The organism is Bacilliculturomica massiliensis (assembly GCF_900605495.1).
GTDB classification, from domain to species: Bacteria; Bacillota; Clostridia; order Peptostreptococcales; family Anaerovoracaceae; genus Bacilliculturomica; species Bacilliculturomica massiliensis.
In genome coordinates this window covers 749,731-807,401 of record NZ_LR027602.1, presented here as the reverse complement: position 1 = coordinate 807,401, position 57,671 = coordinate 749,731, and the positions used below count along the sequence as shown (strand labels likewise).

Genomic DNA, 57,671 nt, shown 5'->3' with positions numbered 1-57,671 from the left:
CGAAGCCCGCGCCCTCCAGCATCATACCGACGATCTTTTTGCCGATGTCGTGAAGGTCCCCCTCCACGGTGCCGATGACGATCCTGCCCTTCTTTTCCGAGACTCCCTGCACCAGAAGGGGCTTCAGCAGACCGTTGCCCGCCTGCATGGCGTTGGCGGACATCAATACCTCCGGCACGAACATATCTCCGTCTCTGAACAGTACGGCCACCTCATTCATAGCCTCGATCAGTCCGTCGTTCAGGATCTCTTCCGCATTCAATCCCTCGTCGATAGCCTCCTGGACCAACTCCACAACGACGTCTTCATCGCCTTCCAGTACAGCTTCCTGCATTTTCTTATACAGTTTACTCATGTCTTTTCCCTCGCTTTCTCCCTGCTCCTTCAAACCTCTACTGCCTTTTTTCCGTCTCCATCTGCCGTTTTCTGTCGGCGTAGATCTCGTCGAAGACCTTCAATGTATGATCGTCCAGCAGCACCGGCGCATCCTTTTCAATGATCTCCACTGCCCTCTCCTTCAGCTTTTCGTTGATGGTCCTCTGTCCGTCTTCCTTCCAGGAGGGGTACTGCTTCCGGTTCAGGAAGTCCGGATAAAAAACTTCTTCTTTAAAATGCTTCACCGTGTGCTTCTGAGAAACGTAGTCGCCTCCATGGCCTACCTTGTGGATAATATCAAGGGCGATGGATTCATCGTCATATTTGATCCCCTGGGTCAATCTCTTCACGAAAGAAATGGTCTCGTCGCAGAGCAGCAGCATCTCAAGGCTGCCGATCAGGCCGATGCCCGTATAACCGTTGTCGTGTACCAGATTGGCCCCCGACAGCGCCGCGCACATGATGCTGTACATGGCTTCCATGCCTGCCTGAGCATCCACCCGGATAGCGTCCGTGCAGCCCGATGTGCCGTAGACCGGAAGTCCGTAGAATTTCCCCAGCTCCGCCATAATGGTATGTACCATGCCCAGTTCCGGTCCGCCGTAAATATTGACTGTGGTCTTCATGTCCATTGCTCCGTATACATAGCCGTAAATGAAGGGCGAACCCTTGCGCTTCAGCTGGTGCATGACCAGACCCGCCAGCCCTTCCGCGTTGCTCTGGACGATACTGCCCGACAGCGTCACCGGCGAGGTCCCTCCGGATACGCCCCCGGCCGCATAGGTGGTCGGGATCCCGTACTCGGCGCAGAGCAGCAGCTTCTGAACGGCCTCCATACTGTTCATCAGCGGCGATACCGGTTCATTGTATAGCAGCAGGGTCGGATTTCTGCGCAGTTCGTCGTAGCCGCCGGCCATTTCAGCCGCCATGTCGATCAACGCCTGCAGATTGCCCTTGTCCGTGGCGGTCACAAGATTGGGTTTCTTACAGTGAGAACGCATCACTTTCAGGCTGACCAGATCGTGAAGTTCCTGAGGCACGTCGTTGGCCAGTCCGTTGTTCGATACAAAAGAAAAATTATCGCAGCTTTCGATCACCCTGGCCACGTTCTCGATATCCTTCAACGTGGTAGGCCGCACCTCGTCGGTGTAGATATCGGTGAAGCTGGGCAGGTCGGTGCCGCTGCCGTAATAAACGTTGTTCCGCTCCAGAAACATCGTCCGTTTTCCCGTCATATCGGCCACGGGGATACGGCTGGGCGCTGTGCGGATCGCTTCTTCTACCATCCAGGCCGGTATCTTCGCCACCATCTGTTCGTCATCTACGTAAGCGCCTCCGTCTTTCAGAAGCTTCAGCGCCTCTTTTTCGTAGATCTTGACGCCTGTTCGTTCCAACACTTCCAGTGTGGCAAAATGCAGACGGCACAGCTGTTCCTCCGTACACATTCTGAATTGAAAGGTCTGATTGTAGTTTTGATTCACTAACATGTCATTTTCCTCCTCATCCATTTCCTTCATTTCGTCCTCAGCCGTACATCAGCGTCAAAACCGCGGCGAAGCCGGGCTTATTTTCAAGTCGCCGATTGTACATTTGACGAATTGATTATATTGTAGCAGTTAAATATTCGTCAGTCAACTACTTATCGAATTAATGTGCGTTTTTTCTGAAAATTCGTGAAAGCCTTGTTCATGAACGTAAAAAAACAGGCGACAGCCATTTTTCAATGGCCTGTCGCCTGCTTTTCACCGTCGCTTTTCCGCTCTCCGCCGTTCCCGCCGCGCTTCTCTAACTCAGATACTCCCCAAGCTGCTGGCAGATCTCCTCGATCCGCTCCTGATTGGCTGCGTAATACACGAATTTTTTGACCTGCTTACATCTCACAAGATCGGCTTTTTTCAGGAGCTTCAGGTGGACCGACACCGTGCTGGGCGCCAGATTCAGGATCTGCGCCAGCCGCTGCGTGGTCAGTCCTTCCTCCCAGATCAGCTTCAGCACCTTCAGCCGGCTTTCATCGCCCAGCACCTTGAGACACTCCAGCATATCCGCCGGCACCGGCGCGGATCTGTCCAGCTCATAGAAGTCAAGATTGTAGTACAGGATCAGTTCATTTCCCCATATATCCAGCATCAGGTGGGGGCCGGTAAACAGTGAGGGAAAGACGTGAACATACCCGATCTCGCTGAGCTCCATCTCATAGTCCACTTCTTTTTTGATCAGGAGCTTCCCATCCTCCACGTGGATCAGTTCGTGCACGCTCATAATATAATCGACCACAGAGCCCTTCCCCGCCGTGACCTTCTGCTTCACCACCGCGTCTGAGATAAAGCTCCGAAGGCTTTCCTCCCAGAAGGCGCCGAAGGCTCTGTCCCAGTATGCGCGGAAGATGTGGAGCAGGCGCTTTCGGTAGCTGTCGATATTGCGCAGAAACATGATCACATTATTGGGACTGATGTAGCGCTCTATCTTCTGCAGTTTTTCTTTCGATATGGCGTCCGGATCCTTCATCCACTCCCGCAGCGTCTCCCGTGACAGCCGAAAAGCTCCTATGCTCAGAAACGCATAGGCGAAATCCTCGTCGCAAAGCTCTTCAACCTTACTGAGATAATATTCAAAATCCCGGCTTTCCTCCACGCAGGAACGCTCCTTCTCACAAGCCACCCGGGTCACGATGTCCATGATAAACAGCCACTGGGCATAATTGGTCGCAAAGTAATTGATCTCAGCCCGGAGTCCTTTGTCCAGGATGCTGTTCATCTTCATGATCCAGCTCTGGCAGGCCTCGTGATGGTCGGGATTGGACAGGACATGCAGGCTGGCCACCAGCTCCACCAGCGGATTGCAGTGAAAACAGATTTCCTGCTCTCTTTTTCTCGATATATTTTCAGCATTCACCAGTAACATAATCGCACTCTTTCATTCAATCATTTTTGATTCGTCAATTATAGAATTTCATCATTCATAATACTCCATTCCCTGCTGAAAGTCAATCAAATCATACCAATTTTCTCTTGCCCGGACCGCGCCTGACCATGTTCCGTCATTCCGTCCGCCATCGTATGGTCTTCTCCCGGATCCAGGATGTGAGCCGGTTCAGGGCGGTGACCACCAACCCCACCACTATGATGCCGGCCACCACGTTTGTATAATTGCCGTAGGTATTGTAATTCACAATATAATATCCCATGCCGCTGGTGGCTCCCATCATCTCCGCAAAGGTCAGCAGCATGACGGCGGTGGTCATGGTCACCTTCAGCCCGCCCACGACGCCCGGCATGGCGTAGGGCAGCAGGATCTCAAAGATCATGGACACGTTGCCCAGCTTCAGGACCCTGGCGGACTCTATGATCCGTCTTTCCATGCCCTCCACTCTGAGGATCGTATTCAGAAAAGCAGGCCAGAAGATCCCCAGAACGATGACCATGGCCGAGGCGCTGCGAAAGCTGGGCATCAGAGCGATAATATACGGCGCGAATACGACGGAGGGGATGGGCGCAAGGACATTGGCGATGGGATAAAACACTTCTCTGAGCCGGGAGATCCAGCCGCAGACCAGTCCCGACACCGTACCCAGCGCCAGCCCTGTCAGCACGCCGAAAAACAGCAGTTCCATTGAGGAACACACCCCTGACAGCAGTACGGGCCATTGCTCCGCGAACACAGCAAAGACATTCTCCGGCGCTGGTACCAGCACCGGATGCATCAGGTCCAGCTTCGTCACCGCGGTCTCCCAGATCAGCAGAAAGGCCCACACGATAGCCAGCAGATCGGAAGCCGACGTCCTGGAACGCGGCCTGCGTATGATCTTTACCAGATAATATCCCTCGATCAGAGCCACGCCGCACAGCAGCGGCCAGGGAGCCTTCACCGCTTTTTCGCCGGGAAGAAATACCGCCGTCAGCAGCGCGGCCAAAAGGATGTGGCTGACGATCATGGATACAGGGACCTTTTTTCTCACAGCGCTCCTCCCGTTTCACTCACTGAAACCACTCCGCCAGCGAAGCTTTCAGCTCCAGACAGTCCGCCAGATTCAGCGACTGCGCGCAGCAGCGGTTGATCCGTTCCGACACGCTCAGCTCTCTGTCCACCGCTCCGTCCCTGATGAATACGATCCGCGTGGCCAGGATCAGGGCTTCCTCCAGATCGTGGGTCACAAATACGGCGGTCTTTCGCTTCCCGGCGCTCCCGGCTATCCCGTCCCCGGCGCCGCGGCAGCTGTCCGCCCACAAGTCCCGGATCAGCTGCTGCAGCTCCGCTCTGATCCTGTTGTCCAGCGCTCCGAAAGGCTCGTCCAGAAGAAGCACCTCCGAATCCATGGCCAGCGCCCGGGCCAGCGCCGTTCTCTGCCTCATGCCACCGGAAAGCTGGCAGGGATACTTTTTTCCCTCTGCGCTCATTCCCGTTTTCTCTAAAAAATACTCCGCCCGCTCTGCCGCTTCCTGTTTTGTAAAACGTCCGCTTTTCGCCGCTGCAAAGACAACGTTCTTCCGCACGGTCATCCAGGGAAACAGGGGATCCTGCTGAAATACCACCGCCCGGTCCGTATCCGGTCCCCCCAGTTCCCTGCCGTCAAGCAGGATCCGTCCCCGCTGCGGCCGTTCCAGCCCCGCAAGCAGCCGCAGCAGCGTGCTTTTCCCGCACCCGGACCGGCCGATGACGCAGAGAAATTCCCCCTCCTCCACGCGGAGGCTGAAGTCCTTCAGCACGCGCTGTCCGCTGTCTTTATAAGTAAAATCTAGATGTTCGACTGCGATCTTCTCCATCATTTCACGTCCATTCTTCGGCGAAGTCCCGGCGTTTCCGCCGGGACTCCCCTTGACCAACTCCCTGAACCTCTCAGGAATTGTTCCTTCCGTATTCATCCTTCAGCTCTTCGTAGAGCCCGCCGCCTTCCCCTCTGTCGATCAGAATGTCCAATGCGTCTGCGTAAACAGAGGTGTCGATATAGTCCGCGATATCGTAAGGCGTGCCAGCGTCGATATCACCGTTCGCCTTCATTACTTCATAGAAATCCTCAACTTTGTTTTTGTTGGGATCCAGCGACACGATCATTGCGTTGTCATAGCCGCCGCCTCCGTACATGATGGCCTCCACATAAGCGGCGTCCTGTCCGGAATAGGCAGTCAATTTTTCCACGGTGGTGGTCCTGTCATTTCGGTAGACGTCCAGAGCGCGCAGCAGGGCCGTCTCGAATTTGACCAGAGCGTCCCGTTTATCAGCCAGCGCTTCCGCAGACGCAGTCTGGCGGCAGCAGGGGAAGTCCGGCACAAGGTCACCCACCGCAAAGGCCACGGCCGCGCCGGACTGTTCGGCTATATAACCGTAACCGCTGTTTACGAATCCCACGTCCACTTCGCCTTTCATCACCGCTTCCATGATCGACGCCGAGGAATCCAGATAGATAAAGCTCACATCTCTGTCCACATCCAGTCCCGCTTCACGCAGAACTCCCTTCATGACCATGTGGCCCGTCTCCATCCGAAAGCAGCCGATCCGTTTTCCCCGGAAGTCCTCCGGACTTCGGAAAGCGTCCTTGTTTTCCGGCTTCACGATGGCCTCGCTGCCCTCGGATATCGTGCCGCCGAAGATCACCACATCCGTCCCCTGTGAGATAAAACTGCAGCTGGGGATGACGCCGTATGGCAGAACATCCAGCTTGCCCGTGCTCACAGCCGTCAGCGCGTCCGCCAGCGAAGAGACCTTCTCGAACTCCACGTTCACTCCTTCTTCTTCAAAGTAGCCCAGCTCATCCGCCAGGATCACGCAGGCGGTCTTGATATCCTTGCCCAGCATGGCTACCCGCAGCGTCCTGACTTCACCGGATCCTCCCGCTGTTTCTGCCGCGCCGCCGCTCTGACCCGGACTGTCTGTCCCGTCCTGTCCGGAAGCGCAGCCCGCCAGCATCGGCAGCGCGGCCATCATGACCGCCAACAGCAGAAGGACCGGTCCCATCCTCCGGCTTTTCCGCCCGCCGGATCCAACTTTTATGTTCATTTTGCACACTCCTCCTGTCACAGCGCCGCTCCTGACCCATGGCTCATCTATGTGATCACTCCGTTTTCGCTCTATACCGGAATACGCACTTTTCACCGATGCAGTCGGGATTTTCCTTATAAAATCCACAAAATATCTGCTTCTCCGGCTCCGGCGCGGGCCCCCCATGCTCCGTCAGAAAATCTTCCGCCGCCAACAGCGCCAGAAAAGAACATCGCTTGCAGCAGCGCGGACCCGAATAACGGCCGATGCTGCAGAGAGCCTCCCCCGTTATCCGGTTCACAGCGCCCAGATCCTGTTCTGAATGGGGCGTGGTCCCCAGCCATACACAGGCAAAGATACCGCAGCCCACCGCCGCGCCGCAGCTTCCATATTCTCCGCAATAACCGCCGGGGACTTTCACTGCTCTGGACCGCGCCAGCTGCAGTTTCTGCCGGAAGGTCCTCTCGTCCATGCCGCTTCTGACGGCGGCTGCGGTCAAAAGCACTGCAGGCACCAGAAAATGGTGATGGGGGCTGTGCATGGGGAAGTCGTCCGCCGCCATGATCCCCGCCGCCATTTTTACCGGTGAGAGCACCTTCTCCTGATAGAATTCCACACACCTGTCCTCTATTTTTTGGAAATGATCTCCCTGCGGTCCCATTGTCACAGCCATCTGCCCCACTCCTTCTCCCCGATCGCACAGATCCTTCCAGCGGTCCGTCACACCGGGCCGGCTCATCCGGTCCGGATCAGGCCGCGCCCCGGCCGCTCACAGCGTCAGCTTTCCACGCAGGCCGCAGTCCTCCAGGGCGCCGACGATCAGACTCATCATTCGGATGCCCACCGAAGAGATCACCACCAGGTCCGGTTCCGCCCCGTCCCCTTCCCATGGCCGCAGCTTGATGCGCGTTCCCACCGCGCTGACTTCCGTCATCCCATCCTCCGCCGTTCTGCAAAAGCCTTTTATCCGGTAAGCCGACGGCGCCGCCGCCCTGAGAAAGCGCAGCAGGCTGCTCCTCTCCACCGGCTCCGCGCTGCGCAGCACGAATGTCTTCGGCCTGCTTTCCACCGTGTTGGTGCTCTCTCTGCTCTCCCTGTCCACCGGCGAGAGACGGCGCAGGATCTCCCTGAAATCCAGCCTGCAAAAGGAGGTCACATACTGCCCGGCCCCGGCGTTCAGCTCCGTTATGGCTGCGCTCACGGCTTCCACCTGGCCGTTCCCCGCCAGATCTGCCTTGTTGATGACCACCGCGCCGCTGTACTCGACCTGGCTGCGCAGCGCCGGCAGCACATCCTGAAGATCCAGATAGGTCTCCGCATCCACCACACAGATGGCGCCCCTGTAATCATACGGCGTGTACAGCTGTTCCCGGACGCCTTCCAGAATGCGTTCCATACTGGCAGGGTCGGCCAGTCCCGAAGCCTCGATAAACAGTCTGGATACGCCGCTGCCGGACATTTCGATCAGGCCCGTCACAAATTTGTCTTTGATACAGGCGCAGAAAATCGATCCGTTGGAAAGCTGCCTCATCTCCACGCCGTCCTTTTGCAGGAGTACTCCGTCGATATTGATCTCCCCGAATTCGTTGATGATGACGCCGATCTTTTCATTTTCAAAGCCTTTCAGCAGAGAGCGCAGAAGCGTGGTCTTCCCCGCCCCCAGAAAGCCGGTCAGCAGCGTGAGTTCGATCATATTTCAGCTCCTTTCTCCTTTGAGCCCCGGCGGCTAGCGCGCCGCGCACCTGCGCACTTCCTCCAGCAATTCCTCCCTGCTGGGAATGATGGACACCCATTTGGGTTCCCCGTTGATGCACATGGTGGGAAGATTTTTCAGCCCCATCTTCATGGTGCGGGCGATGTCTTCCTTCACATTGTATTTGTAGACCACATAGTCCGCGATGTCCTTCATATCTTCGTAGTTGTCTTTCACCACGTTTACCATGTAGGTGCAGGCCGCGCACTGCTCCGGATCCAGCGTAAACAGCTCGATGAGGACTTTGTCCAGATGCCCGTAATCCGGGATCTCGATCTCGATGTCTTCAAACCCGCCGCCTTCATAATTTGCGATCATCTCGCGGACCGCATCCGGCGTCTTCACTGCCTGAGCCGCCGCGATGGTATTTTCGATGGGTGTGTCATAGGGCATATCGCAGCCCGGGCTGATGATCAGGTTGTGGTGATCCATGCTGTCCAGCAGGTCGATCACGCATTTCATATTGTCCTGCTGCGTTCCGAAGAGCATGGTCGTGGTCAGAGGGATGTTGCCGCCGATGGCGATATTGTACCGGTCGGTGATCTCCTTGGCCTTTACCATATCCACGTTCTCATCCACGGAGATGCCGTCCGGATTGGTCTTGCACATGGGTTCGATCTGACGGGTGGCGTTGCCGCAGACAAAGAAGCAGGAATACGCGCCTCTGCTCCTGACGTAGTCGAACACCGCCGTAAAAGTAGGCGCCAGGATCTGATTGAAGTGCTTCGGAGAGATCTGGCTCACCAGAGGATCCACCACCGCGATCACGTCCATACCCGCGTCCAGATACATGGAAGACATCTTGATCGCCACCTCGCCGCAGAACTCCAGCAGCTCCGTCACATAACCCGGATCCGTGATCATATCCATGAAAATATCCGTCCCCCTCAGATGTGAGGCCAGCGTAAAGGGCCCGCAGATCAACCCGTACAGCGCGGCGCCGTCTCCGATATCCGCCTTCACTCTGCGCATGGCGTCCAGCACTGCAGGGATCCTTCCCGATTCTTCCGTGGGGATCTTACAGCGGCACGGTATGCTTTTTTCTCCGCTGAGCGGATGAGTCTGAACGGAAGGCGGATTATTTTTGGCCCAGAGAAGATCGCATCCCAGAGCCTCCGCCTCCAGCTGAAGATCGAACAGTGTGGGCAGACCGTCCGGTACATAAAGCTTATATGCCTCCATCAGGGATTCATACAGCTTGTCGCTGTCTGTCAGCACCTCGTCGGCCATATACCCCTTCAGTTTTCCCGCGTGAACGCCGGCAAAGGGTACCCAGGGCACCGCGTCCGTTTTCTCATGCCGCAGTGTTTTTAAGATCAGTTCTTTTCCCATATTTTTCTCCTCGCTTTCCTGCCTTCAACCTGTGTTGTCAAACTATTCCGATAACAGCATTATAACTCTTTCTCATGCAATTTATATTGTTCAATATTCAGCGTATTTTGTAATTATTTTATTATTTATCTCACACAAACTAATATTGATATAAATTTCATTCTAATTTATAATAAAAATATTATTATAAAAATAATCAAAATCCCATCAGCCGTCCTTTCAAAGCCGACGGGATCTTTACCCTTTACCAGAAAACAGCAAGGAGCCCGCTATGAAATCTATGACGATCCCCTCCGGGAGATTCCCCGGGAGCCCCGAGGGAAAACCCGAGGAAAAAACTGATGAAAAACCTGCCGAGAGACCCGACGTTCCCCCCTCGCCCATACCGCTGCCCCAAGACCTTTCCGCTGCAGTGGAAGCGTTCAGCAAGATCACCGGACTGTGCGTCACCTTGTACGCGCCGGACTGTCAGGTGGTCTTTGAGCTGAATGCAGGATCGAAAGTCTGTTCTCTGCTCCCTCTGTACAACCGTGAAGATACGCCGTGCAGAAAAAATATCAGGCTGGCCGTCAACATCGTCTCCACACTGGGCGAGCCTTACTATTTCGCGTGCCCCGCGGGCTTTATTCAGATCGCTGTCCCCTATGTCAAAAACAACGCCTGCGCCGGCTGCCTGATCGCCGGTCCCGTGATCATGGAGCGGGACGAAGCCGCCATCCTGACGCAGATCCTGTCTCTCAACCGGGCTCCGGACAGCGGAAGGAGCGCCAAGTGGCACGCCGCTGTTTTTGCCGCTGTGAAAAAGGTCCCCTCCTTTTCCGCAAAGGAAGTCGCATCCCTGGCGACTCTGCTCTATCAGTGCGCTTTTCCCCTTCCGGAGATCCGGCGTTTTCCCGCCCCTTCCCCCGAGGCCCTTTCGTCCTCCTGCTCCGGCGGCGCGCCGGAAGCGCGCGCCGATCTGGCCGCCGACGAGAAGGAGCTTCTCCGCCACATCGCTTCCGGCAATATAGAAAAGGCTCAGGTGTCCATGACCGCCTACCTGAACCAGCTGCTCATTCTGGAAAACGGCCGCGTCGACGCCTGCAAAAATCATCTTGCCGGGCTCTGCGTTCTGGTATCGCGAAACGGCGGATCCGAGACAGCCATGCTGGACTCCTTTGAATTCATCCATTCTCTGGATCGAGTGAGCACCATATCCGAGCTGAAAAGCTGGACCTCCCCGTTTATCCGGCATTTTACCACAGAGAAGCTTTCTCAGATCTATTCGGGCGATTCTCAGATCGTCTCCCAGCTCATCAGCCTCATATTGTCCGATGAATACTGCTCCCTGTCGCTGGCCGAAGCCGCGGAGCGGCTTTACGTGAACCCGTCCTGGCTCTCCACACATTTTAAAAAGGAGACCGGACTCAGCTTCACCAGCTTTGTGACCGACAGGAAGATACGAAAGGCGCAGACGCTGCTGACTACCACAAACTTGCGCCTCATCGAAATATCCATGCAGTGCGGCTTTGAAGAACAGAGCTACTTCACCAGGGTCTTCCGCCGGTCCACCGGCATGACGCCCAAGCAATACCGGTCCAGATTCGCCGCTCCCTGATGCCGGATCAGGGGGCGATTCAGGTCCATTTCTCCCTTAGCAAAGGCCTCTCCGCTAGGATAGCGTAAATTTTACTTCCTATTTATATAAGGGGGTTATGGGACCGGTAAAAATTACATTTTCCTTTTCTTTCCCGACCTGGGATGCGGCTGCGTTTTTTTATCATTCATAATCGACATAATTTTAACAATTCCGGGTGTTTTCACCCCGCCAGCCTTGCAAATTCGACTTTTTTCTCTTTACTTATTTTGCAAAAAGGTGTATCCTTTAATACTGTAGGTGCTTATACTCTTCTGCATGTGAATATATATAGAGGTAGGGCCCTGCCACCCTTTCAGAGTGTAGAAAAAAGCTACAATTTTTGACAAGGCTAGATAAGGAGAGAGAGTTTATGAGTTCAGTTCAAAAACATCTTAAGGGAATCCATGTCGACCATTGCAAAAATACCTCCAGCCTGCCCATCGTAAAGATGCCGCTGCCTGAAAAGGTATATATTCCGATGGTTCAGCACATTGGAGCTCCCTGCCAGCCTACCGTCGCCGTCGGCGATCACGTTAAGGTTGGACAGGTGATCGGAGACAACGCTGCTCCGGTCTGCGCTCCGATACACTCCAGTGTATCCGGAGAAGTAACCGCTATCGAAAAGCGGATGACGCTCATGGGCCGTGTGGACACCAATATCGTTATTACGCTTGACGGTAAGCAGGAAGCCGCGGAGACCGTAGCGGCCCCTGTTGTGACCAACAAGGACGAATTCCTCAAGGCTGTTCGCGCCAGCGGCGTCGTCGGCCTGGGCGGAGCCGGCTTCCCTACGCACATTAAGTACAACCCCAGAAATCCGGAAGAGGTAGATACCCTCATCCTGAACGGAGCGGAATGCGAACCGTACATAACGGTCGACCACCGCACCATGCTCGAATCCGCCGAACAGATCATCAACGGTGTGAAACATATCATGCATTTCCTGAACCTGAAAAAGGGCATCATCGGCATCGAGGGCAACAAGCCCGACGCCATTGCCAAGTTTAAGGAACTGCTGAAAGATTCCCCGGAGATCGAAGTGCACGAGCTGTCCCAGCAGTACCCGCAGGGCGCGGAGCGTGTGATCATCTACGAGACCACCGGAAAACACCTGCTGGCCGGCAAGCTGCCCGCCGAGGTGGGCGTTATCGTCTCCAACGTCAACTCCGTTCTGAAGATCGAAGAATACCTGGAGACCGGTATGCCCCTGATATCCAAGAGTCTGACCGTTGACGGAAATGTGGTCAAGGAACCGAAAAATGTGGAAGTTCTCATCGGTACTCCCATTCAGGATGTGATCGACTTCTGCGGCGGCTTCACCGGCGAACCCAAGAAGATCATCATGGGCGGACCGATGATGGGTAAAGCGATCCCCAACGACGACATGTCCATTCTCAAGGGCAACAACGCCATTCTGGCCTTCGACGACTCCTTCGCTCAGATCAACGAGGAGACCGCCTGCATCAACTGCGGACGCTGCGTGAGAGCGTGTCCCATGAATCTGATGCCCACCGCGATCCACAAGGCTTACGAGCGCGACGATCTGGACGCCCTGAAGAAATATCATGCATCAGCCTGTATGGAATGCGGCTGCTGTACTTATGTATGTCCTGCCAGAAAACAGCTGAGTTTCATCAATAAACTGGCAAAGAATAAGCTGGCCGCGGCCGCGAGAGCGGAGGCTGCCAAGGCTGAGGCGGCCAAAGCTGAGGCCGAAAAGGCGGAAGGAGGTAAGAAATAATGAGCGAGATCAAACACGGAAACTTAATTGTTTCTTCCGCGCCTCACGTAGTATCACCGGTCAACACATCCCGCATCATGCTGGATGTTATCATCGCATTAATGCCGGCCCTTCTCATGGCCGTTTACGTATTTGGGCCGAGAGCTCTGCTGCTCACCGTGTCCTGCGTGATCGCAAGCGTAGTATTTGAATGGGCGTTCCGCAAGATCACTGGACGCACTCAGACGATCTCCGATCTGAGCGCAGTAGTCACCGGCGTGCTTCTGAGTTTTAACCTGCCGGCCAATCTTCCCATCTGGATGGCCGTCATCGGCTGTTTTGTGGCCATCGTCGTCGTAAAACAGCTCTTTGGAGGACTGGGTCAGAACTTTGCCAATCCCGCTATCGTAGGACGTATCGTTCTGTTCGTCTCCTTCGCCACACCCATGACCACCTGGCCTCTGACCAGAATGCAGCTGGCCGGCGGAGCTGACGCCGTTACCGGCCCCACTCCTCTGGGACTCCTGCAGAAAGGCGCCATGGAGGATCTGCCCTCCAACGCGGACATGTTCATGGGCTTCATCGGCGGTTCCATGGGTGAGATCAGCGCCCTGGCCCTGCTCATCGGCGGCGTTTACCTGGTGATCAGAAAGGTCATCGAGCCCACCATCCCCGTATGCTTCATCGCCACGGTGGCCGTGATGGCTCTGCTCATGGGACAGGATCCGATCTTCCACATCTGCGCCGGCGGCGTGATGCTGGGCGCCATCTTCATGGCTACCGACTACGTGACCTCCCCCATCACCACGAAGGGCAAGATCGTATTCGGTATCGGCTGTGGTATTCTGACCATGCTGATCAGAATGTTCTCTTCTTATCCGGAAGGCGTTTCCTTCGCCATTCTGCTGATGAACATCCTGACTCCGCACATCGACGAGCTGACGAGAATGAAGCTGAACGGTGTGCCGAAAGGCGGTGAACAGTAATGGAAAAAAACAATAGTTTTAAAGAGAATTTTGCTCCTACCGTTGTTCTGGTGCTCATCTGTCTCGTCGCTACCTTCCTCGTAGCCGGTGCTTATCAGGTGACAAAGCCGATCATCGACGATATTACAAAAAAGAACGCCGACGCGGCCCGGGCGGAGGTCCTGGCTGAGGCCGACGGCTTCGAACCAATGGAGATCGACTTCCTGGTTCCCACCGACGCCGCTCTCGTGAAGACCAACACAGAGGTCACGGAAGTCTACAAAGCTACCAACGACGCGGGTTACGTCATCACCGTGTCCGCCAAGGGCTTTGGCGGCGCCGTTATCACCATGGTAGGCGTCGATATGGACGGAAAAATCGTGGGCGTAAAGGTCACCGACGCGTCCAACGAGACACCGGGACTGGGCTCCAAGGCCACTGTTCCCGATCATACCAACAAATTTGTAGGACTGGACGATGTATCCGGCGTTGACGGTATCTCCGGCGCGACCTATACGTCGAAAGCTGTCGGCAACGGCGTTACCCTTGCCCTGCAACAATTCGCTGAGTTAGGAGGTGCTATGTAATGGAAGAAAAGAAGAACAGGCTGAGTATTCTCACTAACGGCATCATCAAAGAAAACCCTGTGCTGGTACTGGTTCTGGGAACCTGTCCTACCCTGGCCGTCACGACGCAGGCTGTCAACGGCGTGGGCATGGGCGTTGCCGCTATGGTCGTACTGATCTGCTCCAACGTCTTCATCTCACTCTTGAAGAATGTTATTCCCGACAAGGTGCGTATTCCCTGCTACATCGTAGTGATCGCCGCCTTCGTTACCGTCGTTCAGTTCCTTTTGAAGGCTTACCTTCCGGATCTGGACAAAGCGCTGGGACTCTTTATCCCGCTGATCGTAGTAAACTGTATCATCTTAGGCCGCGCCGAGATGTTCGCCAATAAAAATTCTGTCATAGATTCTGCGCTGGACGGCGTTGGAATGGGCATCGGTTTTACGCTTGCGCTCACCGCTATGGGCTGCATCCGTGAGCTGATCGGAAACGGCACCATCTTTGGTATTGCCGTCACGGCAGGCCACATCGACCCCATGGCGATCTTCATGCTGGCTCCCGGCGGTTTCTTCACCTTCGGCTGTCTCATCGCTCTGGTGAACAAGCTGACCAACGGCAAGCCCAGCAAGAACAAGGAAAACGGCTGCGCCGGCTGCCCGTCCGCCGCTGCCTGCGGTCAGGCACAGGGCAATGAAGGGGGTGCTCAGTAATGAAAGAAATGTTGATCATCATTATGGGAGCTGTCCTTGCAAACAACTTTGTACTGGTTAAGTTCCTGGGTATCTGCCCCTTCCTGGGCGTATCCAAAAAGCTGGATTCCGCCTTCGGTATGTCCTGCGCCGTAACCTTCGTTATGGTAATGGCCACGGCGGCTACCTGGCCGATCCAGACCTACCTGCTGGACGCCAACGGGATCGGTTATCTGCAGACCATCGTATTTATTCTGGTCATCGCGGCTCTGGTACAGCTGGTCGAGATCATCCTGAAGAAATACGTGCCTGCCCTGCACAAATCCCTGGGCGTCTACCTCCCGCTGATCACCACCAACTGCGCCGTTCTAGGCGTGTGCGTGCTGAACATCACGGAGAGCTACAAATTCATACCGTCTCTCGTCAATTCCTTCGGCGCCGGCATCGGTTTCCTCCTCGCGATGGTACTGTTCGCGGGCGTTCGCGGAAGAATCGAGTACAACGACTATCCGGAATGCTTCAAGGGCGTTCCTTCCACATTGATCGCCGCATCGATCCTGTCCCTGGCCTTCATGGGATTCTCGGGTATGATCGACGGCATATTCGGTTAAGGAGGTGCCAACAATGTCAGCAATTATTACACCTGTGATACTGGTTGTGGTAATCGGCGCCATCGCGGCTGTTATCCTGACCCTGGCCGCTAAGTTCATGGCAGTTCCTGTAGATGAGACTGCAGTCGCCGTCCGTGAAGTACTTCCCGGCGCCAACTGCGGCGCCTGCGGATACGCCGGCTGCGACGATTACGCCGCCGCTCTGGCTGCCGATCCGAAGGGTGTTGCCCCGACTCTGTGTATTCCCGGCGGCTCCACCTCATCCAGCGCCATCTCCAAGATCCTGGGCGTAGATGCCGGTTCCGCCGTTCCTGTGGTGGCCCGTGTCCGCTGCTCCGGTATCTCTGAGAAGACCAAAGAAGACATGGAGTATCAGGGCTTCAAGACCTGTGAAGCCAGCAAGCTGTTCTTCAACGGTCACGGTGCATGTAAATTCGGCTGTATGGGTTACGGCGACTGCGTAGCCGCCTGTAAGTTCGACGCGATCCACGTCTGCAACGGCGTTGCCGTGGTGGACAGAGACGCCTGCGTCGGCTGCGGCGCCTGCGCCAAAGCGTGCCCCAACCAGCTCATCGAGATCGTTCCTCAGACCGCCAGAGTATTCGTGGGCTGCAGCTCCTGCGACACCGGAAAGGTGACCAGAAGCGTCTGCGAAGTGGGCTGTATCGCCTGTAAGATCTGCGAGAAGGAATGTAAATTCGACGCGATCCACGTGGAAAACAACCACGCGGTCATCGATCCGGAAAAATGTAAAAACTGCGGAATGTGCGCGAAGAAGTGTCCGAGAAATATCATTCACGTAATTCCCAAGCCCGGCGCAAAGCCGGCTCCTGCCAAACCGGCTGCTCCGGCCGCGAAGGCTGAGGCTGCTCCGGCTCCGAAGGCTGAGGCAAAAGCAGAGGCTCCGGCCAACGCTCCCGCTGCCAAGGCGGAAGAAAAGGCTCAGGCCGCAAAGGCGGAAGCTCCTACGGCCGAAGCCCCCAAAGCGGAGACAAAGACGGCGGAAGCCGCCGCTCCGGAAGCTGCAAAGGCAGAATAAGCTCCTCTCCAGAGCTGATAGAAATTGAAAAGGGACGCCGCAGATGCGGCGTCCCTTTTTTCGTCCACCTCAGGTCAGATCAAAATCTGATTGAAAGGCGTCCCTTCTTCAACGTTGTTGGTCAGGCTCCGTGGGAGGCTGTGGATTGAAATACACATCGGGCGTGTCAAAGGCAAGCCCGGCAGGCCGGTCTGGCTCCGTTGGAGCCTTTTTATTCCAATACTTGGCCTGCGCGCCGGTGGTGTGTTGGCAGCGCGCAGGTGGCGCGTTGGCAGCTGGGCGGTTCTGGGGCCGGGGCGCGCGACGCCGGGCTGTTGCGCGTGGGCGCCGGGGCTGTTCTGGGGCAGGTAGTGTGTTGGTGCCGCGCCGCTGCGTTGTCAGCTCTGCATCGGTTCTGGGGCGGTTGCACGCCGACACTCTGAGACTTCTGCCGCGCCATCGCAGCAGAAGTAAACAGAAGCAATAGTACAAGGTTTACAAGGTTCCTGTCCACACGGGTTTTAAGAGAGCTCTGGATAGCGCCGGGAGATTATCAGTATGCCCCTGTGTGGGCGTAGGTGAAAACAATGAAAAAAAACAAATTTCGCCTATTTAGCGTGCTAATCGGCAGTGATTCACGCCATTTCAGCGTTAAAATAGGCGATAAATGATTTTTTTATAACCTTTCGCCTATTTTAACGTCCTTTTTGAGGGAAATTAAAAAATTTCTTACCGTTTCGCCTATCCGCCGTATCGTCCCCACCTAACATAACACATTTTCCAGTCATGTTCCTGTCACTCCCGGTCCCGATCGGTTCTATCTGCTCCTACCGGCCTGCCCACTCTACTCAGGCCCACTGGTCGCTGCCCGCTCTGCTCGGACCTCCTGCCACCTGCCCCATCCGACCCGCTCCTGCCCCGCCCAACATGCTCCTGCCGCTTCCATCCCTTCCCTGCTTGCTCCTTCCCTGCTTGCTCCTTCCCTGCTTGCTCCCGCCCCGCCCTACCGACTCTGGCTCATACGCGCCCATCATTTCTTACATATATGTCCCCCCTCCCTGCCTAATGCTCTATTTCGTTCCCCGCCCAGGGATCAACTCACATTTCATAGGTATTGTAAGCTGACCTTTTGAACTGGCATGCCGTTCTGACCCCCTAAAACGCCTCTCTCAGCCTGCAATTCATGTTTCCCGTCCGAAAACCGTCCTTGGTCTGTCCGTCTCTGTCTCACGCGTTCTAAGGCAGATTTGCTTCGGCGGCAGTGCAGAACTTTCTGCAGATGTCGATGGGGGATGTGCGGGTACGCGGAGGTATGTAGACTATGCATTAGTATGTGGCCTATGCAGTGTATGCAGGAAATCAGAACCGTCGCAGCTGAATTTTCCGCCCGGTCGGCCGATGACAGCTGATGACAGCTGATGACCGTCGATAATAGCCGATGACAGTCAATTACAGCTGATGAGACCGATGACAGCGTATGACCGAATCTCCCGGCCATGCAAACAGCGCGGCGATGGAGATCGCCGCGCTGTTTTGCTGCCGTTATTTAGATGTCGCTGCTTTGCTTCTGCGCCGCTGTATTATGTACGCTTTGCTTCTGCATCGCTGTTTTACTTTTTCAGATCCACAAAGTGGTACAGCATGCTGGCCGCTTCTGCCCGGACAATGCTTCTCTCGGGCTGCAGTTCTTTCTGTGGAGTACCGCTCATGACACCCTGCGCCACCATACTCTCCATGGCCTCTCTGGCCCAGCCAGCCACACTGTCTGCATCTGCAAAGGCTGCCAGAGACTGCTCTCCTGCTGCCCCTGCGGCGGCTCCTTCGCCTGCTGTCAGATCCATATTCGACGCCTTGGCATAGCTGAACAGGATCTGCGCGAATTCCTGCCTCGTCACGCTCTGCTCCGGCTTGAAAAGTCCGTTTCCATAGCCCGCGACGATACCGGACTCCTGAGCCCACGCCACAGCATCCGCATAATACGCATCCGCTGCCACGTCTCTAAACGCGCTTCCCGCGATCGCCGTCTCCGGTTTTCCGGCCAGCTTGTACAGAACTGTCACTACCATGCCTCTGCTCATGGGGATCTCCGGACCAAAGGTATCGGCGCCGGTTCCAGCCATCAGGCCCTGGCTGCAGATGGAGCGGATATAGTCCTCCGCCCAGTGGCCCGACACATCGGCAAATGTTCCGATGGCCACTTTCTCAAATACCACCTGGACCGTATACTTCTTTTCCCCTGCCGGGAAGGTATAGCTGGTCACCGATCCCACGCTCTTTCCATCTACCAGAACGTCCTTTACACGGAATCCCGCGTCGGGCGTGACAGTCAACGTACTGCTGCCGTCGGCGTTCTTCCTGATCTCTGTCTTGCCGCCGTTTCCGGTCTCCACCTTCACTCTGCCGTCGTCTGAGGACTCTGCAGCGGAACCGCCCCCGCCTCCGGATCCGCCTGACCCGCCGTTTCCGCCGGGTCTGTTGGCTGTCCATCCGGCTACCAGCGTCACCGCTTCATCCGGCATCGTAAAGTAGGTCACGCTCCTGGTCCCATCGGCCAGAGTGATTCCGCCCTGCGAGACGGTCCAGCCGCTGAAGGTATGACCGCTCATCGTCCCGGCGTCGATTCGGACCAGAGAATCCCTGTCGTACATTCTGTCTGAGACTGTAGAGCCTGCGCCTCCGCCCTCGATGGTCAGCTGCCGTCTGACGGCCTTTGAAGGCGCCTGCGTATAGGCGATCGCATAAGTCGAGAATCTGTTGGTACGGAAGATCAGTTTATCTCCCACCTGTCTGGCGGGCAGCGCTTCCGCTCTCCCGTCGTGAACGCGGATGATGGTATAGTTCGATCCGCCCTGCATCGCCTGAGGAATACCGATCGTGATCTCCACTTCCTGATCCCCCTGAGTCGTTTTGATGGTCGTCTCCACGGACTGCCCGTTACTGTCTGTGACGATTTTCTTCAGTGAAATGTCGAAGTAAGCGCCTACGGTATTGGCGGCGATGCCTCCCAGGGCCGTTTCCCCTTCGATCATGCTGCGGTCGGGCTTATCTGTTTTGTGTACGATGGTGAGGATGACCTCGATGTTCATCGCCGCTCCCGTCGCCTTGTCCGCTTCGCTGACCGCCGCCGCTGCCAGCTCGCCCGCGGGCGCGAACGCAGCCGCTCCGGATGTATTGATGGTAGTGGTGACTTTGTAGCCGTCGCTGCCTGTATTTTGTTTGATCGTACTGCTGCTTCCGCCGTCGATGGCCTGACCGCCCGAGCCGGGACTTCCGGCGCCGTCTCCGCCGGGCGTATTGCCGCCGCTTCCTCCGATGCCCGAGCCGGCGCCTTCTCCGCCGTTGCCGCCGGACGCTCCGCCTCCGTTGACGATGACATTTCCCGTCTCCGAATCGACGCCGGCGCCGCCGTTGCCGCCCGCGCCGGTTCCCGCAGCATTTCCGCCGTCTCCGCCCTGAGCCTTGGCCGGTCTCTCTATAGTGATCGCTGTGTCCGCTTCGCTGGAAACACCGCTTCCGCCGTTTCCTCCCGACCCGTTGCCGCCGGAATACCCGTTACCGCCGTTTCCGCCGGCCACCGTGGTATTTCCGCTAACGATCACATTGCAGCCGGTGTGGCTGCCCGCGTCCACCCCGTGTCCGCCGTTGCCGCCGTTGGCACTGCCGCTTCCTCCCGCTCCGCCGCTGCCGCCGGTAACGGCTGCGTTAGCGTTTGCGCTGTTCGTGATCGTTACGGTCACGCCGTCCTCTATGATCGTGATCGCAGCCTGACCGTTCTCGCCTTCTGCGCCGTCAGCGCCGGCAATGTCGTGACCGTTCAGGTCGATGATCACATCCGTACCTGCTTTTATGGTTTTGTCCAGCTCCACATCACCCTGAAGTTGGATGACAGGAGTTCCGCTGCCTGTGTTCAGCACCGCGTTGCCCGGGCCGAATACGCCGTCCACTATTTCCTGTGTCAGCGGATCGATCAGCGCCCAATCCATGGAGAGGACGGCCGCTTTACTTATCACTTGGGTATTTCCTACGTTGTCCACTGCGCATATCTCGACCCAGCCGTCGAAGTCCCGGGTACACACCGCGCTCCAGACGCCGTCCTTCAGCGTCATTGCCTGTCCCGACACCTTGACCACGCCCTGGGTCACCAGATTATAGCAGACCTCTTTTACGCCGCTGTGGCTGTCGGCGACGCCTGCGGCGGTGATAGTCAGCGGGTGTTCCAGATAATATGCTCCTCCTGATATCACGCCGCCTTCACCGTTTAAGCCCATTCCGCCGATGACAGGTCTGACCTTATCGATCATGATCACAGCCCTTGTCTCCGCTTCCGCTCCCGACACATCGGCAGCGATGGCCGTCAATGTGGTGATCCCAGATCTGGTCACAGTGAGACCGCCTGACGGAAAATCAGTCTTCTCCGACGCCGCCGCGCCTACTGCGCTGTACATCAGCTTCTGGCCGGCAGGTCCTGAGACTTTTACCGTTACGTCGCCCTTTGTCCACGCGCCCGCCGTGATCAGCTCCGTTCCCTCCGCGTCCGTCAGTGTCACTGTGGGCGCCTTCACTGGAGAGGCGATCATGGCGGCTTTGCTCACGGTCTCCGTATTTCCTGCTTTGTCCGTGGCCGTCAGCCAGACCGCGCCGTCAAATTCTTCATCAAAGATAAAGGAATAACTGCCGTTGTTTTCGGTCACCGCGGGAGCCGCCAGCTCCACGGCTCCCACGCCGCTGCCGCTGGTGACCTTAGCCGTCACCTGTCCGAGACCGGAATCCCCGTCCATGATCGCAGCCGAGATCTTCAGCTGTCCCGTGGCATAGACCTTTCCGGCCGCTTCCCGGACCGCCGGACCTGTTACTTCAAAATTACTGATCTGCGGCTTTTCTCCGTCGATCCGCACCACAGCCCCGGCCGTGGCCCTGTTTCCGGACACGTCCTCCGCCGTCACGACGATGCGCGTAATGCCCTGTTGAGAAACAGTTACGCTGTAAACGCCTCCCGCTGACGTCATGGCTGTGTCCGGTCCGGGAGTGCCTGTATCCGCGGGATGAGTCAACGTATAGGTGAGTCCGCCCTCCTTGTAAGAGCCGCCTCTGGCGCTTACGGTCACGCCGATCCGGTTCCACGCACCGTCAGCCACTGGCTGTCCCTGACTGTCAGCGACCTCCAGCACGGGCGCCTCCGCCGCCCCTGTTATCATGGCAGGCTGCGTCAGTTCCGCGGAATCGTGGCCAGCCTTGTCCTGCGCGCGCACTTGTATGGTTCCAGTAAACGTTTGAGAGATCTCGGCCTGCCACGTACTGGTGCTGCCCAGCTGTGCCATATCGATCCAGTCGGCGCCGCCGTTGATGGAATACTGCACCGCTTTCACGCCTGAGGAGCTGTCTTTCGCCTCCGCCGATACGGTCAGTTTCCCTGTAGTCTCCACACGGCCGCCGGAAAGCGTGGCGCCCGCTCCCGTAACGGTCAGGGCCGACAGTGTAGGCGCCCCGGTATCCACCTTCAGAACGATGGTTTCCGCTCCGGTGATGACGCCGTCGTTTCGCAGGCCGCTTTTAACGCTGACACGCCAGGTTCCGTCGCCGAAACGCAGGTTTCCAAATTCTTCTGCAGTATAGTCTTTTTCCTCCTCGTAGACCGTCAGCGCCGACCCCGATACCTTCTGAAGCAAGGCCCGAATGTTCTGCATTCCCGAAGTCACGAGCTTAACGTCCTCGGTATAAAAACCGCCGGAGGAAGCCGCAGCCCCGCCCGCCTGCTTTTCTACCGCATACGCAAAGGGCGCGTTTTCCAGCATAATGCTCTTGAGTCCATACACGTCTTTATTGACGGATGAAATGACTCTGACCGCGGTAGATCCCACCGCCGCGGAAGTCAGCACCCGGAATGTGACCGCTTTGTCCGTGACCCTGCACCCTGCCTCCAGCTTCAGCTTCGTTTCATCGAATACCCACATGATCTCCTTCTGATCATCAGCCAATCCTGAAGGATCAAAGATCACCTCATACTGAGCGCCGGCGGAGCCGATATTCAGGATGCCGCTCCCGGTAACCTTCAGGCCTCTTACCCGCGCTTCCACCGTGTATACGGCTCCCGCCGTAAGCACGGAAGCCGGATCCCCGGCGTCCTTTTGGGTCCGGGCCGTGACCTCGATCTTCGCCCCTGGCTCCGCATCCGCGTCTACGGTCATGTAGCCCGTACTTCCATTCCACACCGCCGGTCCTGAGACAGACCATAAGACTGTGGGCGGCAGGGCATAAACGGGCTGGAAGTCTATTGCCAGAGCGATCTTCTCTCCCTGTCCGACCTTCTGATCCCCGGGATATACGGAGATGTCCGTCACATCGGTGCTCACCGAGATCCGCAGCGTGTCCTCATAATTCGTCCCGTTGATGCGGACGGTCACTGTGGCATCTCCCGTTTTGTCCGCGGCTGTTTTCGCCACTATGCCCAGCGGCTGGCTCCCCGCGGCCGCCAGTGCGATCAGATCCGGCCGGTCCGTTGTCCAGGTCACATCGGAAGCCCCCATGCTGTTGGCCGCCTCCGCCGGGGAGATCAGCGCCCCCAGCGGGATCGTCTGTCCCGGTCCCACCGTCACCTGACCGCCCGCCACATTGCTCTCGATGGCCTCGCCCGAGGTGATCCGTATTCCCGTAGGCAGCGCCTCCACGACCCGCACGGCGGCGGTGTCCGAAATGTTAACGCCTGCTTTATCGATGACCGCTGATATTTCTACCGGATAACCCACGGGTGTACTTTCTTTAGCAGTGACAGATACGGTCGCTTTATTTCCATTTGGGATCGGGCTTCCGATCTCCAGGTATGACGTTCCCGCGCCGTTTCCCTGCACCTCCAGAAGAATATCGCCGGCGTCGAGGCTGACGCTTTCCGAATGGACCGTGGCTGTCAGTTCTATGCTCTTTCCTTTTTCAAGGGTAATGTCCTTCGCGTCAAAGGTAATGCGTTCAGGCTTCACATTTACCTTGACCGTAACTGTACAGGAAACGCCGCTGTGGTCTTTGGCCGTGGCCGTGATCTGCGCCGTCCCCTCAGAACCTACCGCCGTGACCTTGCCGTTTTCATCCACCGAAGCCACCGTATAGTCGGACGAACTCCACTCAAGCTCTGGATTGGTGGCGTCCACGGGCGTCACCACAGCTTCCAGCTTTATGGTACTATCCTTGTACAACTTGATCTGCCCCTGAGGAGATTCCCCTCTGTCGATCTCTCCGTTGGTGAATTCGATGTTTGTCACCGACTTCACCGCAACCTCAGGATCGATGGTCACCGGTCCGCTGGGCGCGTCGGTGACAGTCCCCACAGGGACCTCCGTGCCTGTTCCCGTCCCCGGCGTGCCGTTGTAACGGACCACCTTCTCCACCGATACCTCTGCAAAATATACGGTGCCGGCTTCCGCCACATAGCTCAGCGGGATCACCCCGATGATCTGATCCACTTTTTCCGATCCTGTGGTCACAGTGACGCGTCCTTCTATATTGGTAGGCGTTCCGTCTTCCTTCATCAGCTTGGCCACCAGGGTGACCTCAGCGTTAGTAGGCAGATTCTTGCCGTTGATCTCCGCGTAGATGGTAGTCTGTACTACGCCGCCGCTGCCCGAATCGGACGGCTTGTTTTCCACCACCACGACCCGGTCAAAGCCGATGGCCTCACTGTTGACGGTGGTGGTCACACTGCCTGTCTGCGTCTTTCCGTCGTAAAGGCCGGTCAGCGTTATTTTATCCGTGCCGTCAGGCGCGTCTGCCGGTATCTCGCAGTCCACGATCACCGTCCTGCTTCCCATCGCCGGCACAGTGGTCCGGTAACCGCTGCCGGTCTTTATTACTCCGTTGATCACGCGAATGTCTGCGCTGTAGAAATTAGAAGAATCCGCCGTCAGATCGACAGTCTTCTCCTGATCCGACATATTCATCAGGGTAAACCGGTAGGACACCAGGCTTCCCGGCGCCGCCGTGTTCTCCGCGGGAGCCTGGATCTGAACGTCGCCCTTCAGACTGAATCCCTCGGTAGATTTGATGGTCCAGGTCTCTCCGGTCCCCAGAGACGCCTTGTCCCACTGGAGAAAATACCCCGCGTCCACGTAAGATGCGCCGGGATTCGCCGTGTGGTAAGCCGTATTATTCAGCAGCCCTTTCATGGCCAGCTGTTTTCCGTCATAATAATACCCTGAAAAATAACGGTCCGCCGGCACCGCTCCGTCCCAGATATAGGACATCATGCCGCTGTCTGCATTTTTCTTTATGTAGACGCTCCGGGTCCCCCTGTTATAGTAACAGTAGCCCGTGTCCGATCCGGCGAAAAATGTATCGCCTCCGTGGATGAACCGCAGATCGCTGATCGAGCCGGAAGCATTGTAATTGATTATCTCCCAGCGTTTGTTGATATAATTGGCGCCCTTGGGCAGATTAACGTACTGAGTCACCTGCACGCCGCTTTTATTTACGAATACCGTTTTCACGGTGCGGCCGCCGTCTGTCAGCGTGTTGCTCACAGCGAAATGGCCGTTGTCTATCAGCGCGCCGCCCAGGTAATCTGTTCCGTACACATTGCCGTTGATCACCAGCACCGATCCGTTGGAGTTGGCGTCGGAACCATAATACTGTTTCTGATCGTAGCGTCCGTTTCCGCCTAAATCGAACCAGACCGATATCCTTCCGTTTGGATTTACGATGAGTTTATAGGGCTCCCCATTGGTCCCGCCGATGGTCTGAGACTTTGTGGCCGTGCTGTCCGGAGCAGTGATCATCCCCGGGAGATAGCTGGCCGACGCCGCTTTCAGCGCCCCTGAAAAAAACGACGGCAGTTCCCTGATCACAGCAGGCCCATCCGCTGTTCCTGTCCCTTCGTCAAAAGCCTGCTCCGGCTCCGCGGCATAGGCTTTTGGCGTCGCCCGTTCCAGCAGCCCGGCAAGCAGCCTACCTGCGCCGCTTTCATGGGACTCCGAAACAGCTGGTCCCTCTGTGCGGCCGTCCGCTTTTCCCGCGCCGCCCTTGTCGTCCGGACCCGGCAGTTCCGCCGGTATGCTGTCCAGAGTATTCCTGTTGGGACACTCCTCCGTGAGTCCCGCGTCGTGGAGATGACAGATCTCCATTCCCGTACAGGCCAGGCAGTCCGCGCAGACGTCTCCCGCGGCAATCCGGCGGGCCCTGTACACAGAGGTCAGCGTTTCCCACCCCTGACTGAATACAGGCGCCTCTGTCTCGGAAGCGGTATCCCAGTTTGCAAAAGTAAACATGATATAATCCAGAAGATTTTCTTCTGTGTAAAGAGCCTGATACTGCGCCCACACCTGATCGATATACGCGCCGTTTTCCGCGATATATGATTCTGTGTTTTCCATGGCGCTCACCGCTTCCGCAAGCCGCTCCGCTCCGGCGCTGATCGTTTCCGCGGACTGAAGCTCCGCCGTCAGCGCCTCTCTGTGCGCGATGATCCGCTCCTCCTCCGCACTCCTGCCGTTAACGGAAAAAATATCTTTTACCTTTCCCACCAGGGTGTTATAGGCATTCCAAAGGTTATTGATCAGCTTCTCGAAAAAGGACGCCGGCTTCTCCGGTTGCACATCCATCTCAGCCTGCAGCGCGGCCTCATCCGCGATCAATCTTTCCATTTCAGCCACGTTCGCAGGCTCGTAGGGACAGACGGAGGGCTGGTGATAGGCCTTCGCGCCGTGTTCCCGACAGAGCTGACATTCATCGTCTTCGCCGGTGACGGTGAGGGCGCAGAGCTCCAGATAGTCTCTGTCAGCCTGGGATATGGCGGTCTTGCTCTCATCCGTCAGCTGAAGGTACGCTTCCCAGCCCTTGTCGAAGTAAGGTTTGTTCGCTGTAGGCCTGCCGTCTTTATCCACAAAATCCGGCTTCCAGTCGGCGGTAACGCCATTTTTGCGCAGCGCTGCCACGCTTTCCGTCACCGCGGCCAGCAGCGCCGCCTGAACTGCATCCTCCGGCTCTTCTGTCCCGGCCTTGTCCGGCTCCACCGTTTCGCTCTTGTCCGGCTCCGCCGTTCCGGTCTTGTCCGTTCCTCCCGTTTCGATCTTGTCCGCATTCGCGGCCCCGATCTCCTCCGGGCCCCCCGCCTGCTCTGCCACCGGCGCGCTGCTCCCGGCGCCGGAAGCCCCGTCTCCGCCGGACTCCGCGCGCACGCTCAGGGGAGTCATGCCCGCCAGCATACAAATAGAGACGACAAATGCCACGACCTTCCGCATCTGCCGCATATCAACGCGCAGCGCTTCTCTAACTTTCTTACGCATATTCACACTCCTTTCGCCTGCAGCTTCCAGGCATTCTAACCGATATCACTGCCTATATCATTTTTCCTCCGGACTTCCACGCGATTCCCCGGATGGCGGCAAATACTCTGCGCCAGATAGATCTGGGCCGATTTTCTGAAGTCGGCGTATATGCAATACCAACACTCGTGAACGGCATAAGCCGCGTCAGGCTGGCCCTGCCACAGCGGGCAGTCGTAATCAGCCGTGACGATGGGACAGCCGTCATCGGCGATCCCTATGATGCCTCTGCACGCCGCTTGATTTGATCTCGCCATTTTCCCTCCTCCGTTCCGGCCTTTCGGACCCCCACAAGTCCACAGCCGCTTCTTTTCCAGATGACCGGAAATACACCTGGTCATCTGACAAGCATTCCAACTATAAATTAACAGAAAAAAGCCTCCGCTGTGCGAAGGCTGCAAAAGGGGCCGTTTTTTCATCAAAATCGGATCTGTTCCGTATCAACAGGAGCTTTGACGGACCGTTTCCCGTCCGCCGAGACAGTCAGTCAGACAGTGCCGCCCCACCGCGGCGTTACGCGGAATATATGTCTGTGCCATCTCCCACTTCCCTTTCTTTCAGGACGGCCTGCAGGGAGAACACGCCGTTCTGACCCCCGGCGGAGCAATATCCGCCGTAGAGTTCCACTGTCCTGCGGATGCTGCCGAGCCCCAGCCCGTGGCCCTCTTCCTCTTTGCGGGAGCGGAATCCCCTTTCCCCATCCTCCCACAAAAATCCGTCGAAGCTGTTTCTGACCTCGATCACCAGTTTCCCCGCCCGTTCCCGGGCCTGGACCTCGATAAACCGTTCTTCTTTCCTGTCCATCTGCTCGCAGGCGTCCACCGCGTTTTGCAGCGCATTTCCCAAAACGGCGCACAGATGGATCGGATCCACAGCGCACTCCGGGGCGACGGCTGCTCTGCACTCAAACCGGATCCCTTTGCTCCGGCAGACGCCCGAATAATGATCCAGCAGGGCGCTGACGGTGTAATGACGGCACCAGATCCGCAGCTCTCCGGGCGCGCTCTGCTCTGTCAGCCTGTTCACATAGTCCTCAAGCTGTCCCCATTCCTTTCCCGCACAGAGTCCGGCTATGGTGCGGATATGATGATTTACGTCGTGGCGCAGCGTTCGGATCTGATCCACATTTTCCAAAAAGTTATGATAATACTGCTCTGTCAGTTTCATCTGCTCCCGCATCTGCTGTTCTTTTTGCTCCGCTTCCATGCGCAGGCGCAGGGTCAGAAGGATGCGGAAGGCCAGATAATATCCCCCTGCAGATATGGCGCAAAACAGCAGCACGCGGGTCAGTTCCAGTACATTCAGAGGATCCATCGGTCCCCAGGGATCGATCCAGGCCAGCAGTGCCACATAATTGATAAATGCGAAAATACTGAGCACGGTAAGCTGATGCTGAAACACCGCCAGCCCCCGCAGCATGTTCTGTTTCAGATAATTTGCAAACCCGGTGCAGAATGCCAGCGTCAGAACAGCATATATGCCCAGAAAAAGCAGATCCGGCGAAACAGGGATGATTTCCAGAAGAAAGACCGAAAGATACCTGGACAGGACCACCAGCAGATACATACTGTTGTCCACGAAAAAGTATGTGAAGATCCGCTGTGCCGCCGGCACCTCGGTAAACAGATACAGATACGCAAAAATGCAGGAAAACCCCACTATCATACTGACTCTCTCATAAGGCATCTGCGACATCCCGGTATATTCCCACAGAAAGGAGGCGGCAAGCCCGCAGAAAACGACGCACAGGGTCCAGGTCCCGGCTATCTGCCACCATTTCCGCTGCGAGCGATAAAAAGAATGAGCCATCCAGATGCCGGCGCCCATGAACACTACGTCCGGCAGACTGCGGGCCATATCACCCAATACATACATCGTCCAACCACCCTCTCGCCCCCTGGCGCCGGACGCCGCGCGGACCGCCAGCCCGGGGCTACAGGGAGCTCTTTATAAAATACTGATAATAGATCTCTTTCATCCGCCTTCGTTCCTTCGCTCTTATGGGTACGATCGTCCCGTCTGTCAGAACGAAGTCGCTGTCCACCTCCTGAACATAATCCAGGTTGACGATGCAGCTCTGATGGCACCGCAGGAAATTCTCCCGGGATGACAGCTCTGTTTCCAGCTCCGACAGCTTTGTGTAAAATCGCAGCGGCGGACCGCCAGCCCGGTAAACGTTGATCACGTGACCGCAGCTTTCGATCCACATAATATCCCTGTAGGGTACACGTGTCCCCTTTTTCGGATCAAGAACCAGCAGACTGTTTTTCGCACGGGGCACACGCTCGCTGAAAAACCGGTCCAGTATGCGGTCCAGATTCCCGCCGTCCGGCGGTTTCAGCAGATAGCCCATTGCAAATACCTCATAGCTCTCCAGCGCGAAATCAGGGCTGGTGGTGATGAAAATCAGAGACACGGTCCCGTCCCTCTCCCGAAGCCGCCTGGCTGCCTCGATCCCCGATATTCCCTCCATATAGATATCAAGAAAAAGCAGATCGAAGACCGCGCCGTCCTCCTCCACTGCGCTGAGAAGGGATTCCGCACTGCTGTAAGCGGTCAGTATGTATTCTTCTTTTCTCGTCCGGAACCGCTGGTTGAGCAGATCCAGCAACAGCTGCCTGTCCTCCGCCAGATCATCACAGAGGCCGACGCGCAGCTTTATCATTCCGCTTTCCATCCGTATCACCTGCTCCCGCAAAAATCTTTTCTATACAAAAAGTATAGCACCGGTCACCCGGTGCTGAATTTAAAGAATATTAAAGATTTTGCAGAGCAGTTCCTGCTATTGGAAACGCAGGATAAAACAACTCCCCCGGCCAGGCCGGGACTCAACCTCCACACTGCTGCCGTGAGCCGCCGCGATTCTGGTCACGATGGAAAGGCCCAGGCCGGTGTGCTCCGTCCGGTCTCCTGTAAACCCCCGCTCAAAGATCCGATTAAGATACTCCTCATCCATGCCTGCGCCGGTGTCCCTCAGCCTGAGTTCTTTTCTGCCTCCCCTGACGCGGGCTTCAAGAGTGACGGTCCCTCCGGCCTCTGTGAAACGCATACTGTTCATGATGAGGTTTTCCATGGCCATATCCATTTTCTCGCGGTCCAGGCGCAGAGAAAAATGTTCTCCCGCCACCAGAAGATCCAACCCCTTGCCGGCCAGCAGCGCACTGTATTTATCCCGCAGTGATCCCAGATATTCCAGACTGTCCACTGTAACGAAATTCATATTCGAAAGCTCCGTGGGATCCATGCGCCGGAGACGGCCGATCCGTTCAGACAGCTCCTTTGCCCGGGCTTCGATCTCGCTGAGAAACTCGCTCTGCTGTTTCTCGTCCTCCGCCACGCCCAGCCGGGAAAGCTGGGCGTAGGTAGTGATCAGTGCCAGCGGAGATCTGAGGTCGTGCACGATCTCGCGCATATAGATCTCTTTGCGGGCCTCATTCTCTATGAGCTCCATGTTCTCCCTGCGGGCGGCAATGCTCTCCATCACCACAAGGGACGCCAGCACGCACAGCAGCACGAATCCGCCGTACTCCGATCCCCAGCCCAGAAGGACCGGCTCATACCAGTAGTCCATCCGGTCCCCCGCCAGCGCGACTCCGAAAAACAGCAGAGCAAATAGGAGCCCGCGGCCGGCCGTCATTCCCAAAAGGCAGACGCGGCAGCAGCCAAGGATCAGCCAGGCCACCACGATAAATTGACAGGCGTCCATGAAAAATCCGTATGCACGCATAAGGGGCAGCCCTCCTGTGTCAAAAAAGGAAGGAACGATCAGACTGGCCGCCATCATGGCTGCGATGAAGCCCTGCAGACAGCGAAGCCCCGGAAGAGGAACGGCGCGCCACAGCACACCCGCCAGAGTGCAGAGAAAGAGCAGCAGAAACAGAAAACAAAAATCTTCCATCCGATACCAGAAAAAACTGCCCGACGGCAGGAAGGTGTGGATCGGCAGATAACTGGCGTATCCCAGATAACCGGCGCAGATGAGCGAAAAACACAGAGGCTTTCGGTCTCCACGGTTTACAGCCCACAGAGCTGCATAACACAGACACAGCAGCGCCGCGAAAAAGCACTGGATGGTTTTCAGTGCCAGACGGCCGGAAAGCAGCCGTTCGACATCCTGCTCTGAACCGAACGCAGGCGGATAAACGATGCCGCTGTAATAGTGCGAAAAATCGCTGACCTGAAACAGCAGCTCCGTCTCTCCCGCCGCTTCAAAGCTGATCTTCGTCTGGACCAGCCGGGGACTGTAATCTGCCGGATCAGGGTCCCCGCTCTGAAATACCGGTTTTCCCCCTGCCCAGAGACGATAGGCGGAAAATATCTCAGGCAGCTCCAGCTCATACCTGGCAGGCGTTTCCGGCAGCAGTAGCCGCAGGCGGTAGGTAGCGCTGCCGTGAGCCCCATGGCCGCTGCCGGCCGCATCTCCGCCGGTCTCAAAACCCGGATACTGTCCCAGCCGCACATATTCGTCGGGCAGCGGCCCGCCACCCGGTTTTCTGAAGTCATCAGGCGTCAATAGAACGCCCCGGTAGATCTCCCAGTCGTCGCACAGATAATTGACCCGCCCGGAGAGATCTGCCTCTGTCAGCTCCATCACGCCGCATACCGGCTGCTTTTCGCTGTATTCATACTTATTGTCCAGACGGTGGACAGCAAAATTGACGGCAATGGAAAATACCAGTGACGCCGCGAAAAAGCACAGAACCGCATATTCTTTTTTACGCCCTCTCTGCGCCATGCGCTACAGCCTCCCTCTCTTCTCCACGGACCGGACCGGTTCTCCCGATCTTTCAGATGTGGACTCCAACGTTCTCTCAGACGATAACCTTGCCGGTGTGCTCTCAAAGGATCTTTTCTGCAGTCTTACCGTCGGCCTTACAGGCGGTCTCTCCCGCGGCCGTCTCGCTTAAGGTTCATTCCTGAAAGAGATAGCCTTCTCCCCATCTGGTCCGTATGTGCTCTTTTGTCTCGTAGGCTTCCTCCAGTTTGCGTCTCAGATTCGCCATATGGGACTGCACCGTTCGAAGGTCGCCGCCATCTGACTGTCCCCAGACCACTCTGTAGATTTCCTCCGCTGAGACCACACAGCCCGGATTGCGGGCCAGCAAAAGCAGGATCCTGTATTCCGTCTCCGTCAGCGGCACGTCTCGTCTGCCCCCCGTCAGCACCTGCTTGCGCAGGGCGACTTCTCCGTACCGCAGGTACCCGTTTTCCTGCGTCTCGCCAGGGCTTTCCTTGTCCATGCCCCCTTCAGAACCGGCATTCCCGCTCCGATCTGCGCTTTCCGCCCCACCGGTCCGCACCCGTTTCCCCGATTCCCGAAGACGCGCCTCGATGCGCAGTCTCAGTTCCGTCAGACTGAAAGGCTTGGTCATATAATCATCGCCGCCGGCCAGCAGTCCGGTGATCCTGTCCTCGGTCTCACCCAGACTGGACAGATATATGATCGGAATATCTTTTTCTTCCTTTATGTGCCGGCATAGTTCAAATCCGCTGATATCCGGCAGCATGACGTCGAGCACGATCAGATCAGGCAGAGCCTGAGCCAGCTCTCTCGCCGCTTCCTCCCCGTCGACAGCGATGCGCACCCTGTAGGACGGTCCGTTGCTTTTCAGATATAACGCGATCCCTCTGGCCAGCGCCGCATCGTCATCAATGATCAAAATATCCATGCAATCCTCACCCTTGCTGTATGTATTCCTTCTATCCCGTCAATTCTTCAGTACATTTACGGCGGCGGCCAGCGCCTCCGCCCTTGTCATTGTCCCGTGTGGCACAAATTTGCCGCCGCCCCTGCCGTTCATGATTCCTGCCCTCTGCACAGTCTGAATGCATTCCCTGTCTTCAGGGGACAGCTCCGCCGTGTCGCTGAATCCGGACGCCGTGTTTTTTTCTGTAAGTACACCGCCGCATACCTCTGTGATCACTCTCGACGCCGCCAGCCGATCCAGCTCCCTTTCGGCCAAATCGCCTGACCACGGGTTGTGCGACGGCGACGGCGCATTTCCCGAATCTCCCATCGCATTACGAAGCAGTATCCGCAGCTCGGCCTCGGTCACAGGCCGATCCGCCCGCAGCGTTCCGTCAGGATAGCCGTTCACCAATCCTCTGGCCGAAGCAAAATCGGAGATATCCCCGATCCAGTGCCCTTTCGTATCGGCAAATTTCTTTTCCCTGCCGCGAACAACTTCATAAGAACCGGTTCGACTTGTCTTTACCACCAATTCTTCCGCAGCCGCATCGTAATAAGAGGCGCTGATCAGTACTCCATCCCGCCGCGCCGCCAATTGAACGGCCGCGGTCTTTTGCGATATTCCTTTCAGCAGGGCGATTTCCTGTTTCAGCGGGATCCGCAGGCAGACCGGAGCGCCGATCTCGTCCAATGCCTTTCCGTTTTTCTCGATCTCGAACAGAATGGAATCTTCGCCCTTTCTCTCGCAGCGGACTACGATCTCTGCCTCCCCTTCCGCCCAGTTCTTTACCAGCGATGGGGGCAGTGTGACCTTTATGCCGCTCTGCACAAGGGTCGTACCGGATGGATTCACCTTCGCCAGCGCGGACAGCTGATCCGCCGACAGTCTCTTGGCCTGGCCGGCTTCCTGATCGCCGCGGTTTCCGCCGCCTCGTTTTCCGCTATTGCTGCCGTCGGAGGGCGGCGTGTTCCCGTCGCCGGGATCATCCTCTTCCTCAATATCTGTACTCATATCCACCGTCATTATATTGGACAGGTAGGCTTCCCAGCCTCCGCTGTCTGTATAGACAGACGTCTCCACCTGCACTTCGTACACCCTGTCGTCCTCAAACCAGCCCGTGTCCCTGAACTGCTTGATCAGAAGGAACACCCCATCATTTAGACCTGCGTCGACCACTGTAGCCAGACTTCCGAAGAGTCCATTTCCGTACCAGGTCTGTCCGATCTCGCTCCACTCGCCGGTTCCTGTCTCGCTGCCCTCTCCCTGGACGCCGGCAGCGGGACCGCTCACCGCAGAGCCACTCACTGCAGGGCCGCTCACCGCAGAGTCGCTTGTTGCAGGGCCGCCAGCCGTGGAACTGCTTTCCGTGGATCCGCCGGAGGGATCGTCACCGTTTCCCGCATCGGCGCTCTCCACCCGCCGGGCATATATGATGTGCTTCGTATTATCTACCGGATAGACCTGTTCTGCGCTGACGCTGATAAGCTCCGAGTTTCCGGTCTCCACGCGCACGCCCTCAGGCTGCTTTTTACTGTAAAACTGAATAAGCTGCGGCAGTTCCAGCCCCGTCTTGGCACAGACGATGATTTTGCAGACCGGTTCTCTGGTCTTCCCGTATTGTTCCCGAGTCGTGGCCGTCACCGCCGCCGTGGTGGTCCCATTTGGCAAAAACTCATCCCACGGTTGGTCCCACCTTCCCTTCAAGGTGAGCACCGCACCTCCTGTCAGCGGGTCTGCTTCCAATGCTTCCAGTTCCTGCTCGTCCCACTTTACCAGCCAATCCACAAAATCCACGCCTGTGTCGCCGTTGATCCAGCCCACCGATGTGCTGACCCACATGGGAAGAATCTGCGGGTCCAGAGGTTCGCCTTCGACTACCCACAGGCAGATCACATTGTCGTAATCCACTGCATATTCAATGCCGCCGATTATATGTGATATGTATCGGCTCTTCGGCACCTCCATGGCACCCGCCGTAGAAGACATGTCGTTCGTCTCACTTCCGTCCGCCAGCGCCGCCGGTGCAAAAAAAAGCACGCCTATTATAAAGCACGCCAAAATCAAAACTCTGCGTCTGTTTTCGACACCATTGGATCGTTTCCTGTCCGCCCGAATCATTTTACTATTCATGACCCCCACACATGCTTCCTGCACACGGCGCCGCTTTTGCTCAGGTCCACACACCTGTCACTCATACCGCCGTTCGTTATAATTGTATTACGGCCGCGGAGAGATTACAAGCCAAAAGAATCCGGCGGAAAAGCCCGGGCTGCGCGCAAACTCACAAAGGCTGCGGTTACGTGCCGTATGGGCCGCCGAGCCGAATATGAAATAACATCTCACGGAAGCGTTGCCGTTGGGCCGTACCGGAGCGTTGCCGTTGGGCTGAGCGGAGCGGCGGCTTGTGGGTGAAAAATGATAAAAAATCAGGATATCACCTAAATTCCAGCTGAAAATAGGTGATTTTCATTTTTTTATTAAGAAATTACCTATTTTATGGTAAATCCATACAATGTAGAGCTGAAAACAGGCCTGTTTTATGTGAAAACACAAATTTTTTTTGATTCTCACCTATTCTGAAAAGTCCTCCCAAAGATAGAGCATCTGCTTCCCGCTCCTCCCACAGCACTTGTCGAATTTTAACGAATTTGATATACTTGGATAGGCATCGACCCCGCCGGCAGCACAACGCCCGAACAGCGTATCGACCCCGCCGGCAGCACAGCCCCCGAACAGAACATCGCCCCCGCCGGCAGCGCAGCCCCCGAACAGCGTATCGACCCTGCCGGCAGCACAGCCCCCGAACAGAACATCGCCCCCGCCGGCAGCACAGCCCCTGAACAGAACAACGCCCCCGCCGGCAGCGCGGCACCGATCAGAGCATCGACCCTGCCGGCAGCACAGCCCCCCGAACAGGGACAAGGACAAGACAGCCCATCCACCGGCAATGGCCGACCCGCGGTCTAAGCATCGAAACCGCCGGTACAGAACATATACCTTATAACTGATTACAACTGCAAAGAAAAGGAACGCGGCAAAATTTATGGACTCATTCACAATCACTCTTCCGCAGATCGTTTTTATCTGCGTCATGATCTTCTTCTCCGGTTTCGTGGATTCTGTAGCCGGAGGGGGCGGGCTGATCTCCATCCCCGCCTATCTGTTCGTGGGCATGCCCACCCACATGGCTATGGGCTGCAACAAAGTGTCGGCGGCCGCCGGCACGACCTTCGCCGCCGTCCGCTTTTTCGCCAACGGCGCGCTGTCGGTGCGCACAGCGCTGATCTCAGCCACCGCCTCTTTCATCGGATCGGGGCTGGGGACCCGGCTGGCTCTGCTGATCCCCGACCGCACTCTGAAGCTGGTATTTATCGCCGTTCTCCCCTTCGTCGCTGTCTTTCTGCTGACAAAACACGATTACGGCGAAACCAATAATGCGGACAGCCTGAGCGGCCGCAGAGCCTTTCTTCTTTCGGTCCTGATCGGTTTTCTCATCGGCGGATACGACGGGCTGTTGGGACCGGGCACGGGAACTTTCGCCATCATCGCTTACTGTACCCTTATGAAATACGATCTGAAAACGGCTTCCGGCAACGCGAAAGTGCTGAATCTAGCCTCCAACTGTGCGTCTGCCATTACCTTTCTCCTGTCAGGCAACGTACTGTTCGCAGCCGCCCTCCCCGCGGCTCTCTGTGGGATCGCAGGGGGCTACATCGGTTCAGGGCTGGCCATCAAAAAAGGTGCCCGGTTTATCCGCCCCATGATGACGGCAGTGATCGCGCTCCTTCTGGGAAAGCTGGCCTACGATCTGTATCTTTCCTTCATGGGATGATCCCCCGAAAAGCACACAGCAGCAGACTTTTGAAACATGTGAAATACCAGCGGACATAACTGCGTATATCCGTATCGTCATACGCTTAATACGCTAAAAAATGCCGGGGCCTCGCTATGGAAGTCCCCGGCATTTTTATATTTTCTTATATTTTTTACACGCGTGCAGTCGCGTACCTGCGAGCTTTTCCTACCTACGCCCCGGCTGTCCTACAGCGCCGAGATCGCTTTTTCCGCTTCGACCAGATAATCGCCCTGGAAGCCTTCGATCTCCCCTGCATCGCAGGCGGCGGCTAACGCCGGATCAATGGGCAGCCGCCCAAGGACCTTCAGGCCGTACTGCTCTGCAGCCTGCTGTACGTGGCTTTCGCCGAAGATATTGATCTCTTTGCCGCAGTCCGGACATTTTACATAACTCATGTTCTCCACTACGCCCACGATGGGAATATTCATCATCTTGGCCATGTTTACAGCCTTGGCCACGATCATGGAGACCAGTTCCTGAGGAGAGGCTACTACGATGATGCCGTCCACAGGCAGAGACTGAAATACCGTGAGCGGCACATCGCCGGTGCCCGGCGGCATATCCACGAACATATAATCGATGTCCTGCCAGATCACGTCCTTCCAAAACTGTTTTACCGTTCCCGCAATAACAGGACCTCTCCACACTACCGGCGTTTCCTCAGTGTCCAGGATCAGGTTGGTGGACATGATCTCGATTCCGTTCCTGCTCTTTACTGGGATAACGCCCAGTTCGTTTGCCATGGCACGTTCTTTATTGATGCCAAACATTTTGGGGATAGAGGGCCCGGTCACATCCGCGTCCAGAATCGCCGTGCGCTTTCCCTGGCGGTTCATGAGAACAGCCATCATTCCGGTGACGAGAGATTTTCCCACGCCGCCCTTACCGCTGACCACTCCGATGACCTTACCGATACTGCTCATCTCATGGGGCTTTTCCTGAAAGCTCTTGGGGTCCCGTTCCGCGCAGCTCTCGCCGCAGCTTCCACAGTCGTGATTACAATCTGCCATTTCTTTTTCCTCCATTTCAGGCGGCGAACTAGCCGCCGCATTTATTTTTCATTTCCCATTCCGCAGAGGGCCTGCTGGACCACTGCCGGCTGCCCGGTCACAGCCCCGGCCGCCGCCTTCCGTTCCCGGTCACAGTTCCGACTGCCGTCAGCGCCACAGTTTCCACCGTTTTCGGCTGGCCGGCCTTATTTTGACAGCAGGTTCAACCGCCGCGGCTGCCTGACAACAGTTCCCACAGCCGCCGGCTGCACGACATCAGGTTTGACCACCTTCGGCTGCCTGACAGCAGGCTCCACCGCCGCCGACGCCAGGCAGCGGTCATGTCCGCCGTCATCCCCAGCGCGGTCCGGGATTTTTACGTCCAGTTTCGCAGGTATCCAAAGAAATCCTTTTGATTTTCCCAGTCGCCCGCAAATTTGAGTATAGCACAAACTCTTCCGATCCGCCATACAGAATCGGAATTTCCATCCTCAGGATGAGGATTTTGGCCGCACTGCGCATTTAGTGCTTAAGTGACCAACGGTTCTGAAACAAGGATGGCCATAAGGATGGCCATACAGTCCGGACTATTTGGTCTCCTTCAGCGTGAATCCCTCCGTGGTCACCACACTGCCGTCCTTTACAGCAAAGAGCGCCTCGAAATCAGGCAGCGACTCGATGAGCGCCTTTCCTTTGTCCAGTCCCAGCATGAGACATGTGGTGGCCAGGCCGTCGCAGTCCGCGGAATCCGGTCCCATGATGCTCACTCCATCCAGATCGGTCTCCCTGGGATAGCCTGTCTGAGGGTCGAGTATATGGTAATACAGTACGCCGTCTTCGTAAAATTTTCGCTCATATGTGCCTGACGTGACCACAGACATGTCGGACACGGCCACTGTTCCCAATATTTCTTTTTCCTGCCCTTCCTGAGATGAAAAGGGCTTTTCCACACCGATGACAAAGGGCGTGTCCGTATCTTTTTCCCCGATGCAGAGTATATTGCCTCCAAAGTTCAGGATCGCGCCGGTCACGCCCTTTTCCCGCAGGAATTCGGCCGCCCGGTCTGCGATATAGCCTTTGGCGATGCCTCCCAGATCCAGTTTCGTTTCGGGATCGTCCAGCCGTACGGCTGGCTTCTCCCCCGCACCGTCCCGGGACACGTGCACCTTCTGATAACCCACGTGTTTCACCGCCTCAGCGATGGCGGCGGCGTCGGGAACATGCGGATCGTCCCCGCTGAAGTTCCACATCTCCGCCAGTTCTCCCACCGTGATATCGAAAAGTCCCCCAGACAGTTCCGCATATTTCAGCCCGGCTTCTATGACTTCCGCCGTGGAATCCTCCACTGACACCGGCTGGCCGGCGGCGCTGTTGATCCTGCTGATATCCCCGCCTTCTACGGTCCTGCTCATCTGGTCCTCATACTGCCTGCACAGGGCGAAGGTCTCGCGGATCAGCGCCAGCTGATCTTTTTCGCTGCGTGCATCGCCGTAAAGCGTGATCTTGCAGGTGGTGTTCATCAGAAAATCCGTGTCGGAAACCGGTTCTTTACCGGAGCAGGCTGTTTGTGATACAATACAGATTACAGCCAACGCGGCTATTATAACCCGCTCTATTATTTTTTTCATGGATACCTCCGTGTTTATTGGCCATTCGTATCTTTCTATGGGTCTTCCCACCGGCCCCGGCGTTTGAGCAGCGTTCCCGCCCTATGGGATCGCTCCTGCTTCATGGGACGGTTCCTCCTTTGCGGGACTTGTCCGGCTGATGCGAGCCCAGGCCGCACCCGCTCAATGTGTCCCTGCCGGAAATTCCGGCGGATGGGCCGCAGGCGAAAGATACTCAAAAAGATACTCAATCAGTATACCACGAAGTGGGTCCAAGGTGAATCATGTGATAAAAAAAGCAGATATCATTCTGGGGATTTTCCTCATTTTACTGTGCCTTTCCAGTCTCTTTTTTCTCCGTCTGTCCGGGACTGGCGGCGATCTGGTCGTCATATCGGCGGACGGGAAGGAATACGGCACTTACGATCTCAGTAAAGATCAGCGCATCACCGTTCGGGCCCGCGGCGACGACGCATATAATATTGTAGAAATACGGGACGGCGCGGTTTTCATGGCTGAAGCAAACTGCTCCAATCAGGTCTGCGTGCATCAGGGCGCCATCCGCCGCAGCAATCAGACTATTGTCTGCCTTCCCAACCGCGTGGTGGTCAGCATCAGAGGAAGTCAGACGGACAGCATGGACGATGTCTCTTATTGACCGGCCGGAAATGCTTGGGCGGTTTCAGCCGCGTCCCTGGCTTCGGCCAGCAGGGCAGCGTCTCTTACTTCGGCCAGCAGAGCCGCGCCCCTGACTTCCGGCGGCAGGGTGGCGCTGCGCCCGATCCCGTTCTCAACAATACAATTCCCCGAAAAGGAGTTCTCATGCTTAACGCAGACAGGAAAACTTCAAAAATAGCGATCAGCGCCGCATTGACGGCGCTGGCGCTGATTTTTTCTTATATTGAATTTCTGGTACCGCTGCCTATGCCCGTACCCGGCATGAAACTGGGGCTGGCCAACGCAGTGGTGATCGTGGCGCTCTACACGCTGGGCACGGCAAGCGCCCTGACCATCAACCTTCTTCGCATCTTTCTTTCCGGTCTTTTATTCGGCAATGTCTTCGCTATCCTGTACAGTCTGGCAGGCGGCCTGCTGAGTTTTCTGGTCATGTGCCTCCTGAAACGGACAGGCCTGTTCAGCATCACCGGCGTCAGCATGGCCGGCGGCGTGGCGCACAATACGGGCCAGCTCCTGGCCGCGGCTCTTGTCGTCTCCGACCTGCGGCTCTTTTATTACATGCCGGTTCTTCTTTTTACCGGAATGGTCACCGGGATCGTCATCGGTTTCACTGCTTATTTGATCTGCCGGCGTATTCCCCGCTGACTTCCGATCCCTTTCCGCGTGTACTGCCTGGATCGACAGGCACTGTTTTTTCACGCCTTTTTAATTCTTCAAGAAATATCCTGCCCATTTCCATTAGCTTTTCCAGATCCCGGCGAACATCGCCTCTGTCCAGTATGACGTTCTGGGTGTCCGCCGAATTTTCCGGATTTGTGAAGGTACCTGTCAGCTTATCGTCTCCCGCCATTTTAAGCTCCAGGACGCATTCCCGCATATGCCTGTCCTGCCGTTCGCACACGCCTGCCATTCTGAGAACCCGGCTGTTTTCATTAAAGATACCTCTGATATGAAATACATTTTCCTGCACATTTTTCCTGGATGCCACGCCTGTCCGCTCACAGACCTCAGTCACAATGCCGGTTACCCTGTTTTCGCCATCCTGTTCCTCGATCGTCAGCTTCATCGTATTTTCAGGTAAAAATGGCCTGATATTCTCAAAATAACAAATGCCCGTCCAATTTCCGATCAAGTTCAAATTCACTTTTGCACACATCCCTTCTCTCCATTTGACACCTCTAATTATAAACGATTTTTCGGTCATTTTTTCGATAATTCGACAAAAATCTGCGCTCCAATTTTCGACAAATGTTCTTCTTTCTATATTTTAATTCAAGATTTAACGCAAATCAATCCTTTTAGCACCTGAGTTTTACAGTCTTTATATCGCTTTGTCCAAAGTCAGAAAAAGGATTAGAATTTTAGCTAAATGAAGTCTCATGGATTCCTGTTATTATAGGGATTTCGGGACATGCTAAAAACGATCCGCGCTGACGCGGCGGCGGGTTTTTTCATATGGGGCAGGAGAAGAACAATGGACGAATTACGAACAGCAATAGTAAAACGATTGGTGGAATATCGTGTAAAACGCGGTTTTACGCAGGAAACTCTGGCCCTCACTGCGTCTATGGATCCGGCTTATGTGGGCAAGATCGAACGCGGTCAGGTAAACCTGACGATCTCTACTCTCGAAAAGCTGTTGAAAGGGCTCAATGTCTCCTACGCTGAATTCCTCAGATTTGATCTGGATGTGACCGCCTCCGAAAATCCGTTCATTGATAAGATCGCACCTTACATCGATAATCTTTCCGTGGAGGATGAGAAATACATCTACGACACCGTAAAATTTGTATATACCAAACGGGATAGGACGGAATAAATTTCCGTCTTTTTTAATTGTTCCGCCTTTGTTTTGCAGCATTTTTTGCCCTGCGCTTTTTTCGCTCTGATATTTACCCCAAACTCCTTGACTTTTCCCATTTTTCGCGATATATTGAATCTTGCTCTATATAAGTGTATCCCGTCAATTCGGACGGGTAAACTTATAGCATCTGGCAAAATCCAGGCGCCGGAATACAGCGTGTATTTCTCAAAGATCGAGACTGTTCGCGCGGTACCGGAGCAGGATATTACGGAGGCGTATGTACCACCTTGTGAAAACCCTTTGCGGGGCGTGGTATCAAAAGTCTCCGGGCCACGCAGGTCCAAAGTAACCTGCATGACTAAATCCGCAAAGGGGGATGCAATATGCAGAAAAATACTTTAATCAGCTTACGCAATGTAACCGTTGAGTACGACGGAGATCAGGTGCTGAAAAACCTGTCTCTGGACATCAACGACAAGGAATTCGTTACACTCCTGGGGCCTTCGGGCTGTGGAAAGACGACTACGCTGAAGATCATCGGCGGTTTTGTCAATCCCAAGGAGGGTGACGTTTTTTTTGACGGCAAACGAATCAACGGGATCCCGCCTTACCAAAGGCATGTCAATACCGTCTTTCAGCGGTATGCACTTTTCCCACATCTGAACGTCTATGAAAACATCGAATTTGGTCTGAAGATCAGCAAAATTCCGGAAGACAAGCGCAGGCCCCTGGTAAAGGAGATGCTGGCGCTGGTCAACCTGAAGGGTTTTGAGCTGCGCAAGATCGACCAGCTCTCCGGAGGCCAGCAGCAGCGTGTGGCCATCGCCCGCGCTCTGGTAAACCACCCCCGCGTGCTCCTTCTGGACGAGCCGCTGGGCGCCCTTGATCTGAAGCTGCGCAAGGAGATGCAGATCGAGCTGAAACGCATTCAGCAGGAGACCAACATCACCTTCCTCTACGTTACTCACGATCAGGAGGAGGCTTTGACCATGTCCGACCGGGTGGTGGTCATGAAGGATGGAAACATCCTGCAGATCGGCACTCCCACCGACATCTACAACGAACCGGTCAACGCTTTTGTGGCTGACTTTATCGGCGAGAGCAACATCGTGGACGGCGTCATGCACGCGGACTACGACGTCACTTTTGCAGGGAAGCGTCTTCCCTGCGCCGACGTGGGCTTTGCCAAAGACGAAGCTGTGGACGTGGTCATCCGTCCTGAGGACTGGAAGGTCAGCGAACCTGATCAGGGTCAGTTTGCAGGCGTAGTGGAATCCATCGTCTTCAAGGGAGTCCACTTTGAGAACATCGTGGACGCCGGCGGCGTAAAATGGATGCTTCACACCACGCAGCAGTACGATCCGGGTACAGAGATCGGTCTGTCCATTCTGCCCTTCGATATTCATATCATGCACAAGATGTCTGAGGAAGAGTACGACGTGCAGGAGGGCGGCGAAGAATGAAATCAAAAATAACCGCATCGCCGTACATTTTGTGGATGGCGCTGTTTATCATCGTACCCATGGGGTTGGTGGCTTATTTTGCTTTTACCGACCTCAAGGGCAATTTCAGTACCGTAAATTTCCAGCAGTCCGTTGGTTTTGCGCCTGTCATTTTTAATTCGATCTGGCTGGCCATCATCGCCACGGCGATCTGTCTGATCATCGCCTATCCGCTGGCCTACCATATTTCCAGATCGACCGGAAGCCGTCAGCGGACCTTTATCATGCTGGTCATGCTTCCCATGTGGATGAGCTTCATCCTGCGCACTTACGCCTGGATGACGCTGCTGGAGAACAACGGTCTCATCAACCAGTTCTTCGGGCTCTTCGGCCTGGGTCCCTTTGAAATGATCAACACCACAGGCGCGGTGGTTCTGGGCATGGTCTACAATTACCTGCCCTTCATGATCCTGCCGCTCTATTCTGTTATGACTAAAATTGACAACTCCCTGATCGACGCTGCGGGCGATCTGGGCTGCACGCCGGCCGCTGTTATGCGCGACGTGATCATTCCGCTGTCCCTGCCCGGCGTCAACACCGGCATCACAATGGTGTTCGTGCCCTCCGTCTCCACCTTCGTCATCTCGAAGCTGCTGGGCGGCGGCTCCACCATGCTCATCGGAGATCTGATCGAAATGCAGTTCCTGGGCAACGCCTACAACCCCCATCTGGGTTCGGCCCTCTCCCTGGTGCTCATGGTCATCATTCTGATCTGCATGGCCCTCACCAACATGTTTGACGACGCGGAAAGCAAGGAGGGCATGCTGATATGAAAATGAAAAACTGGCTGTCCAGAGGCTACATCGCTCTGGTCATGTTCTTCCTGTACGCCCCCATCCTGGTAATGATCGCTTTCTCCTTCAACGACAGCAAGAGCCGCAGCCACTGGGCAGGCTTTTCCTGGCGCTGGTATGAAAAGCTGCTTGGCAACGACATGGCGCTGAAAGCCCTGAGCATCACCCTGATCGTGGCGGCGGTCTCCGCCGTTGTGGCCACGCTGCTGGGAACGGCGGCGGCCATCGGTATCTACAGCATGAGAGCGCGCTCCCGGGCGGCGATGATGAATTTTACCTATCTGCCAGTCGTCAACCCGGAGATCGTCATGGGTGTTTCCCTGATGCTGCTCTTCGTGCTGTGCGGAGTGGACCTGGGCCTCCTGACTCTGATCATCGCCCATATCACCTTCAATCTGCCTTACGTCATACTGTCCGTCATGCCCAAGCTGCGGCAGATGGACCACCATATATATGAGGCGGCGCTGGACCTGGGATGCACGCCTTTCCAGGGATTCATCAAGGTCATGCTGCCGGAGATCATGCCCGGCGTCATGACAGGTTTCCTCATGGCGATCACCTTCTCCCTGGATGATTTCAATATCAGTTACTTCGTCAGCGGCGACCGCTGGCAGACCCTTCCCGTCTACATCTATTCCATGACGCGCAGAAGGATCAGCCCGGAGGTCAACGCTCTCTCCACGATCATCTTTATCGTTGTTCTGGTGGTCCTGATCATCGTAAACATCAACGACGCCAGACGGGAAAAGGAACTGAAAAAGAGAGGAGGACGGTTCTATGACTAAATGTAAGCCGGTCATTGTTCTGACCCTGACCGCACTGGTCTCCGCCGTATCCCTCCTTCCAGCAGGTCCGGCCGTTTCCTTCGCCGCAGGGCCCGCAGTCTCCGCTTCCGCAGGCTCGGCAGCCATCGCTTCCGCAGGCTCGGCAGCCATCGCTTCCTCAGACGCGGGACTGGCGGGATCCAGTCAGACCGGTTCGGCAGAGAACGGCTCATCGGTTCTGACCGGCGGCGCCGACGCGGCGCTGGTGTCCGCAGCCGGCGGGGACGGCGCCTGGAACGACGTGGACCCGGACAACTACGAACCATCCTATGACGAAGCGTATTACGGCAGATTCCGCGACGCCGGGCTTACACTGTCCGTGTACAATTGGGGAGAGTACCTCTCCGACGGCAGCGACGACCTGATGGATATCGACAAAGAATTTACCGCCCTCACCGGCATCAAGATCATTCAGACCAACTTTGCCACCAATGAGGAAATGTACGCGAAGATCAAAAGCGGAGGAACGAACTACGACATCGTCTTCCCCTCCGACTACATGATCGCCCGCATGATCAAAGAAGACATGCTGGAAAAAATCGACTATGACAATTTCCCCAATGCGAAATATCTGGATCCCCGCTTTGATACCAACAGCTACGATCCGGGGAACGTATACTCCGTGCCCTACGCCTGGAATACGGTGGCCATTCTCTACAACAAAAAAATGGTGACCGAGCCCATCGACAGCTGGAAAATCCTCTGGGACGAGAAATACAAGGATCAGATCCTCATGTTCGACAACTCCCGGGACGCTTTTGGACTGACTCTGAAAATGCTGGGATATTCGCTGAACACGGAAGATCCCCAGCAGCTTCGTGAGGCGGCGGATAAGCTGATGGAGCAGAAACCCCTGGTCCAGGCCTACGTCATGGATCAGATGCACAACAAGCTCATCGGAAACGAAGCTGCCATGGGTCCCTACTACTCCGGCGAAGCCACCCTGATGCAGGCGGACAATCCGGATATCGACGTAGCCTTCCCCAAGGAAGGCACCAACCTGTTCATGGATTCCGTGTGCATCCCCAAGGGTGCGCGCAACAAGGAAGCCGCGGAGATGTACATCAACTTCCTCAATGAACCGGACGTGGCCTGCGACAATATCGTGTATATCGGATACTCCACGCCGAACCTGGGAGCCTACCAGCTGCTGGACGACGAGGTGAAGAACAATCCGATCATCTATCCCGACGACGCCATTTTGGAAAATACCGAACAGTTCAGCTACCTTTCCGAGGAGACGAATCTCCTGATGGATCAGCTCTGGACTCAGGTCCTTTCCACCAAGGGCACCTTCCTGACCTGGGGCTTCCCCCCAATCGCCGTGGTGCTGGGGCTCTTCATCGGAAAGGGCGTCTACAAACGCTGGAAAAAAGAAAAATACCGCCGCATGGTGGAATAAAACGCCGGACGGTCTGGACCGCGGACTGCATATGCAGCCTGCGGTCTTTTCTTATCTGCGGCGGGGCGGTGATGCCCCGCCCGGCAGAACAGTTCTGCTGCGGAAGGCGGGACGGTTGGGCGGCGATGATCTCACCAGCAAGGCAGTTCTACGGCCGGAGGTGGATCGGCGATTGTCCCGCAAGCCTCAGCAGCCTGCAAAAAGGCGGCCGCTCTGCCCCGCCCCGCAGACCCTGCGCCCCCTGCTGAAATGTTCCTGCCTGGGAAACAGGACTAGTCTGCCCTCCCCACGGGGACTGCGGCCGGCGGCGGACCGGCGGAGCGGCGGACCGGCATGATCTCACCAGCAAAGCAGTTCTGCGGCTGGCTACGGACCGGCGATTGTCCCACAAGCCGCAGCAGCCTGCAAAAAGGCGCCGATCCGCCCCACCCGGCAGACCCCGCGCCCCCTGCTGAAATGTTCCTGCCTGGGAAACAGGACTAGTCTGCCCTCCCCCACGGGGACTGCGGCCAGCAGCGAAGGACCGGACCGCTGGACGGCGATGATTTGGCCACAGTCAGCAGGTGCACGGACGGGTTGCTTGAGCAATTTTCTATTTTTTTCTTTACTTTCACCTATTTCGGCGACTAATTTAGGTGATAATCAAATTTTATTTTGTTTTTCGCTTATATTACTCTGATATTTGATGTTTTTATCGTCAAAACAGGCCCAAAATAGGTGAAAACAGATTTTTTTTGCTTTTTTCGCCTATTGACTTTATATGGCCGCGCCGGATCCAGCCCTTATATTTCTTTATATTCTATAAATTAACATTAACCCTTGCATGTGCATCCCTTTTGTGTTATTATTGTAAATAAATAACACAAATTCACTATTACTTAAGCTTGATGGCGATAAAAAATCTATTGAGGTGATATTATGGATCAATTGCAGCTGACTCTGAAGTCCTGGGAGGATTACTATTCCAAACTCATTCTGCAATATGAAAACGAACTGCGCCAGCTGCCTTCCGGTACGCTTCATATGGAACGTGAAGCAATTTCTTCTGCAGGTATCGTCAAACCGGTCCGTTACCGACGCTATCTGGCAGGCCAGGAACAGTACTTGTCTCCGACGGCAGATAGAGCTCTGATCGAAGGGCTGGCGCGAAAGCGGTTTATTAAAAAGAGCCTGCCTGTTCTGAGACGAAACACAGAATTACTACACCGCTTTCTATGCCGCTACCGTCCCTATGTGCCCTCCGAAATCACGGAAAATACCCCCGGCGTTCCCTTTTCAACAGCGGACCCGACAAGCCTTTCCGGGAAAACAAAGCCGCCGGCGCAGCCGGATTCTGCAGGAACGTCACGTCTAATGGGTCGGTCCGTACGTCATACAGGCCTGTCTGACAGCTCATCGGCTATAACGTCGATGGACCGTTGGCTTCGCGAACCCTACGCTACAAATCCCCGTTTCCCGGACCGGCGGCTTCACAAAACAGTAAAAGGAGATTTTGTCCGCTCAAAATCAGAACTTGTGATCGCCAATGCACTGTACGCCAGTGGACTGCCTTACCGCTACGAATGTCTGCTGCAGCTGGGAGACATTCAGCTCTATCCGGATTTTGAAGTGTTTTGCCCAAAGGATTCCAGAATATTCTACTGGGAACATTTCGGTCTCACAGGAAATGCGGATTATATGAATCAGTCGGAGGCAAAGCTCAGGCTTTACCGGCAACATCATATCGTGCAGTGGGACAACCTTATAGTGACGTACGACACGCCGGAGGGCGCACTGGACATGCATCATGTAGAAGCCGTGATCAAAGCTTTTCTGCTCTGATCACGATCCTCTATTCCGCTCCGCGCTCTCTTGCAATGAACCTCCCAGATATATCAGCTGTCATCTGGATACGGATGCAGACACCGGGTGAACGCCAGTCTGCCTGGCATTGAGTCAGCATCTGATCACCGGCAGCCGATCCGCCCCGCCCCACGGCCCCCGCGCCCCCTGCCGACATGTTTCTGCCTGGGAAACAGGACTAGTCTGCCTTCCCCCACGGGGACTGCGGCCGGCGGCGCACCGGCGGAGCGGCGGACCGGCATGAAAAGAGGGTCCGCGGCCTGGGCAGGGGCTCGGTCACGCAGAATATCCCCACAGTGGCGTGTCCCGGCGATCCAGGGCGGGCGGGTATGGAAAAGAGACCGGCTTATATCACACATCACGGCAGGCCGCAGCAGCCGGCGCCGGCGGCGGATCGGCGTCAATCTAAAATGAAGTGTTCCTCCCCGACATCCGCAGTTCCCCCCCTTGACAACAGAAAAATGTAAAATGTTCTTGACATTGCGCAGGCCCCGCAGTAAAATGCAAATGTAAAGAACGTTTTACATTTCTTGCAGTACAGGAAGTATTGTCCGCTGATATTTCCGTATCTTTCAAAAAGTTCGCTCTGTGAAAGTGAGCGCGCAGGGCGGATCATATTCTGATGGAAACTTCATATAAGGGGGGATTTCACATGAAATTTATACGCAGGATGGACGAGATGGAGATGGATATTTCGCTGAAGAGCATGCGTTGGTCGTATCTGTTCACGCTTCTGGTTTTAGCCGCCTGGGCGGGTTATTCCTGTTTTACCGGAGGTAACTGGCAGCTTCCTCTGTATACGATCATTGGTCAGAACCTGATCAATTTTGGAGCTACTCTGTTTTACCGCCGTCAGATGGACGACGAGGGCTGGAAACACGATGTTCGGTGCATGCTCATGATCCTGGCCGTCATTCTTCTGGCCGGGCTGGCGATCCCCCTCTTTCTCATTGCGACCCGGTAGGTGGCATATGAAAAATAGGATCAGAGAGCTGCGAAAAGAACGTGGGATGCGTCAGGAGGATCTGGCTGTCCAGCTGCATGTGACGCGCCAGACGATCAACGCTATCGAAAATAACAAGTACAATCCTACTCTGGAGCTGGCCATGAAACTGGCCCGTCTTCTGACGACGCCGGTCGAGGAGATCTTTACGCTGGAAAGCGGTCCTGAGGAGTGACCGCTTGGAGCGGTCAGACCGTCAGCCCACATACTATGCCATTACTACTTTTGTTCGGGGGGTATGAACCATGAATAACAGATCAGATGAAGACATCCGCCGCCAGACCCGTACGATCCTGAGGGGATTGGCGGACAAGACCTATCGTGAATTTCACAGCGGCCTGGTGCCGGGCAAGACAAATATACTCGGCGTACGCGTTCCTAAGCTGCGGGAACTGGCAAAAACGATCGCGAAGACGGGACTTCCATTTCCTGACGGGACCGCAGTGGGCTGGGCGGCGTACCTGCAAGCTGCCGGCGTGGGCCGGGCCGGCCATACGGCCGTCTCCGACACTGACTGCTCCGGCCATGCTACCGGCCCCGCCGCAAACTGCTCCGGCCAAGCGACTGACTCCGACGCAAACTTTTCCGGCCATGCCACCGGTTCCGGCACAAGCTGCTCCGGCCATGCTACCGGCCCCGCCGCAAACTGCTCCGGCCATGCGACTGGCTCCGGCGCAAACTTTTCCGGCGATGCCCCCGGCTCCGGCACAAACTGCTCCGGCCATGTGGCCAGCACCGACGCGGGCTGCTCCATCCATGCCACCGGCTCCGATGCAAACTGGGCCGGCAGTAAGGCCAGCACCCACCCCGGCCCTTCCGCCGCTGAAAACCTTGATCCGCCGATCTATTATGAGGAGATCTTACTTCAGGGGCTGGTCATCGGCTGCGCGAAGATGCCTTTTGATGAACTGCTTTCCCGCACGGCGGCATTCGTGCCGCTGATCGACAACTGGGCTGTCTGCGACACCTTCTGCACGTCTCTCAAAGCGGCGAAAAAGCACATGGCTGAGTTCTGGGATTTCCTGCAGCCCTACCTGGCCCTGGGCCTTGAACAGGACCCGCAGGACCATCCGGCCCAGACGGAATTTCCTCTGCGCTTCGCGGTGGTGATGCTGCTCGCCCACTATATTAATGAAGTGTACATCGACAGGGTCCTGACGCTGCTGAACAGTGTCAAGCACGAAGGATACTATGTAAAAATGGCTGTGGCCTGGGCCCTTTCCGTCTGCTTCATCAAATTTCCGGAGAAGACGATGGAGCTGCTCGACGGCTGCAATGAGCTGGATGATTTCACATACAACAAAGCCATCCAAAAGACCATCGAGTCTTTTCGGGTAGACGCGGCCACAAAGGACCGCCTCCGCTCCATGAAACGCAGATGACCTGTCAATCTGCTTGTCTGTTTGCTACAAAAGCCGGTGTAAAAATCCGGCTTGTTTTGTTTTTGTGCACAAATTCAAATTTGTTGTGAATGCACAAAAAAAAATCAAAAAAACTATTTGACATAACAACCTTAAAGTTATACAATGAGATTCAAACAAAGGGACGAATATCAGAGGCAAAAACAGAGAATCGTTTAAAATTTAACAGGAGTGTCTCCTATAAAGCAGGAAAAATAACGGTTTTTCTGCCGGAGCGAACGGTGATCCCGGTCGCTTCGTGCTTCTGAATGCCGCGGCCGGATCCATAACCCGGCCGCGGCTGATACTCTCCAGACGCCGGTCATCTCCGGCAGGGAGACCGATCAAACAAGTTGAAACATTAAGGTGGTGTGAAAATGAATTTAACAGGTTCTCAAATCTTGGCCGAAGTGCTGCTGGAGCAGGGTGTGGATACGATCTTCGGCTACCCGGGAGGCGCGGTCCTGAACATCTATGATACGCTCTACGACTACAAGGATCGGATCAGACACGTTCTGACCGCTCATGAGCAGGGAGCTTCCCACGCGGCCGACGGCTATGCCAGAGCCACGGGAAAGACCGGCGTGGTCCTGGCCACCAGCGGTCCGGGCGCGACTAATCTGGTCACCGGCATTGCCACGGCTTACATGGACAGTATTCCCATGGTGGCCATCACCGGCAACGTCAGCACTAATCTTTTAGGAAAAGATTCTTTTCAGGAAATTTACATAACCGGTATTACCATGCCGGTCACAAAGCACAACTTCCTCGTCAGAGACGTAACCGAGCTGGCGGATATTCTGCGCAAAGCCTTCCAGATCGCCAACTCCGGTCGGAAGGGTCCTGTTCTGGTGGACATTCCGAAGGACATCACAGCGGCCAAATGCGAATTTACGTCCCGCGAACCTCTTCCGCTGGACAGAGTGCCCTATGAAAAAAATGAAGCGGCTCTGCAGAAAGCGGCGCAGTTGATCAACAGCGCTCAGCAGCCCGTCATTTACTACGGCGGCGGCGTATCCTCCAGCGAGGCCTCTGAGGAACTCTGCAGGCTCATGCACAAAGCGGGTATTCCCGCCACTCACACGATGATGGCCGCCGGTATCGTCCGGTACGACGATCCGCTGAATATCGGCATGCTGGGCATGCACGGCTCCAAGAGCGCCAACAAATCCGTGGGCAACGCGGATCTGGTCATTGCCGTGGGCGCCCGGTTCAGCGACCGGGTGGCGCTGAATCCCAAGCGTTTCGCCCCGAAATCCAACATTATTCAGATCGACATCGACGCCAGCGAGATCAACAAGAACGTTCTTGTGGACTGCAGCATCGGCGGCGACGTAAAGGCCGTGCTCTCCGATCTGCTTCCTCTGGTGGAAGAAGCCTCCCATGAAGAGTGGATCAAAAAGATCGGGAAGTGGCGGGATACGGACTATAAACCGAAAGACAGCGAAAAGGTCATCAAGCCCCATCAGCTGTTCGATACGCTCTGCAGCATGACGCCGGAAAACACGGTGTTTGTCACCGACGTGGGTCAGCATCAGATGTGGGCGGCGCAGTACCTCCATCACAGCCATCCCCGCTCCTTTATCACCAGCGGCGGACTGGGCACCATGGGCTTCGGCTACGGCGCGTCCATCGGCGCCAGATTCGGTCTGTGCGAGGGCAAGCGCGTGGTGCACATTACAGGGGACGGTTCCTTCCATATGAACCTGAACGAAGCCGCCACGGCGGTCTCCTACAACCTGCCTATCATCACCATCATCATGAACAACAGCGTTCTTGGCATGGTATACCAGTGGCAGACAGCCTTCTACGAAAAGCGCTATTCCTCTACGGTTCCCGGGAGAAAGACGGATTTCGCAAAACTGGCTGAGGCGTTTGGCGCAAAAGGCTTCCGCGCCGCCACTCCGGCGGAGTTCAAAGACGCTCTCGGCAAGGCGCTGAAAGAAAACGGACCAGTTTGGATCGACTGTACCATCGCACGGGAGGAACGGGTACTTCCCATGATCCCCGCCGGCGGCACCATCGAAGACACGATCATGGATTAGAAAGAGAGGTATGTTCCCATGTCAACACCCCGGAAAACGATCATCAGCATTCTGGTGGATAACCACCCCGGCGTATTGACCCGCGTTACCAGCCTTTTAGGGCGGCGGGGGTACAATATCGACTCGCTGACAGTTTCCATCACAAATATACCGGATCTGTCCCGCATCACCGTCGTCATGACCGGCGACGAGTACATGCTGGATCAGATGATCGCTCAGACCAGCAAGCTCATCGAGGTCAAAGACATCTTCACACTGGATGCGGATAAAAGCCTTATGCGCGAGCTCCTTCTCGTGAAAGTTGCCGCCGACGACAGCAACCGCGGCGTCATCACCGAGATCGCCAATGTCTACAAGGCCAAGGTCATCGACCTGTCAGTGGGCAGCATGGTCCTGGAACTCACCGGAGAACAGAACAAGATCGACGGCTTCCTCACCATTCTCGGCGAGTACGAGATCCTGGAAGTCTGCCGCACGGGCGTGACCGCCCTTTCCAGAGGCGCGGTGGATTATCACCTGAATCTGTAGCGGCGGCGTAAAAAAACGGCGCGCTTTCCAGGTTTCCTCTGGACAACAAAACAGCTTTAAATTAAAATTTTATATATCTTATTGAGTGTGATCTGCGCTTCCTGCGCAGACGAATTTCTGCAGACTGCCGGCGGGCGCGACCCGTGCCGAGGCAGAGCGCCGGACGGCGCCGGAAAGACGCAACCCGTTATCCGTCGAAAGGCCCGGGAAATTCGGTAAGGAAAAGGAGAGTAAAAGAAAATGATCAAAAAGTATTATGACTCAGACTGCAACTTGGGATTACTTGACGGAAAAACCATCGCGATCCTCGGCTTCGGAAGCCAGGGCCACGCCCACGCTCAGAACCTGAAGGAAAGCGGCTGCGAAGTAGTGGTCGGACTGAGAAAGGGTTCCGCCCACACCGCCAAAGCTGAGGCTGCAGGCCTGAAAGTCATGGAGATCGAAGAAGCGGCCGAGGCAGGCGACGTAGTGATGATGCTGGTTCCCGACGAGCTGGCTGCCGATATTTACAACACTCAGGTCGCGAAGCACATGAAGGAAGGCGACGTTCTCATGTTTGCTCACGGCTTCAACATCCATTTCAAGCAGATCAATCCGGCGCCCTATCTGGATGTGATCATGGTGGCTCCCAAGGGACCCGGCCACACTGTGAGAAGCCAGTATCTTGAAGGCAAAGGCGTGCCCAGTCTCATCGCTGTGCATCAGGATCATTCCGGGAAGGCCAAGGACTACGCTCTGGCATACGCTTCCGGCATCGGCGCAGGCCGGGCGGGAATTCTGGAGACCTCCTTCAGAGAAGAGACGGAAACCGACCTGTTCGGCGAGCAGTGCGTGCTCTGCGGCGGCGTGACCGAACTGATGAAAGCCGGATTCGACACCCTGGTGGCCGCCGGTTATGAGCCCGAGATGGCTTACTTTGAGTGTATCCATGAGATGAAGCTCATCGTCGACCTGATCAACGAGGGCGGTTTCGCCAAAATGAGATATTCCATCTCCAACACAGCGGAATACGGCGATTACAGAACAGGCACCAGACTGATCACGGAAGAGACCAGAAAAGAGATGAAGCAGGTCCTGAAGGAGATCCAGACAGGCGTCTTTGCCAGCGAATTTATTCAGGAATTCAAATCCGGCGGAAAAGCCAAGTTCCTGGCCACCCGTCAGGTGGAAGCGGAGCATCCGCTGGAGAAAGTCGGCGGCGAACTGCGTCAGATGATGAGCTGGCTGAAGAAATAAGCCGCGATCCCCTGTTTTACAGATTACATAGCGACTGTTCACGGACGGCTTTTCATAAGCCGTCCGTTCTGAAATTATAATAAATTTTTCCCGCGCTGGCCTGCCCTTCAGTTTGAGATCAGGGCCGCGCGCTGAAAACGGAGGTATCTATGACACGAAGAAGTGATAACGTGACCAAAGGCGTGGAACGCGCGCCCAACCGCAGTCTGTTTTACGCCATGGGCTATACCAAGGAGGAACTGGACCGTCCCCTCATCGGAGTGGTGTCGGCGAAAAGCGAGATCGTTCCGGGGCACATTCACCTTGACAAGGTGGCGGAAGCCGTAAAAGCCGGCGTGCGCATGGCTGGAGGCACCCCCATAGAAGTTCCCTCCATCGGCGTCTGCGACGGCATCGCCATGGGACATCTGGGCATGAAATACAGTCTGGCCAGCCGCGAACTGATCGCGGACAGCGTGGAGACCATGACCATGGCTCACGCCTTCGACGGGCTGGTGCTCATCCCCAACTGCGACAAAATCGTGCCCGGCATGGTCATGGGCGCGGTCCGCATGAATATTCCCACCGTGGTATGTTCCGGCGGTCCCATGATGGCGGGTCTGGTCAACGGACAGCACACGACGCTCTCCAAGATGTTCGAAGCAGTAGGGGCCAGAAAAGCCGGCCTTATCGACGACGGGGAACTGGAAGAGTTCGAGAATAACACCTGCCCCGGCTGCGGCTCCTGCGCCGGCATGTACACGGCCAACAGCATGAACTGTCTCTGCGAGGCTCTGGGTATCGCCCTTCCCGGAAACGGCACGATCCCCGCTGTTCACAGCGGCCGCATCCAGCTTGCCAAACGCGCCGGCATGGCGATCATGAATCTGGTCGAAAAGAATATCAGATCCAGGGATATCATCAATGAAAAGTCCATCCGCAACGCTCTGGCCTGCGACATGGCCCTGGGCTGCTCCTCCAACAGCGTGCTCCACCTGCTGGCCATCGCCAACGAGGCGGGCGCGCCTATCGATCTGCAGCTGTTCAACGAGATGAGTTCGAAGGTGCCGAATCTGTGCCACCTGGCGCCGGCCGGCCCCACTCACATGCAGCACCTGTATGAAGCGGGCGGCGTGGCCGCCGTCCAGGCTGAACTGGCCAGGGGCGGGCTTCTGGACAAGAGCCTGATCACCGCCACCGGAAAGACCGTGGGCGAGAATATCCAGGGCGCATGCATAAAGAATACGGATGCCATCCGGCCTCTGGAGGATCCTTACAGCAAAACCGGCGGCCTGGCCATTCTGTGGGGCAACGTGGCGGAAGACGGCTGCGTGGTGAAACGAAGCGCCGTCGCGCCGGAAATGCTGGTCCACTCCGGTCCGGCCCGCGTCTTCAACAGTGAAGACGAAGCCATCGACGCCATCTACAACGGCAAAATAAAAGACGGCGATGTGGTCGTCATCCGCTACGAAGGCCCCAAGGGCGGCCCCGGCATGAGAGAAATGCTGAATCCCACCAGCGCGCTGGCGGGCATGAAACTGGATAAGACCGTGGCTCTGATCACCGACGGACGCTTCAGCGGAGCCAGCCGCGGCGCCTCCATCGGCCATGTGAGTCCGGAAGCCGCCGACGGCGGAGCCATCGGACTGATCGCGGAAGGCGACATCATCGACATCGACATTCCCGCGGCAAAGATCAACGCCAGAGTCACGCCGGAAGAATTTGCAAAACGCCGCCAGGACTACGTACAGCCGGAACCCAACATCACCTCCGGCTGGCTGGCCCGCTATGCGCGCCTTGTCTCCTCCGCGAAGGACGGCGCAGTGCTGAAATAACAGCGGACGATATTTCTTATGCCATAAAAAAAATGCGGCGGGATCTGATTCCCGCCGCCTGATCCAGACCGGATCTTTCAGCAAATATCTGCAGATCTCAGCGGATATCGGCTTTGACCAACTCGATGAACTGCTTCGCCACTCTCGGGCTTCTGCCTCCGCTGCGGATGGCAAAGGCCTCGGCCTTCTGAAACAGCTTTTCTTCGTCCTGTTTTACGCCGTATTCATCCGCCAGATGACGAACGATGTTGAGATACACATCTTTGCCCGGTTTGGAGAACGTGACCACCAGTCCAAAACGGGCCGACAGGCTCATCAGTTCCTGCATGGTATCGTTCAGATGGATCTCGTCCCCTTCTCTGCCGGACATGGTCTCCTTGACCAGATGCCGGCGGTTGCTGGTGGCATAGACAGCCAGATTGCCGCTGCGCCCCGTAACGCTGCCTTCCAGGATCGCTTTCAGCGCCGCAAAGTCGTTGTCATTGCTGGAAAAGCTCAGGTCGTCGATGAACAGTATAAACTTCAGCGGATTCCTGCTGATGGTCTCCAGAAGTTCTGGGATCTGATACAGCTGATTTTTCTTGACCTCGATGAGACGCAGGCCCTGATCTCTGTACTCATTGGCGATGGCCTTGATGGTGGAGCTTTTCCCCGTTCCCGCGTCGCCGTAAAGAAGCACGTTGCTGGCCGGTTCTCCCTTCAGCAGCGCCTGGGTATTCTTGATCACCTGGGCCCGCTCCCGCTCATAATCCGCAAGCTGAGCCAGAGTCTGGGGGTCGGGATATTTGACAGGTACGATCTCTCCGTCGTTTACCACAAAGGTATGGTATTTGGCGAACATGCCGTAGCCCCTGGTGAACAGTCCGGCCAAACGCTCTTCATACAGAGCTCTCAGATCGCAGACCGATGTATTCCATCCGGCGGAAAACAGTTCGTCCACCGCTTTACGCGATCTGGGGTCTCCATTGAAGAAACAGGCGCACACCGCCTCCCTCACGTTCTCCGGACGCAGGCTGCAGAGACGCTGCAGTGCCTGCAGATCGCGGTACAGGCTGTCCTTCATGGGACTGCCGCTCAGATCGGCGGCACAGCTCTTCAGTATATAGGGATTCTCGTCTGCCAGGACCAGCTCTCTTATATGATCGCTGAGATCGTCTGAAACAGCGTAAAGCTCCGACACGAAAGCCGCGTAGGCCTCCGCCGCCGCGGCAAGCGCTGACCGCGCCGGCGCTCCGCCGCCGCAGCCGGCTGTTCCTTCGGAGCTCACTGTTCCGCCGGCTTCCAAAGTTCCGGCCTGATCCCCGCCCCATGTTGCAGCGCAGGCCCGGTCTGCCTGATCCGGATCCCGGTCCGCTCCGCGCCCCGCAGGCTGCAGCCTGTCTGCAAGCTCCAGGAAACGCCTGAGCACCGGGCGTTCCAGCAGCTCGCGGAAGATCGTCATGCAGCGCAGCTGTATCTTCAGATGCTGTATTTTTAAGACTTCATCATTTTGCATATCGAACATTATTGCGTCCCTCCCTTATTCGTATTTTTACAGTATACCACGTTTGAAGCGGTCGTCAAGAAGGGACGGAGACATGGAGGTAAAACATGCTCACACTGGATAAAATCTACCACGCGGCCTTCGTGCTGAAGGAGGTCATCCGCAAAACCGACCTCATCGCCGCCCCGGCCCTGTCCGCAGACACCGGCACCATCTTTCTGAAGACCGAAAATCTTCAGGTGACCGGCAG

General features: G+C 56.0%; 45 protein-coding genes (2 of these 45 only partly in view). 24 read left to right on the top strand and 21 right to left on the bottom strand.

The features are described from left to right. From E0E37_RS09585 to E0E37_RS09545, 9 genes are all read right to left on the bottom strand, one after another. On the bottom strand, positions 1 to 355 hold the 5' portion of the coding sequence (locus E0E37_RS09585; protein WP_130862806.1) for a corrinoid protein. The gene continues 287 nt to the left of window position 1, outside the view; only the first 355 of its 642 coding nucleotides appear in the window; its start codon is at positions 353 to 355; its stop codon lies beyond the left edge, outside the window. Between the two features lie 37 nt (positions 356 to 392). Further along, positions 393 to 1,883, bottom strand: a complete 1,491-nt coding sequence (locus tag E0E37_RS09580; RefSeq protein WP_281275525.1) for a trimethylamine methyltransferase family protein — start codon at positions 1,881 to 1,883, stop codon at positions 393 to 395. Between the two features lie 277 nt (positions 1,884 to 2,160). After that, entirely contained in the window at positions 2,161 to 3,276 is a 1,116-nt protein-coding gene (locus E0E37_RS09575; RefSeq protein ID WP_130862804.1) for an ArsR/SmtB family transcription factor, read from the bottom strand. 136 nt (positions 3,277 to 3,412) lie between these two features. Next, entirely contained in the window at positions 3,413 to 4,330 is a 918-nt protein-coding gene (locus E0E37_RS09570) for an ABC transporter permease (protein ID WP_130862803.1), read from the bottom strand. 19 nt (positions 4,331 to 4,349) lie between these two features. Next, positions 4,350 to 5,234, bottom strand: a complete 885-nt coding sequence (locus E0E37_RS09565; protein ID WP_130862802.1) for an ABC transporter ATP-binding protein — start codon at positions 5,232 to 5,234, stop codon at positions 4,350 to 4,352. Further along, positions 5,209 to 6,366 (bottom strand): ABC transporter substrate-binding protein, encoded by a 1,158-nt coding sequence (locus E0E37_RS09560; protein ID WP_165445302.1) that lies wholly within the window; start codon positions 6,364 to 6,366, stop codon positions 5,209 to 5,211. Before E0E37_RS09560 ends, E0E37_RS09565 begins: the two co-directional genes overlap by 26 nt. Before the next feature lie 55 nt (positions 6,367 to 6,421). Further along, complete coding sequence (locus E0E37_RS09555; protein WP_130862800.1) at positions 6,422 to 7,021, bottom strand: DUF5714 domain-containing protein; 600 nt, start codon at positions 7,019 to 7,021, stop codon at positions 6,422 to 6,424. A 96-nt stretch (positions 7,022 to 7,117) separates the two neighbouring features. Then, entirely contained in the window at positions 7,118 to 8,041 is a 924-nt protein-coding gene (locus E0E37_RS09550) for a CobW family GTP-binding protein (RefSeq protein ID WP_130862799.1), read from the bottom strand. Between the two features lie 33 nt (positions 8,042 to 8,074). Further along, a complete protein-coding gene (locus E0E37_RS09545; protein WP_130862798.1) occupies positions 8,075 to 9,433 on the bottom strand; it encodes a uroporphyrinogen decarboxylase family protein in 1,359 nt (452 codons plus the stop codon). A 271-nt stretch (positions 9,434 to 9,704) separates the two neighbouring features. Here E0E37_RS09545 and E0E37_RS09540 point away from each other — a divergent pair, with 271 nt between their 5' ends. The 7 genes from E0E37_RS09540 (at position 9,705) to E0E37_RS09510 (ending at position 16,641) form a co-directional block, all read left to right on the top strand. After that, positions 9,705 to 11,030, top strand: coding sequence for a helix-turn-helix domain-containing protein (locus E0E37_RS09540; RefSeq protein ID WP_130862797.1), 1,326 nt, complete (start codon positions 9,705 to 9,707; stop codon positions 11,028 to 11,030). A 391-nt stretch (positions 11,031 to 11,421) separates the two neighbouring features. Next, a complete protein-coding gene (rsxC, locus tag E0E37_RS09535) occupies positions 11,422 to 12,792 on the top strand; it encodes an electron transport complex subunit RsxC (protein ID WP_130862796.1) in 1,371 nt (456 codons plus the stop codon). Continuing rightward, a complete protein-coding gene (locus tag E0E37_RS09530) occupies positions 12,792 to 13,757 on the top strand; it encodes an RnfABCDGE type electron transport complex subunit D (protein ID WP_130862795.1) in 966 nt (321 codons plus the stop codon). The genes rsxC and E0E37_RS09530 overlap by 1 nt, the downstream gene beginning before the upstream one ends. After that, positions 13,757 to 14,323, top strand: coding sequence for an FMN-binding protein (locus tag E0E37_RS09525; RefSeq protein ID WP_130862794.1), 567 nt, complete (start codon positions 13,757 to 13,759; stop codon positions 14,321 to 14,323). Before E0E37_RS09530 ends, E0E37_RS09525 begins: the two co-directional genes overlap by 1 nt. Then, the gene (rsxE, locus tag E0E37_RS09520; RefSeq protein ID WP_130862793.1) at positions 14,323 to 15,012 is read left to right on the top strand and encodes an electron transport complex subunit RsxE; all 690 of its coding nucleotides are present in this window, start codon (positions 14,323 to 14,325) and stop codon (positions 15,010 to 15,012) included. Before E0E37_RS09525 ends, rsxE begins: the two co-directional genes overlap by 1 nt. Continuing rightward, on the top strand, positions 15,012 to 15,602 hold the full coding sequence (rsxA, locus tag E0E37_RS09515) for an electron transport complex subunit RsxA (RefSeq protein WP_130862792.1): 591 nt from the start codon (positions 15,012 to 15,014) through the stop codon (positions 15,600 to 15,602). Before rsxE ends, rsxA begins: the two co-directional genes overlap by 1 nt. A 13-nt stretch (positions 15,603 to 15,615) precedes the next feature. Continuing rightward, positions 15,616 to 16,641, top strand: a complete 1,026-nt coding sequence (locus E0E37_RS09510) for an RnfABCDGE type electron transport complex subunit B (RefSeq protein WP_130862791.1) — start codon at positions 15,616 to 15,618, stop codon at positions 16,639 to 16,641. Between the two features lie 827 nt (positions 16,642 to 17,468). Here the strand turns inward: E0E37_RS09510 and E0E37_RS09505 are convergent. From E0E37_RS09505 to E0E37_RS09470, 8 genes are all read right to left on the bottom strand, one after another. Next, on the bottom strand, positions 17,469 to 17,654 hold the full coding sequence (locus E0E37_RS09505) for a hypothetical protein (RefSeq protein ID WP_130862790.1): 186 nt from the start codon (positions 17,652 to 17,654) through the stop codon (positions 17,469 to 17,471). Between the two features lie 576 nt (positions 17,655 to 18,230). After that, the gene (locus E0E37_RS09500) at positions 18,231 to 26,885 is read right to left on the bottom strand and encodes an S-layer homology domain-containing protein (RefSeq protein ID WP_130862789.1); all 8,655 of its coding nucleotides are present in this window, start codon (positions 26,883 to 26,885) and stop codon (positions 18,231 to 18,233) included. 35 nt (positions 26,886 to 26,920) lie between these two features. Beyond that, positions 26,921 to 27,181, bottom strand: coding sequence for a hypothetical protein (locus E0E37_RS09495; protein WP_130862788.1), 261 nt, complete (start codon positions 27,179 to 27,181; stop codon positions 26,921 to 26,923). A gap of 256 nt (positions 27,182 to 27,437) precedes the next feature. Next, positions 27,438 to 28,799 carry a sensor histidine kinase gene (locus tag E0E37_RS09490; RefSeq protein ID WP_130862787.1) on the bottom strand — a complete coding sequence of 454 codons (1,362 nt, stop codon included), beginning with the start codon at positions 28,797 to 28,799 and terminating at the stop codon, positions 27,438 to 27,440. A gap of 58 nt (positions 28,800 to 28,857) precedes the next feature. Then, entirely contained in the window at positions 28,858 to 29,601 is a 744-nt protein-coding gene (locus E0E37_RS09485) for a LytR/AlgR family response regulator transcription factor (protein ID WP_130862786.1), read from the bottom strand. Between the two features lie 105 nt (positions 29,602 to 29,706). Beyond that, positions 29,707 to 31,659: a sensor histidine kinase gene (locus E0E37_RS09480; protein ID WP_130862785.1), complete on the bottom strand. Its 1,953-nt coding sequence runs from the start codon at positions 31,657 to 31,659 to the stop codon at positions 29,707 to 29,709. A gap of 175 nt (positions 31,660 to 31,834) precedes the next feature. Continuing rightward, positions 31,835 to 32,593 carry a response regulator transcription factor gene (locus E0E37_RS09475; RefSeq protein WP_130862784.1) on the bottom strand — a complete coding sequence of 253 codons (759 nt, stop codon included), beginning with the start codon at positions 32,591 to 32,593 and terminating at the stop codon, positions 31,835 to 31,837. Between the two features lie 39 nt (positions 32,594 to 32,632). Further along, the gene (locus E0E37_RS09470) at positions 32,633 to 34,744 is read right to left on the bottom strand and encodes an S-layer homology domain-containing protein (RefSeq protein ID WP_130862783.1); all 2,112 of its coding nucleotides are present in this window, start codon (positions 34,742 to 34,744) and stop codon (positions 32,633 to 32,635) included. A gap of 913 nt (positions 34,745 to 35,657) precedes the next feature. On the opposite strand from E0E37_RS09470, the gene E0E37_RS09465 reads away from it, so the two are divergent. Next, positions 35,658 to 36,446 (top strand): sulfite exporter TauE/SafE family protein, encoded by a 789-nt coding sequence (locus E0E37_RS09465; RefSeq protein ID WP_130862782.1) that lies wholly within the window; start codon positions 35,658 to 35,660, stop codon positions 36,444 to 36,446. Between the two features lie 209 nt (positions 36,447 to 36,655). Here E0E37_RS09465 and E0E37_RS09460 read toward each other — a convergent pair whose 3' ends face one another. Together E0E37_RS09460 and E0E37_RS09455 are read right to left on the bottom strand one after the other, a co-directional pair. After that, positions 36,656 to 37,480 carry an Mrp/NBP35 family ATP-binding protein gene (locus tag E0E37_RS09460; RefSeq protein WP_130862781.1) on the bottom strand — a complete coding sequence of 275 codons (825 nt, stop codon included), beginning with the start codon at positions 37,478 to 37,480 and terminating at the stop codon, positions 36,656 to 36,658. Between the two features lie 566 nt (positions 37,481 to 38,046). Beyond that, a complete protein-coding gene (locus E0E37_RS09455) occupies positions 38,047 to 39,087 on the bottom strand; it encodes an FAD:protein FMN transferase (protein WP_130862780.1) in 1,041 nt (346 codons plus the stop codon). 265 nt (positions 39,088 to 39,352) lie between these two features. Between E0E37_RS09455 and E0E37_RS09450 the strand changes: the two genes are divergently transcribed. Beyond that, on the top strand, positions 39,353 to 39,724 hold the full coding sequence (locus tag E0E37_RS09450) for a NusG domain II-containing protein (protein ID WP_165445301.1): 372 nt from the start codon (positions 39,353 to 39,355) through the stop codon (positions 39,722 to 39,724). Between the two features lie 164 nt (positions 39,725 to 39,888). After that, positions 39,889 to 40,389: a Gx transporter family protein gene (locus tag E0E37_RS09445; protein WP_130862778.1), complete on the top strand. Its 501-nt coding sequence runs from the start codon at positions 39,889 to 39,891 to the stop codon at positions 40,387 to 40,389. On the opposite strand, the gene E0E37_RS09440 is transcribed toward E0E37_RS09445, so the two are convergent. Further along, positions 40,352 to 40,810, bottom strand: coding sequence for a hypothetical protein (locus E0E37_RS09440; protein ID WP_130862777.1), 459 nt, complete (start codon positions 40,808 to 40,810; stop codon positions 40,352 to 40,354). The two genes, E0E37_RS09445 and E0E37_RS09440, sit on opposite strands and share 38 nt — an antisense overlap. A 408-nt stretch (positions 40,811 to 41,218) precedes the next feature. Between E0E37_RS09440 and E0E37_RS09435 the strand changes: the two genes are divergently transcribed. From E0E37_RS09435 to ilvD, 13 genes are all read left to right on the top strand, one after another. After that, positions 41,219 to 41,563, top strand: coding sequence for a helix-turn-helix domain-containing protein (locus tag E0E37_RS09435; protein ID WP_165445300.1), 345 nt, complete (start codon positions 41,219 to 41,221; stop codon positions 41,561 to 41,563). Positions 41,564 to 41,931: 368 nt separating this feature from the next. After that, entirely contained in the window at positions 41,932 to 43,011 is a 1,080-nt protein-coding gene (locus E0E37_RS09430) for an ABC transporter ATP-binding protein (RefSeq protein ID WP_130862775.1), read from the top strand. Then, positions 43,008 to 43,823, top strand: coding sequence for an ABC transporter permease (locus E0E37_RS09425; RefSeq protein ID WP_130862774.1), 816 nt, complete (start codon positions 43,008 to 43,010; stop codon positions 43,821 to 43,823). Before E0E37_RS09430 ends, E0E37_RS09425 begins: the two co-directional genes overlap by 4 nt. Next, on the top strand, positions 43,820 to 44,629 hold the full coding sequence (locus E0E37_RS09420; RefSeq protein WP_330548565.1) for an ABC transporter permease: 810 nt from the start codon (positions 43,820 to 43,822) through the stop codon (positions 44,627 to 44,629). The genes E0E37_RS09425 and E0E37_RS09420 overlap by 4 nt, the downstream gene beginning before the upstream one ends. Beyond that, positions 44,622 to 46,070: an ABC transporter substrate-binding protein gene (locus E0E37_RS09415; RefSeq protein ID WP_130862773.1), complete on the top strand. Its 1,449-nt coding sequence runs from the start codon at positions 44,622 to 44,624 to the stop codon at positions 46,068 to 46,070. Before E0E37_RS09420 ends, E0E37_RS09415 begins: the two co-directional genes overlap by 8 nt. Before the next feature lie 918 nt (positions 46,071 to 46,988). Beyond that, on the top strand, positions 46,989 to 47,891 hold the full coding sequence (locus E0E37_RS09410) for a hypothetical protein (protein ID WP_130862772.1): 903 nt from the start codon (positions 46,989 to 46,991) through the stop codon (positions 47,889 to 47,891). A gap of 673 nt (positions 47,892 to 48,564) precedes the next feature. Beyond that, positions 48,565 to 48,876, top strand: a complete 312-nt coding sequence (locus E0E37_RS09405; protein WP_130862771.1) for a hypothetical protein — start codon at positions 48,565 to 48,567, stop codon at positions 48,874 to 48,876. A gap of 7 nt (positions 48,877 to 48,883) precedes the next feature. Beyond that, on the top strand, positions 48,884 to 49,090 hold the full coding sequence (locus E0E37_RS09400) for a helix-turn-helix transcriptional regulator (RefSeq protein WP_130862770.1): 207 nt from the start codon (positions 48,884 to 48,886) through the stop codon (positions 49,088 to 49,090). Positions 49,091 to 49,160: 70 nt separating this feature from the next. Then, complete coding sequence (locus tag E0E37_RS19105; RefSeq protein WP_130862769.1) at positions 49,161 to 50,297, top strand: DNA alkylation repair protein; 1,137 nt, start codon at positions 49,161 to 49,163, stop codon at positions 50,295 to 50,297. A gap of 395 nt (positions 50,298 to 50,692) precedes the next feature. After that, the gene (ilvB, locus tag E0E37_RS09390; RefSeq protein WP_130862768.1) at positions 50,693 to 52,360 is read left to right on the top strand and encodes a biosynthetic-type acetolactate synthase large subunit; all 1,668 of its coding nucleotides are present in this window, start codon (positions 50,693 to 50,695) and stop codon (positions 52,358 to 52,360) included. An 18-nt stretch (positions 52,361 to 52,378) separates the two neighbouring features. Continuing rightward, positions 52,379 to 52,888 (top strand): acetolactate synthase small subunit, encoded by a 510-nt coding sequence (ilvN, locus tag E0E37_RS09385; protein WP_130862767.1) that lies wholly within the window; start codon positions 52,379 to 52,381, stop codon positions 52,886 to 52,888. A gap of 240 nt (positions 52,889 to 53,128) precedes the next feature. Then, complete coding sequence (ilvC, locus tag E0E37_RS09380; RefSeq protein ID WP_130862766.1) at positions 53,129 to 54,124, top strand: ketol-acid reductoisomerase; 996 nt, start codon at positions 53,129 to 53,131, stop codon at positions 54,122 to 54,124. Positions 54,125 to 54,273: 149 nt separating this feature from the next. Next, positions 54,274 to 55,938 (top strand): dihydroxy-acid dehydratase, encoded by a 1,665-nt coding sequence (gene ilvD / locus E0E37_RS09375; RefSeq protein ID WP_130862765.1) that lies wholly within the window; start codon positions 54,274 to 54,276, stop codon positions 55,936 to 55,938. A gap of 97 nt (positions 55,939 to 56,035) precedes the next feature. Here ilvD and E0E37_RS09370 read toward each other — a convergent pair whose 3' ends face one another. After that, a complete protein-coding gene (locus E0E37_RS09370; RefSeq protein WP_246019677.1) occupies positions 56,036 to 57,442 on the bottom strand; it encodes an ATP-binding protein in 1,407 nt (468 codons plus the stop codon). Positions 57,443 to 57,528: 86 nt separating this feature from the next. On the opposite strand from E0E37_RS09370, the gene ilvA reads away from it, so the two are divergent. Then, on the top strand, positions 57,529 to 57,671 hold the start of the coding sequence (gene ilvA / locus E0E37_RS09365) for a threonine ammonia-lyase (protein ID WP_130862764.1). It continues 1,066 nt past the right edge of the window; 143 of the gene's 1,209 nt are visible here — the first part of the coding sequence; it begins with the start codon at positions 57,529 to 57,531; its stop codon lies beyond the right edge, outside the window.

Excerpts from the sequence above, each read along its gene's own strand:
- E0E37_RS09425 (WP_130862774.1), top strand. The coding sequence starts at position 43,008 with ATGAAATCAAAAATAACCGCATCGCCGTACATTTTGTGGATGGCGCTG.
- E0E37_RS09560 (WP_165445302.1), bottom strand. The coding sequence starts at position 6,366 with ATGAACATAAAAGTTGGATCCGGCGGGCGGAAAAGCCGGAGGATGGGA.
- E0E37_RS09440 (WP_130862777.1), bottom strand. The coding sequence starts at position 40,810 with ATGAAGCTGACGATCGAGGAACAGGATGGCGAAAACAGGGTAACCGGC.
- E0E37_RS09370 (WP_246019677.1), bottom strand. The coding sequence starts at position 57,442 with ATGTTCGATATGCAAAATGATGAAGTCTTAAAAATACAGCATCTGAAG.
- ilvB (WP_130862768.1), top strand. The coding sequence starts at position 50,693 with ATGAATTTAACAGGTTCTCAAATCTTGGCCGAAGTGCTGCTGGAGCAG.
- E0E37_RS09435 (WP_165445300.1), top strand. The coding sequence starts at position 41,219 with ATGGACGAATTACGAACAGCAATAGTAAAACGATTGGTGGAATATCGT.
- ilvC (WP_130862766.1), top strand. The coding sequence starts at position 53,129 with ATGATCAAAAAGTATTATGACTCAGACTGCAACTTGGGATTACTTGAC.
- E0E37_RS09580 (WP_281275525.1), bottom strand. The coding sequence starts at position 1,883 with ATGGATGAGGAGGAAAATGACATGTTAGTGAATCAAAACTACAATCAG.
- E0E37_RS09500 (WP_130862789.1), bottom strand. The coding sequence starts at position 26,885 with ATGCGTAAGAAAGTTAGAGAAGCGCTGCGCGTTGATATGCGGCAGATG.
- rsxE (WP_130862793.1), top strand. The coding sequence starts at position 14,323 with ATGGAAGAAAAGAAGAACAGGCTGAGTATTCTCACTAACGGCATCATC.
- E0E37_RS09455 (WP_130862780.1), bottom strand. The coding sequence starts at position 39,087 with ATGAAAAAAATAATAGAGCGGGTTATAATAGCCGCGTTGGCTGTAATC.
- E0E37_RS19105 (WP_130862769.1), top strand. The coding sequence starts at position 49,161 with ATGAATAACAGATCAGATGAAGACATCCGCCGCCAGACCCGTACGATC.
- rsxC (WP_130862796.1), top strand. The coding sequence starts at position 11,422 with ATGAGTTCAGTTCAAAAACATCTTAAGGGAATCCATGTCGACCATTGC.
- E0E37_RS09575 (WP_130862804.1), bottom strand. The coding sequence starts at position 3,276 with ATGTTACTGGTGAATGCTGAAAATATATCGAGAAAAAGAGAGCAGGAA.
- rsxA (WP_130862792.1), top strand. The coding sequence starts at position 15,012 with ATGAAAGAAATGTTGATCATCATTATGGGAGCTGTCCTTGCAAACAAC.
- E0E37_RS09480 (WP_130862785.1), bottom strand. The coding sequence starts at position 31,659 with ATGGCGCAGAGAGGGCGTAAAAAAGAATATGCGGTTCTGTGCTTTTTC.
- E0E37_RS09485 (WP_130862786.1), bottom strand. The coding sequence starts at position 29,601 with ATGGAAAGCGGAATGATAAAGCTGCGCGTCGGCCTCTGTGATGATCTG.
- E0E37_RS09530 (WP_130862795.1), top strand. The coding sequence starts at position 12,792 with ATGAGCGAGATCAAACACGGAAACTTAATTGTTTCTTCCGCGCCTCAC.
- E0E37_RS09565 (WP_130862802.1), bottom strand. The coding sequence starts at position 5,234 with ATGAATACGGAAGGAACAATTCCTGAGAGGTTCAGGGAGTTGGTCAAG.
- ilvD (WP_130862765.1), top strand. The coding sequence starts at position 54,274 with ATGACACGAAGAAGTGATAACGTGACCAAAGGCGTGGAACGCGCGCCC.
- E0E37_RS09445 (WP_130862778.1), top strand. The coding sequence starts at position 39,889 with ATGCTTAACGCAGACAGGAAAACTTCAAAAATAGCGATCAGCGCCGCA.
- E0E37_RS09495 (WP_130862788.1), bottom strand. The coding sequence starts at position 27,181 with ATGGCGAGATCAAATCAAGCGGCGTGCAGAGGCATCATAGGGATCGCC.
- E0E37_RS09460 (WP_130862781.1), bottom strand. The coding sequence starts at position 37,480 with ATGGCAGATTGTAATCACGACTGTGGAAGCTGCGGCGAGAGCTGCGCG.
- E0E37_RS09400 (WP_130862770.1), top strand. The coding sequence starts at position 48,884 with ATGAAAAATAGGATCAGAGAGCTGCGAAAAGAACGTGGGATGCGTCAG.
- E0E37_RS09405 (WP_130862771.1), top strand. The coding sequence starts at position 48,565 with ATGAAATTTATACGCAGGATGGACGAGATGGAGATGGATATTTCGCTG.
- ilvN (WP_130862767.1), top strand. The coding sequence starts at position 52,379 with ATGTCAACACCCCGGAAAACGATCATCAGCATTCTGGTGGATAACCAC.
- E0E37_RS09555 (WP_130862800.1), bottom strand. The coding sequence starts at position 7,021 with ATGGCTGTGACAATGGGACCGCAGGGAGATCATTTCCAAAAAATAGAG.
- E0E37_RS09410 (WP_130862772.1), top strand. The coding sequence starts at position 46,989 with ATGGATCAATTGCAGCTGACTCTGAAGTCCTGGGAGGATTACTATTCC.
- E0E37_RS09505 (WP_130862790.1), bottom strand. The coding sequence starts at position 17,654 with ATGATGGGCGCGTATGAGCCAGAGTCGGTAGGGCGGGGCGGGAGCAAG.
- E0E37_RS09415 (WP_130862773.1), top strand. The coding sequence starts at position 44,622 with ATGACTAAATGTAAGCCGGTCATTGTTCTGACCCTGACCGCACTGGTC.
- E0E37_RS09545 (WP_130862798.1), bottom strand. The coding sequence starts at position 9,433 with ATGGGAAAAGAACTGATCTTAAAAACACTGCGGCATGAGAAAACGGAC.
- E0E37_RS09465 (WP_130862782.1), top strand. The coding sequence starts at position 35,658 with ATGGACTCATTCACAATCACTCTTCCGCAGATCGTTTTTATCTGCGTC.
- E0E37_RS09510 (WP_130862791.1), top strand. The coding sequence starts at position 15,616 with ATGTCAGCAATTATTACACCTGTGATACTGGTTGTGGTAATCGGCGCC.
- E0E37_RS09540 (WP_130862797.1), top strand. The coding sequence starts at position 9,705 with ATGAAATCTATGACGATCCCCTCCGGGAGATTCCCCGGGAGCCCCGAG.
- E0E37_RS09420 (WP_330548565.1), top strand. The coding sequence starts at position 43,820 with ATGAAAATGAAAAACTGGCTGTCCAGAGGCTACATCGCTCTGGTCATG.
- E0E37_RS09550 (WP_130862799.1), bottom strand. The coding sequence starts at position 8,041 with ATGATCGAACTCACGCTGCTGACCGGCTTTCTGGGGGCGGGGAAGACC.
- E0E37_RS09475 (WP_130862784.1), bottom strand. The coding sequence starts at position 32,593 with ATGGATATTTTGATCATTGATGACGATGCGGCGCTGGCCAGAGGGATC.
- E0E37_RS09470 (WP_130862783.1), bottom strand. The coding sequence starts at position 34,744 with ATGAATAGTAAAATGATTCGGGCGGACAGGAAACGATCCAATGGTGTC.
- E0E37_RS09490 (WP_130862787.1), bottom strand. The coding sequence starts at position 28,799 with ATGTATGTATTGGGTGATATGGCCCGCAGTCTGCCGGACGTAGTGTTC.
- E0E37_RS09525 (WP_130862794.1), top strand. The coding sequence starts at position 13,757 with ATGGAAAAAAACAATAGTTTTAAAGAGAATTTTGCTCCTACCGTTGTT.
- E0E37_RS09430 (WP_130862775.1), top strand. The coding sequence starts at position 41,932 with ATGCAGAAAAATACTTTAATCAGCTTACGCAATGTAACCGTTGAGTAC.